Raw genomic sequence first — 57,671 nt, forward strand, 5'->3', positions numbered from 1 at the left:
TACGCATGGCTAAATCACGCGATTCCAGCACATTCATACCGCCAAACAGCACAAACGGAAGATCGTTCGCTACCTTGATATCACCAATGCTAACCACTTTTTGTTTCATGTTTGCGCCTTTTTTAATGATCAATTGAAATAACTTAATGCAGCGTAACCTGTTTTAAATCAATGGAATGGATTTGAATTTTAATCACTTCACTCACCGGATCTTCCGGGCACTGCTCGATAAAATAGTTAAGATCAGTAACCGCCACATGGTTGCATTCCAAGTGCGCATAAATCAACCCACGATCACGGATTTCATAAGGGTCCTCCGGGTCGAAGCTCAACACCGTTTCACTGGCACGCAAGGCCATTTCCATCTGTTTCTCTTCCATTAACGCGACTTTCAGCGTATCGAGCATTTTACGCACCACATTAACATTTTCGGCTTCATCCAGGTCGTCATCTTCCAATTCCGCCCCCAGCCCCAGGTTGCCTTTAATCCACACCTCTAACTGATGCTCATTGAGCGTTTCGCCATTGAGTGGGTTGATTAGCCACATCTCTTCATCTAACCAGTCAGCACGCAGGATTAATTGGGTTGGAAAAATCACTGGCATCAACGGCAAATCCAGTTGATGGGCAATATGCAGAAAAATGGTGCCTAGCGACACCGATGCCCCTTGGCGAGCGTCGAGCACTTTATCTAACCAGATGGCATCAGAAAGACGGTAGACGCCACTGGAACCCCCGAACCCCCAGGTTTTGAAAAATAAGGCGATCAGCGCATCCAGTTGTTCTTCTTGAGTCAGATCTGCCGAGATGCTTGCCCGGGCTTCGGTGACCAACTGTTGCAACTTGCGTTTAACCTGATTGACTGGGAAATCACCTCTTATGGCCTGTGATACCAAGATCACTCCCTCACTGAGGAGTGAAGTATTAAATTCAAAATCGGTAATGCTACTCATAGGTATCCCATCAAAAACGGTATTTTCGTTGTGGCAAGTTTAATGATCAGGTACAGGCACCCCAGTGCCAGCACAAACGCCAAATGCGCAAACGCCTGCTTAGTGTTCTGTTACCCAAGGCAACATGACCCAGCAGGATATAAATAATAACGCCAAATAACTTTTCGGTCAGCCATGTATCGCCACCCAGTAGCGGATAAGTTCCACCAAGCACCAATAACGTCACATGTTTAAAAACAGCAGCGTATCATTGATATAGGGCACTATTTCCACCCAGCGCCGCTGTATTATTGACCACCCTGCCACGGCCAAAAAAATACAACACAAATTGGCTAATACTGATCGCTAACGCTAATATGTGCGGCTGCTTCAGCCCTTGATGGCCATCATCACATCCCTGATTGCTGAGGAGGTTTCTGGCCCAGTGTCACCCGCTCATTGCCGCCATAATCACGGTAAGTATCAACCGCAATAAAGCCAGCATGCTGCAATAAAGCGCGTACTGCCTCCCCTTGCTGCCAACCATGTTCTAGCAATAACCACCCTTCTGGCTGTAAAAAGCCGGGAGCTTGCTGCACGATAGCCGCCAAGTCCGCCAAACCACTCTCTGCCGCCACTAACGCGCTATCAGGCTCAAAACGCACATCACCTTGCAGCAGATGAGGATCATTTTTATCAATATAAGGTGGGTTACTGACAATCAGAGTAAATTGCTGGCCAATAACCGGCGTAAACCAGCTGCCTTGCAAGAAATGTGCATTGCTGATGGCCAATTTTCGTGCATTATGTTGTGACAGTGTCACGGCTTCCGGCTGCAGATCAACACCGGTTACCTGGCAATCGGGCCGTTCACTGGCGAGAGCCAACGCAATGGCCCCGCTGCCGGTGCCTAGATCCAAAATGCGACAGGGCGCGGTGGGTAAGCGCGCCAATGCCTGTTCAACCAAACATTCGGTATCTGGACGCGGGATCAGGGTCGCCGGGGATACTGACAATGGCAACGACCAGAATTCGCGTTCACCAATTAGATAGGCCACCGGTTCACCACGCTCGCGGCGAAGCAGTAAACCCTCTAATTGCGCTATTTGCGGCTCAGTCAGCAGCGTCTCACCAAAGGCCAACAGGAAAGTTCTGGCATGGCCGGTAACGAACCCCAATAGGATCTCGGCATCCCGCTTGGCGCTGTTATTGTGTGTCAAGCGGGTATCGTGTGACAAGCGGGTATCGTGTTTCAAACGGGATACCGCGGTTTTCAGCCAGGATTGATAATCCATTAGTCTGACTCAGCAGAGAGCGCCGCCAGTTGGTCAGCCTGATATTCCTGCACAATCGGCTGGATCAGCATATCCAATTTGCCTTCCATCACTTCATCCAGGCGATAAAGTGTCAAGTTGATGCGGTGATCAGTCACGCGCCCCTGCGGGAAGTTATAAGTCCGGTTGCGGTCTGAACGATCGCCGCTGCCCAGCAGGTTACGGCGGGTAGACGCTTCAGCTTGTTGACGTTTGGCCATCTCTGCTGCACGAATACGCGCCCCCAGTACCGACATCGCCTTGGCTTTGTTTTTGTGCTGTGAACGTTCATCCTGGCACTCCACCACGATGCCGGTTGGCAAGTGGGTAATGCGGATAGCCGAATCGGTGGTGTTTACGTGTTGCCCACCGGCACCGGAGGAGCGAAAGGTATCAATCTTCAAATCAGCCGGGTTAATATCCGGCAATTCCGCCTCAGGAACTTCCGGCATCACCGCCACCGTACAAGCCGAGGTGTGAATGCGCCCCTGGGACTCGGTTTCCGGCACCCGCTGTACACGATGTCCACCCGACTCAAACTTTAACTGACCGTATACACCCTCACCAGAGACTTTGGCGATCACCTCTTTGTAACCACCGTGCTCCCCATCGTTGGCGCTCATCACTTCAACGCGCCAACGGCGCGCTTCAGCATAGCGGCTATACATGCGGAACAAATCACCGGCAAAAATAGCCGCTTCATCCCCACCGGTACCGGCGCGAACTTCCAGGAAGCAACTGCGCTCATCATCAGGATCTTTGGGCAACAACAAGACCTGTAACTGCTGCTCCAGCTCTTCTGACGCGGCCTTCGCCTGTTTCAACTCATCCTGCGCCATTTCACGCATTTCCGGATCATCCAGCATCATTTCTGCCGTCGCCAAATCTTCCTGCACCTGGCGCCATTGCAAAAAGCAGCTGCTGACATCCGTCAACTGTGCATATTCACGCGATAACCCGCGAAACCGATCCTGATCGGCAATAACCCCGGCATCGCCGAGTAACGCCTGAACTTCTTCATGGCGCTCTTGTAACGCTTCCAGTTTGGCAACAATAGAAGGTTTCATGCGTGATTTTAAACCCTGTTATATAGAAGATAACTCATGCTAATCCAGCCCGAGGCTGTCGCGTAAAAGTTGTAACCGCTCCATATCGCCATCACCGGCGGCCTGCTGGAGGGATTTTGTCGGCGCATGAATAAGGCGATTAGTCAATTTATAGGCCAACTCTTGAATGACTTGCTGCACATCAGCGCCCTGAGCAATCGCAGCCAGGGCTTTGGATTCCATTTCCGCCCGGATCTGATCAGCCTGCGAACGGTAATCTCTGATGGTTTCTATTGCCCCTTGTGCCCGTAGCCAGGTCATAAAGTGACTACTTTCCTGCAGCACAATGGATTCCGCCTGCACCGCTGCCTCTTGGCGTTGCGCCAGGTTACTTTGGATAATCGCCTGTAAATCATCCACACTGTAAAGATAGGCGTTCGCCAGTTTACCCACTTCCGGCTCGATATCACGGGGAACCGCAATATCTACCAGCAACATCGGCTGGCTACGGCGTGCTTTTAATGCGCGTTCTACCATGCCTTTACCGATAATCGGCAACGGGCTAGCGGTAGAAGTGATAATAATGTCAGCCTCCGCCAAACGCGCGTCAATATCGGCGAGGGAAATAACGGTCGCCCCCACTTCATCGGCCAGTAGTTGAGCACGTTCACGGGTTCGGTTAGCAATAAACATCTGCTGTACTTTATGTTCACGCAAGTGGCGAGCCACCAGTTCTATGGTTTCACCCGCCCCCACCAACAGCACATTTAACTGCTCCAGCGATTCGAAGATCTGGCGCGCTAACGAACAGGCAGCAAAAGCAATGGAAACCGCACTGGCACCGATTTCCGTTTCGGTACGCACGCGTTTGGCAACCGCAAAAGATTTCTGGAATAGGCGTTCCAATTCGCTGGAAAGCGATTGACCACGCTGTGATTCGGCAAAAGCTTTTTTAACTTGCCCCAGGATCTGTGGCTCACCCAGCACCTGAGAATCCAGCCCACTGGCTACGCGCATCAAATGACTAACCGCATCATTGCCATAGTGCCAATAGAGGTTTTTGCTGATTTCTTCCGGACGCAGATGGTGATAATCACATAACCAGTCAATCAACTGTTCACGTAGATGATCTTGCTGTTCTACACTGAGGTAGAGTTCTGTGCGGTTACAGGTGGACAAGACCACGCCGCCCTGCACCATGGGTTGCTGGAGCAAGCTATTGAGCGCTGCATCGATCGACTCTGGGGAGAAGGTCAGCCGTTCTCGTAGAGAAACTGGAGCAGTTTTGTGATTAATACCTAAAGCAAGCAGGGTCATTGCGTCGAGTCATCGGTCTCTAGTGCAGACTTTCGTTGGTTGGCATTCTACTTGATGCACCGCATCAATAAAAGTAACAAGCGCATGTTCAGGCCAATCGTTGCTACTGAGTTATCCTTGCTATCACCATGTTCAATCGTGCAGCGAGCACATAGGTGGTAAATAGGTGGTAATTGGGTATATTCCACGGTAGCCAAAAGACGCATTGTATTTAGCCCTGCAACTTGAATAAACTGGGTAGAGATATTTCCCCATCCATGCCCGCTAAGGCCGAAGGACACCCAAAGTGATGTTTACCCGTAAAGTTAATCTGCTTCGCCTGCTACCGTTAGCCAGCCTGCTTTTGACGGCCTGTACCCTCCCTGGTGGTGGCCCATCAACCAGTGCAAACTCCCCCCAGTGGCGTGCTCATGAGCAAGCCGTACAGCAACTCAATCAGTACCAGACTCGTGGCGCTTTCGCTTTTCTTTCTGAACAGAAAAAAGTGTATGCCCGCTTCTTCTGGCAACAATACTCGCCGGAGCGTTACCGCCTGTTGCTCACCAACCCGCTTGGCAGCACTGAGCTGGAGTTAAATGTACAAAGCGGCATGGTACAAGTGATGGATAATCAGGGCCGACGCTATGTCAGTGATAACCCGCAAGAGATGATCCGCAAACTGAGTGGGATGGAGATCCCTCTGGATAATCTGCGCCAATGGATGCTCGGTTTACCCGGTGAAGCCACCGATTTCCAACTCGACTCACAATATCGCCTGAAAAAATTGACCTCTCAGCAAGGTGAACTGACCTGGACCGTGACCTATCAAGAGTACAACACTGATTTGAAAATCCCGTTGCCTAGCCGTCTTGAGTTACAACAGGGTGATCAGCGCATTAAATTGAAAATGGATAACTGGACACTTAAATGATCCACCAGTGGCCCTCACCGGCAAAACTTAACCTGTTTCTTTATATCACTGGCCGCCGTGCGGATGGTTACCACCTATTACAGACCCTGTTTCAGTTTCTGGATTATGGCGATACGCTAACCATCACCCCACGCCAGGATGATCACATTCAATTATTGACCCCTATCGCCGGGGTGCCTGATGATCAGAATCTGATTATCCGTGCCGCCAGTTTGTTACAGCAATATTGTGTTAACCACGCTATTGCCAATACCCCCCTGGGGGCAGATATCAGCATTGAGAAACGTTTACCGATGGGGGGCGGCCTGGGGGGTGGCTCGTCCAATGCCGCCACAGTACTGGTGGCACTTAACCAACTTTGGCAATGTGGCCTGAGCGATGAGCAACTGGCCACCCTTGGGTTGACACTGGGTGCTGATGTCCCGGTTTTCGTCCATGGTCATGCGGCTTTTGCTGAAGGCATTGGCGAACAGTTACAACCGGCAAGTCCGGCAGAAAAATGGTATTTAGTGGCTCATCCGGGCATTCATATTCCTACGCCAGTGATTTTTGCCGATGCAGAACTAAAAAGAGACACCCCGGTTCGGCCGTTAAGTGCCCTATTGCAGGCACCTTACAGCAATGACTGCGAATTAATCGCAAGAAAACGTTTTCGCGAGGTTGAACAGCTTCTTTCATGGCTGTTACAATACGCGCCGTCACGCCTGACTGGCACAGGTGCTTGTGTGTTTGCTGAATTCGACACAGAAACCGCCGCTCTTCAGGTGTTAAATAAAGCCCCATCTTGGTTGCGTGGGTTTGTAGCGCGAGGCGTTAACGTCTCGCCACTCCATCGCATCCGTGCTGGGCAGTAGTTTGCGCCGTAGCTCAACGTTTCGTTGTACAGAGACAGATATTACTGTTACTGCCAGTGGTCACTGTGCCGAAAGACTTACTCAGGTAAGTTACTCGCTCAGTCTCTGCCGCCACGGTAACTGGGAAAGTAACCCGTGCTATCTGTTGCTGTCATCCCTGCGCTACCTGCGGTTTTATTGGGTTTTAGACTCTAAATAATTCGGATTGCTTGCAGGGGGCAAGTCAGAGAGTCGCCAGGAGCATAGCTCACTATGTGACTGGTGCGAACAGACGCAGCCAACACCCAAGCAGTTTGAAGTATGACGAATCTATGCCCGTATATATATTGTTGTGATGCCACCTGCCTCTGGGTGAAATCTGATAACAATATCTTCTTCTGGACGCAAGCCTGAGGTTCTTCTCGTGCCTGATATGAAGCTTTTTGCTGGTAACGCCACACCGGAACTAGCACAACGTATTGCCAACCGTTTGTACACCAGCCTTGGTGACGCCGCTGTAGGTCGTTTTAGCGACGGCGAAGTGAGCGTGCAAATCAATGAAAACGTACGCGGCGGTGATATTTTCATCATCCAGTCCACCTGTGCACCTACCAATGACAACCTGATGGAGCTGGTTGTGATGGTGGATGCCCTGCGTCGCGCCTCCGCAGGCCGCATTACTGCCGTTATCCCTTACTTCGGTTATGCCCGTCAGGACCGCCGTGTGCGTTCCGCCCGTGTGCCAATCACTGCCAAAGTTGTTGCCGACTTCCTCTCTAGCGTTGGGGTTGATCGGGTATTGACAGTTGATCTGCATGCTGAACAGATCCAAGGCTTTTTCGATGTACCGGTAGATAACGTGTTTGGTAGCCCGATCCTACTGGAAGACATGTTGCAACAGAATCTGGTCAACCCGATTGTGGTTTCCCCAGATATTGGTGGTGTAGTACGTGCCCGTGCCATTGCCAAGCTGCTCAACGACACCGACATGGCTATCATTGACAAACGTCGTCCTCGCGCCAACGTTTCTCAGGTGATGCATATTATCGGTGATGTCGCAGGCCGTGACTGTGTGCTGGTTGATGACATGATCGATACCGGTGGTACTTTGTGTAAAGCGGCAGAAGCGTTGAAAGAGCGCGGTGCCAAGCGGGTATTTGCCTATGCCACGCACCCTATCTTCTCCGGTAATGCCGTGCATAACATCAAGAACTCGGTGATTGATGAAGTGATTATCTGTGACACCATTCCGTTGTCACCAGAAATCAAGGCACTGAAAAACGTGCGTACTCTGACACTGTCTGGCATGTTGGCTGAAGCTATCCGCCGTATCAGCAATGAAGAGTCAATCTCTGCCATGTTTGAGCATTAATAGTCAATACCCGTGGTCATTCAAGTGCACCACGGGTTTTAGGCTAAGTCACTCAGCGTGTATGAGTGAAAACAGAAAACCCGTTGTTGCGAATGCGCCAACGGGTTTTTTTATGTAACTGAACGGCGAACTCGCGTTGCGTGTCCCTTCGCCGCCACTGAAAGTAAAGTCATAACCACTACTTTAAATGGCACAAACTTTCAGGCTTAAGGAAGGTTCGATTTAATCGGTGGAGTTCAGCGGCATCCTGAGTTGAGCTATTAGTAAAAAGATTTCCAATCTTCAAACTGCCCCCTGATAGGCACCGCAATCGCAAAAAGGCGTCATTAGGTTTTATTGGCCGCCAGCACGTGCTGGCGGCTTCACCAGCTTAAGCTTCAGCGTGATTTATACGCCGTGCCTGATCATACTTTGTCTTCCAGTATTGATTGTTCAGTTCTGAAACCGTGATCCCCACTTTGCTAGAGGCATGGACAAACTTGCCATTTCCAATGTAAACGCCAACGTGGTGTTTCTGCGACGAAATTTTGAAAAATACCAGATCGCCAGTGTTAAGCTCGTTCTTGGCGATGCGCGAACCCAATTTGATCTGCTCGTGGGTGGTTCTTGGCAAACTATAGGAAAATTCGTCTTCAAAAATGCGCTGCATATAAGCAGAGCAATCAATCCCTTTGCGCGAGTTGCCGCCAAGTTTATAACGAACACCTTCCCATTCATCATAATGGTTCAGGATTTTTTTAAGTCTTTGCATGTCGTCGCGGTGCTCTGATTTACCAGGAGCATTTTCGCCGAGAAGCGGTAAATTAAAAAAATCCTGCTTAGTGCTGGTACTTGCAGTGACAGAAGTTGCAGACAACGAGGTTAAAACAAAAATTAATGGAGTGAAAATTTTTAGCATGATGAAATCGATAATGAAAATTGAATAACCATACTCGTCATACTTCAAGTTACATGCATATTGGCTTTGTTACTCGGCCCATCCGGGGCCTCGGCCCTTAGGGGCACCAGCATCAATGCTGTTCAAAAACGCGTAGCGTTTTTGTCCTCAAACTAAAGTTATTAAGAGTACATCCTTGTTTAAAACACCTTCCAGAGCTTTGAAAGAGGCGGCACTATACACGGTTTCTGCTCAGAAACACACCTAGGATTGATTCTTTATTGACCTATTATGGCGTCTAGGTACCCACTATTTTATTAGTGTATTGATTTGTATTTATTTTTTATGTTTATACACTCAATAATTCGAGTAATAGTATGGATTGGCTGGTTATAACCGCGTAAACCTTCCTTATCTCAGTGAGACGGACCGTGATGATTAGGGTTATTACGGCAACGTTTATCGAAGTGTTTAACCCACCAATAGCGGTCAGCAACCTTTTCACGACCACCAATACGCGCACCAGCAAGCCACAACACCGCGCCAATAAAAATACTGGCAAGGGCCCCATGCGTTAAAAATTGTGGCAGACCGAATTGTGATACTTCAGCCAAAATGGAGTATCCGACCCCACCTATCATCACCACCATACCCAATCCCATTAAAACGTTGCCGATAATCTCTGCGCTTTTACGTTTCATTCGTCACCTCTACATTACCTTGTGCCAACTGGGGATATCACTCACTCTGTTAATAACATTAAGTTTAGCCATTAACCTACAAAAAGTGTGCCTTAACGGTCACAAATAGAGACAATAGTTGACCATGATTTACACCACCATAAAAAATGCTAATCAATTGAGTTGTTTTACTTACACGTTCGCCTAACCAACACCTTTGCGCCAGAGTTTTGTCATTCCACGCGCCGGAGGGTAAACTAGTGCCCTTCCGATTATTTTTAGCATGGCGAATTTCCCTGTGAGCAGTATCAAATTGATTGTTGGCTTGGCAAACCCGGGCGCAGAGTATGCCCAGACAAGGCATAACGCCGGTGCCTGGTATGTTGACTTACTGGCTGATCGCCATAACCAACCACTCAAGGAAGAGAGTAAATTCTTCGGTTACACCGCACGCCTGAACCTGGCAGGTAACGACGTGCGTTTACTGGTTCCCACCACCTTTATGAACCTCAGTGGTAAATCTGTGGCGGCGATTGCCAGTTTTTACCGTATTCTGCCGGAAGAAATTCTGGTGGCTCACGATGAGCTAGACTTACCGCCGGGTGTCGCCAAACTTAAGTTGGGTGGTAGCCACGGTGGTCACAATGGCCTAAAAGATATTCAAAGCAAGCTCGGCAATAGCGCCAACTTTTACCGTTTGCGCATTGGTATCGGTCATCCGGGTGATAAAAATAAAGTCGTGGGTTTTGTGCTAGGTAAACCCCCAACAACCGAACAAACATTAATTAATGACGCGATTGATGAGTCGTTACGCTGTACCGATATCCTGCTGACGGATGGCATCACCAAAGCCATGAACCGCTTACACGCCTTTAAGGCAGGTAGTTAGCGGAACGCTCACCAAAGCAACTATACCCAAGTTCATTCAAGTTGCAGGTAGGCGGCAACCGAGTGAATCCCTGGGAACATAGCTAACTATGTGACTAGGGTGAGTGAGTGAAGCCAACAACCCTGCAGTTTGAATGGCGACGGGTAGATCGAGATAACCCAGTATTCAGTGTATAATGGCGCGATAATTTTGCCTTCATCGGGCAGGCTAACATTAACCTATTGATAGTAATAATATTTAAGGTGATATAAACATGGGATTTAAATGCGGTATCGTCGGTCTGCCTAATGTTGGCAAATCCACCCTGTTCAATGCGTTGACCAAAGCGGGAATTGAAGCAGCCAACTTCCCGTTCTGCACCATTGAACCTAATACCGGCGTAGTCCCGATGCCTGATGCACGCCTGGACCAGTTGGCTGAAATCGTCAAGCCTCAGCGCATTCTCCCCACCACCATGGAGTTTGTTGATATTGCTGGGCTGGTAAAAGGTGCTTCTAAAGGTGAAGGCCTGGGTAACCAGTTCCTGACCAATATCCGTGAAACCGAAGCCATTGGCCATGTGGTGCGCTGCTTTGAGAACGACAATATTATTCATGTTAATAATAAAGTCGATCCAGCCAACGATATCGACGTGATCAATACCGAACTGGCCCTGTCTGACCTGGATACCTGTGAGCGCGCCATGCATCGCGTGCAGAAGAAGGCCAAAGGGGGCGACAAAGACGCCAAAGCGGAACTGGCGGCCTTAGAAAAATGCCTGCCGCAGTTGGAAAATGCCGGTATGTTGCGCGCGCTGGATCTGACAGAGGAAGATAAAGCAGCCATCCGCTATTTAAGCTTCCTGACGCTGAAACCGACCATGTATATCGCCAACGTTAACGAAGACGGTTTCGAAAATAACCCCTATCTAGACCAAGTGCGTGATATTGCTGCTGCAGAAGGCTCAGTGGTGGTTGCAGTTTGTGCCGCTGTCGAGTCAGATATTGCCGAACTGGAAGATGACGAACGTGCAGAGTTTATGGCAGAACTGGGGCTGGAAGAGCCTGGTTTAAACCGTGTGATCCGCGCTGGTTATGAACTGCTCAACCTGCAGACCTATTTCACTGCCGGTGTTAAAGAAGTCCGCGCCTGGACCATCCCTGTTGGAGCCACCGCGCCACAAGCCGCTGGTAAAATCCACACCGACTTCGAAAAAGGCTTTATCCGCGCACAAACCATCTCTTTTGAGGACTTTATTACCTACAAAGGTGAACAAGGTGCCAAAGAAGCCGGCAAAATGCGTTCAGAAGGGAAAGACTACATCGTTAAAGATGGCGATGTGATGAATTTCCTGTTTAACGTCTAATTAATATTACCGATCTCAGGACATCTTACGGTGTCTGGCGGATAAGATAACAGACTTAAAATCCACGCGATTGCGTGGATTTTTGTTTTTATAGCAACGTGAATTTTTTTCACTACAGTGCTGTAAAAAACAAGTACAGGGGGAGTACTTTAGTCATGAGTCACCTCTGAGGTAAGAATTTACTCACTTAGTGCCGTGTCCACTATTGCTGGGCCAGTCAGCCGTTAAGAAACGATTAAACTGCAAGACGTAAATGAGCAAATTTCTTGCGCGCAGCTTCAAGCGAAGCTGCTATCTTTGCAGAAGACTGCCCTGTTTCAACCGCCGTTGAGGTTGCTACGGAGCGAACAATGTCTGCGCGAGATGGCTTAGCATAGGATTTATGCATTTTTTTGTTGCTACTCATTGTTGTTACTCATCATGGCTCCCGACATTGAAATTTATAGAGTCAGAAATCAAAGCATGGTTATTATACCGACCTTCCTACACGATTTCACATAACCTAAATCAGAATACAGCCATATAATGGTTATAACCCCAAAAAAACACTCAAACCATCATCACGATCCAGTAGATGATATATTCCAGGGTTCTGCAGAGTTGTTTTTTATGGCTTCAACATAATTAAAAACCAATTCTTTTGCTTCCGCGCTAGAGTCATAGAAATCGGCCAGCGGGCATATTATATTTGCTGCAAGGTTAAGTGATTCCAAGAAGCGTTCTGGGATCATAAATACAACACGGCCAGACAATGCGCGAATGAAGAATTTTTTATTTATTTCCATTTTCGCATCAAAAAATTTAACACCTATCTCGAACATATTATTTTCAGGTGAATAAGCAACAAACCAGCAGTTATCAAGCCAGGATTTTTTGGCTTTCTTCAGGAATTTTTCATCCATATAGGCAAATCCACTACTGCGTACACCTTTTATCATCAGGTTTAAATTTATTCTTATGCACCAATCTTTTACGACACAATAGATAACAAAAACCACTAAACGGATAAGATATGAACCAACCAACAATGATATTATCCAGAACCCCGATAGTGGTTCAAAATAAAAGGTTGATGCAAGTATAGCGATGATAAATGATATTACCTTTAGAGCATCCAGCCATTTATTAGCACTTCGGCGAAACTGGAAAATACAATATATTAGCATTAAGCCAACAAATGTGTAGAAAAAAATCACCGAACCGTTAATCATAAATATTCCATCATACGTAGGTACTTAAGGTCATAAATCACCCACTACAGCACCCGAGTAAATATCTAAGCCCATTGAAAATAATGATGTTTCTTTATCCCGTTTGAGATTTGCTCGTCGCGCATGTTCTGCCAAAAATGCCACTGTAGTACACAGAAAATCCTCTAGAACCACTGGGTTGAGTAAGGCTTCAAGAAGGTTCTGCATCCAGAGTAAGCTGCATCGGGCCACCTTTTGAGTTGAAATACAGACACCTGCAATCAGTCCAGTAGTGAAAGCCACACTCCTCTTTAGTAGAACGGCCAACATACTGCCCCAGACCAGGGTTTGCACAATGTTTTTATCTCGTGTAATGAACGTTTTCAGACCACAAAATGATTTTAACTCTTTGAAAAATAATTCTATCTGCCATCTCATTGAGTAAAGATGACAAATGTCCCATGCAGAAAAGTCACCCCGAGATAAATTGGTGATCAGGTAACCGGTACGTTGGTTCCGTCTATCCCAAAAGGCGATCAGCCGATAGCTTCCAGGACGATTACTCCACTCGAGGCTTAAATCTCGATATTCACCCGGCTCTACGGTTAACTGATTGAACTCACCCTTTTTCAGCTCCATCACGGGTTTACCAAAACAATCCCGAACAATACAGGAATCTGGTTTGAGATTTTTTTTCGCTCGGAAAATGTAGTAACCCCCTGATTGGTTAATGTTATAGCAATAGTTGAGGCTAAAGTAGCCTGCGTCCATCATCACCAAGGTTTCTTTCAATTCATGGGCATAGGGTTGGTATAACCGCTCACTCTCTTTATCGGCATCAATCCCCAGGTAGTTTGCGGTGCCACTCATCAGATCAAGAGTCATATGAAGCTCAATGGCGGCAGGTGCGGTTGGAAATCGCCCCGGGAATACATCCCGAAGGTCAGGATGTAGAGTGAGCGAACTGCCGTCATGTATATGTATATATTTAAATGGAAATTTTTTTGGTAGGTCCTGTTGAAACGGTTGGATTAGCCATTGTGTCATCGCCTCTTCAACCAGTTTTTGCATGAGCCTTGTCAACTGCGGTTTTTTTAATTGATTGTGAAAAGGTTTATAATAAATCAGTGAGTTAGAGATACTTCCCAATGTCCTATGGATGTCAGCCAAATTGGCATGACGCTGATCGCTGAGTGTTCGGACAATGGCAAAAACCATATGGACAGGTTGTACATTACGTAATCGTTGAATAAATTTAAAACTACGAGCTAATTCAAGTAGATAAAAAGGGTTAAACAGGGCTTTTAGCGTATCGCTCAGCGTGGTAATCTTCATAGGTGTCGTGGCCTTGAGTGGACCTTTTTGTGGTGAAAATATCTGATCATAGTCACGGCGCAACTTCAAGTTTTTTCTGATTTTTATCAATGTATTACGCTAAGATCCTACCTATGAATATTCCATAGTGATAAAGGTACCACCCGCAACCATCTCAACGCCCAAGATATTATAAATTTTCGCGTTGTATCACAAGCCGAGTACGTTTTGCGCTCTATACTCGTCATACTTCAAGTTGCATGTGTGTTGGCTTTCCTCGCTCACCCCAGTCACTTACCAGTGTAAACTCCTGGGGATTCTCTGCGTTGCCGCCTTCCTGCAACTCGAATTATTTAGTGTATATTCTGATAGTCTGCGAAGTATGTCTCAGGTCAACGTCTCCATCACCCGAGTTAAAAAATCACTTTTTAAACCATGCAAGCACTATCTCCCCTATCTTCGCAGCAAAACCAGCATAACCAAATTCAGGTCATAAACCTGCTTAATCTGTACCGATTACCGAGTTTTAGGGAAATTCCTATTTATTGGCTACTCACTGGTAACAGCTACCAACTACCAGTAAGATGCCATTTTATGCTGATGAAAAATTTCACTCGACATAGGGAAACCGTCAAGATGAACAAATCGCAATCTGGCTTAGATAAAAAATATATAATATCAAAAGGCTATATCGTTTTTTTCTCGTCGCATCAATGTGCCTACCCTTGATGACTCACTCGGCACTGGCTGCAAGCCCCAGAGAAATAAAACAGCTATTCATCAGTTATCTACTCAAATGATTTGCCTAGAGAGTAACTAAATGTTGCATAAAATTAAAATCTATAGCAGCTTACTTATCACTGCATTTTGCCTGCCGCTGATACTTCACTCGGCGCAGGCTGCAACGCCTGATGAAATAGCAACGTTTTATGTATCTAGCCCCATTGGCGCACATACAATTTGCAGTTACTCCTACTCTCATACATTACCTAAGGGCCATTCGACTAAAGCAAATGTCGTTATCAATAGCGTCGCTCTGAGCAATGACGGTCGTAAGGTTCGCTATCAAACTGAAGAAGTTCATACTGGTATTGCTGGAAAAGTATTTATGAACGTTAAATATACTTCAAACAGCCAAAATGAAGCGGAAAACAGGCGTATTAAAGCTAACATTGAAAGTGATTCGGTACAAATAGACAAGCCCGATTCACCCTCCGCTGTAGCAGATATACTGGCTTATTATAAATCCCTTCCGGCGTATTATTATGACTATAAAGATATCCAATTTACCGCCTCTGGGAGCTATATCATCACGTCAAAATATGCAACTATGAGTGATATCACTTGTAGGCATGCGGCCTCAGAGGTAGCGCAACGGCGGAGGATAGGAAATCTACCGACTTTTTGGCTTGAACTCTCCACTAAACTGCAATTAGCTCGTTGGCTGGTATTATAACGGCTATGACTCAAGCGCCGTCACACCATCACAACGGCACCATTCACAACGGCATTAGTACATTTGCGATACTCACTTGGGCTAACGCCGACGCGTTTTTTTAATACCTAAGAGAATGACAGCGCTTCATATACACGCTGTGATAGTGATAGGGCCCAGCAACCTCTCGGTATCGGCAAAATAGGGCTGTCGAAACCTGGTGACGATTGATACTGGGCACTCTAGTCACTGTCTACTTTTGTTCCTGACTACTCTTGTTACTGATCATTCTTGTTACTGATCATTCTTGTTACTGACCATTCTTATTACTGACTACTATGAATAAAGGAAAGAGGCACCCTGATCTGCCGAAGAGACATTTTCCCGGCATATCTTGAACAATCCCCGTCCCCAACTCTGCTGCAGGCGCTCGGTATCACATTGTGCCCCTGTTCGCCCAGTGCTAGCCGTTAGATTCTCCAACTGTCCGGTATTCGCATCAACGCGGATCAGATCCCCCTCTTCAATCAAACCAATCGCGCCCCCGCGCAAGGCTTCAGGTGAGACATGGATCGCTGCCGGGATTTTGCCCGATGCGCCAGACAGGCGGCCATCCGTCACTAACGCAACATGGTATCCCGCTTTCTGTATATTGCCCAAAATAGGCATCAACTTATGCAACTCAGGCATACCATTTGCCGCTGGGCCGTTAAAACGGACAACAACCACACAATCCTGATTCAATTCACCGCGCTGGTAAGCGGCTTCCACCTCATGCTGACAATGGAAAACTTTTGCCGGTGCCTCAACCTCACGGTGTGCTACAGCAACCGCAGACACTTTCATCACCGCTTGCCCTAAATTGCCGGTTAACACCTTAATACCGCCAGAAGGTTGAAACACGCTATCAGGTAATGAAATAACCGTGGGATCTTTACTTTCATCACAGGCCTGCCACACCAACTGATTGTCCACCCATTGTGGTGACTTCAGTTGGTCAATAAACTCGCCAAACACCGGCTTGACATCACTGTGTAGCAACTGGGCTTGATGCAATCGGGTCATCAGCATTGGCACTCCACCAGCTTGCTCAAAAGCATTGATATCTGCAGAACCATTCGGATAGACATTCACCAACAAAGGCACCACATCGGAAAGATCACTAAGATCCTGCCAAGTGAGTAAAATCCCAGCGGCACGGGCCACCGCAAGCATATGAATAGTGTGGTTAGAACTGCCCCCAGATGCCAAAAGGGCAATCAAACCATTGACCAGGCTCTTTTCTGTTACCACCTCATACAGCGGGCGATAATGTCGTGAACCTATCGTCATGGAGGCCAGCCGTACTGCAGCATATTCCGTCAAGGCATGGCGCAACGCGGATGTGGGTGGCACAAATGCCGAACCCGGTAGCATCAATCCCATCGCCTCAAACACCAATTGATTCGTGTTTGCCGTGCCGTAGAAGGTACATGTTCCAGGGGAGTGATAGGAAGCACACTCCATTTGCAATAATGCCGTCTCATCAACGACACCCGCTGCATATTTTTGGCGCACATCCACTTTTTGGTCATTAGTAATCCCGGACCCCATTGGGCCAGCAGGAATAAAGGCGGTTGGCAGGTGCGCGAATTCTAGCGCCCCCATCAATTGGCCCGGTGCAATTTTGTCACAAATACCCAAAAGAAGTGTGCCATCAAACATATTATGGCTGAGTGAAAATGCCGTAGACTGGGCAATAAGATCACGCGAAAACAGAGACATATCCATTCCCGGCTGCCCTTGTGTCACCCCATCACACATTGCAGGAACGCCCCCCGCTATTTGTGCGGTATGACCGAGTGGCGCCAGCGCTTGCTTAATTTGGTCTGGATACTCTTTATAGACCTGATGTGCACTCAGCATATCATTGTAGGCACTGACAATGGCTAAGTTCGCCCGGGTCAAATCGAGAATATTGGCCTTGTCCTGTGAACAGGATGCCGCTACCGCATGGGCCAAATTGCCACAAGATAGCGATGCTTTCCCCTTGCCCTTCGACTGCTGCTGCTTTGCCACTGCCAAAAATTGCTGGCGCAAGGCACGACTACGCTCCACAATCCTTTCAGTCACGGCACTTACCATAGGATTGAGCTGTTTGTTCATCGCTTTTATCCTACCTATTTGCGGTGTCGAGCTGATTCAATGCAATTAATGCACGCTCAACCACGTTATCAATATCAGTGTCGATATCGACCACTGCGACTTGCAGCTCATTATCAGGTCGCTCTAAGGTATTGAATTGGCTTTCTACCATATTCTGTTTCATAAAGTGCCCTTTACGCGCCATCATACGAGCCATGATCAAATCAAAACTACCATCAAGAAAGACAAAACTGACATTTTGGTTACCGTTGCGGATCTGGTCACGGTAACTCTTTTTCAGTGCCGAGCAGACAATAACACCTTGTTCATTTTTACTTTCTAAACTGAAAGCGGCATCACGAATGCGCTCTAGCCAAGGTTTGCGATCTTCATCATTCAAAGGCTGTCCACTGGCCATTTTTATAATGTTCGCTTTAGGATGAAGGTCATCCCCATCAATAAACTTTGCCCCTAACCGTTGTGCAAGCATGGCTCCAACCGTGCTTTTTCCGCTGGCGCAAACGCCCATCACAATAATACTACTACCGGCCATATGAACTCCTCGCATTGTATTCTGGGTATCTCCCTCATCCTTCAAGTTGCCTGGCTATCGGTGGCCGTGACTTACGGCATCAACACTTAAGGGTCATCCTGAAGTACTTGGATCATCCTTAACTACGACAGTGCAGTTAGCTCACTAGGCTGTTCGGCACATGCGTTCAGCTCGTTTTCTGGAACTGGAGTCGCTGCCTAGCGGTATCCCGACCTGCATCTTGATAGAAATTTGGTATAGATCTCATTTTTGAATAACAGTTGAAAATATGACTTTATATTACTCACTTTACCAGTAACATGTTACCCGTAACTTTTAGATTTGTGAACTGAAACACGAAGCAAGCTAACCATAAAATAATGAGGTACAGCCATGGAGCAAATAACCAACCCCACGCACTTGCTGATCATTGCAGGTTGCGCTATCGCTGCTCTACTTTTTTTAATAATGAAACTGAAAGTTCATGCTTTCGTCTCTCTTACTTTGGTCAGTTTAGGTACCGCACTGGCAACAGGCGTTAGCCCTGACAAAGTCGTTCCAACCATGATGACTGGTTTTGGTGGCACCCTGGCTTCTGTGGCTTTGTTGGTCGGCTTAGGTGCCATGATCGGCAAAATCCTGGAAATAACCGGAGGGGCAAAAGTCCTGGCAGACACCCTGATTGGTCGTTTCGGTGAAAAGAAAGCCCCTTTCGCACTGGGGGTGGCCTCCTTACTGTTCGGCTTCCCGATCTTCTTTGATGCGGGTCTGATCGTCATGATCCCGATTATTTTCAGCGTGGCTAATCGTTTTGGTGGCTCATTGCTGAAATATGCCCTACCTGCTGCCGGTGCATTTGCTGTTATGCACGCCTTCGTTCCACCACATCCTGGTCCTGTCGCCGCTGCCGATCTGTTAGGTGCCGACATGGGCTTACTGCTGGTTATTGGTCTGTTGGTTGCTATCCCAACCTGGTATCTAGGCGGGTATTTATTCGGTCTGTATGCGGGCAAAAAATTCAATATTCCGTTATCAAAACTGCTGTTTAATGATGAACAAATCATTGATAACGACAAGCTGCCCGCTTTCGGCACTGTCTTGTTTATTCTGTTATTACCTGTTTTATTGATCTTTTTAGATACTGGCCTGAATACGTTGAGTGTCACTGGCGTCATTGATGGCAAAAGTACCGTTGTTCAATTCCTCCGTATGTTCGGTAAAACCCCTGTAGCACTGTTAATCACGCTGCTGGTTTGCTTGGTGGTCTTTGCCAAAGATTTTGGTATGAGCAAACTGGAAAAACTGTGCGGTGACTCATTAGCGCCAATCTGTGCTGTGATTCTGGTTACCGGTGCAGGCGGGATGTTCGGCGGTGTGTTGCGTTCGAGTGGTATCGGTGATGCATTAGCCGGTGTGCTGCAAGACACCGGTATGCCGCTGATTGTCGCTGCATTTGTCATCTCTACCTGTTTGCGCGTTGCACAAGGGTCGGCGACGGTAGCATTGACTACCACCGCTGGGCTTATCTCACCTATCGTGGCGCAGACTACCGGTTTATCCAGCCTGGATTTATGCTTTATCGTTATCTCTATCGCAGGGGGCGCAACCGTACTTTCTCACTTTAACGATTCTGGTTTCTGGCTGGTTTCTCGTCTTATGGGTATTGACGAAAAAACCACGTTAAAAACCTGGACGGTGATGGAAACGCTGTTGGGCAGCATTGCATTTATTATTGTTGCCACGCTCAGTATCTTTTTGTAAGACAGTAAATGAAAACACGGGGCAGAGAATCGTTATCTGTCCCCGTCAATCCTCACCTTGCTCCTCATACCTCATACCATCACAGCGGCGTAGCACATTTGCGATATTCACTTGGGCTCACGCCGACGCGTTTTTTAAATACCCGCGAGAAGTAGAGTTGGTCGTCATAACCAACTTGTTGCCCAATGGCCGCGACGGACATCGGGGTGGTTTGCAACAAGAGTTTAGCCCGGATAATCCGCTGATCTTCACGCCAACGTACAATACCCACCCCGACCTGCTCACGGAACAGGTGGGCCAGCCGTGAGGGCGAGAGAAATACCTGCTGCGCCAGTGCCTCTACCGATATCTCGGCAGCAAGGGATTCACTCAGGATCTGGCAAGCCTGGAGGACCCGGTGGTCAATCGTCGGATACTCCGCCAGAGAGGAAGCTTCATAACAGCGGATCAATAGCCGCTCCAGCAGGTTCATCGCTAATTGTTCTGACATCGGCCGTAGTTGCTGGTTAGTCTCTTCAATAGCACGGAACAGGCCATCAAACTCATCAAACAACTGGCTATCCGCTAAGTTTAACCGCCCAACGTTATCCACTACCCGTGGCCATTTAAGCCAATCCGCCCAATACGCTCTTGGCCGGAAGTAGACCCAGCGGTGAAACCAGACAGGGGCATCCGCTGCCCGGCCATAATGGTGTACCGCCGCCGGGGGAAACAGCAGCAAATCACCTGGCTCCACGGTAAAGGCCTTATCCCCCTGAAAAACCTGCCCTTTACCCTTGATGGTTAAATTGACAATAAACCCCTTCATACCGCGGGGCCGGTCAATAATAAAATCAAGGGTACTGTCTTGTGCAATGGGCGTCATACCGGAAACCAGGAACACGTCAAACGCATATCCTGGCAATAGGGGGTTAAGCTGTTTTGGCTTCTCTTTTTGCATTGATGACATGGCAGTAAAAAGCGTTTCGGTAAAACAATCACTATGACCCATTATAGAGACTCATTTTGGGAAATACGCGGTCAGGCAAACCGCATAATGTAAAAGTACTCCACTGGCCCACAATGGAAGTATCAGGCCAGCCACACACTGGCCTGATAGACCCAGCATCAATAAATCTGCAGGCGTATTCTACCTGGCTGTTGATTGAACTGGGGCATATAGGGTGCAAACACAGCGCATTACACCCGTGCTTTACGCAACTGCTTGTAACGGTCGAACAGTACTGCGGCCAGCAGGATCAAGCCTCGCACCACATATTGAGCGAACGGGGAAATATTGAGCAAGTTCATCGCATTTTCCATCAGCCCCAGAATCAGCACCCCGGCGATGATGTACGAAATCTTGCCTATCCCCCCTTTCATTGAGACGCCCCCCAACACACAGGCGGAAATCACTACCAGCTCGAAACCAATAGAGGTCATCGGCTGCCCAGAAGTCATACGAGAGGCGAGTATAATACCAGCAATTGAGGCGATCAGCCCGGTCATGGCGAAGATGATAATCTTGGTACGCACCACGTTAACCCCGGCCAGACGCGCGGCTTCTTCATTCCCCCCCATCGCCAGCGTATTGCGACCAAAGGTGGTTTTGTTCAGCAGCAAACCAAACAGCACAAAGCAGATAATAGTCAGCCAGACCGGTGTCGGGACGCCAAATAACGCGGAATTACCCAACTGGAAGAAATCCTCTTCCACAATGCCTACCGCTTTACCATCCGAGATAATATAGCCCACACCCCGAGCCATCTGCATGGTCGCCAGCGTGGTAATCAAGGCATTGATCTTGAATTTAGCCACCACAATGCCGTTGATCAGGCCAAAAAATAGCCCAACCGACATGCCAGCCAAAATACCGAAAGTAATACTCTCGGTGGCATTAATGGCTACTGCACAGGCAACCCCAGAGCAGGCAACCACCGACCCCACCGACATATCGAACTCACCGGAGGCCAGGCAAAACAGCATCCCGCAGGCCACCATACCCGACATGGACACCGCCAGGCCTAGCCCGCGCATATTGATCAGGCTGGCAAAATTGGGCACCAGTATGCATGCCAGTAGAAACAGGATGGCAAAAATCACCAGCATCCCATATTGATCCCAGATGCGAGCCAGTTGTACTCTGGAACCGGTAGCGACTGAATCCATCGCGCTCTGGCCAGTAGAGGACGTTGTTGTCATGATATTTCTCCTAGTTGTTCTGAGCTTGGTCACAGCGAATTAACGGGCTGGCATCGCCAGGTTCAACACTTTGACTTCATTGGCATCGCTGTGGGAAAGCTCACCCGCAATTTCCCCCTCGCGCATAATCATGACTCGATCAGCAATCCCCAACACTTCCGGCAACTCGCTGGATACCACCACGACGGCAATACCCACCTTAGCCAGATCGTAAATCACGTTATAGATTTCGTTTTTTGCGCCCACATCAATGCCCCGGGTCGGCTCATCAAGCAAAATGACTTTCATATCTTCAGAGAGCCAACGCCCCAGAATCGCTTTCTGCTGGTTACCGCCAGAGAGGTTCATAATGGCTTGCTGAGGGGACGGGGTTTTAACCCGCATATCGCGGATGCGCAGTTGGGCGTTGCTATCTTCCCACTGTTGGTTGATCCAAAAGCCTCCCCAGGCTTTGTGGCGGCGAGCACTGATATTGATATTTTCCTGCACCGAATGGATAGGGATAATCCCCAAGGCCTTACGGTCCTCGGTACACAGCATGATCCCGCTGCGGATAGCATCAATCGGGCTGCGAATCGACACTGGTTGGCCAAATACCGCAATCTCACCCGACACCATCGGGTCAGCACCAAAAATCAGCTTCATCAGCTCACTACGCCCTGCCCCCACCAGGCCAAAAATACCGAGGATCTCCCCACGCTTCACCTCAAACGATACCGGCTGTTGCAAACCGGGCCCCATCAGGTTGCGTACCTGCAGCCCCACTTCCCCATGGGGGCGCGGCAGGTAGCCGTAGATATCGGTCAGCTCACGCCCGACCATGGTTTTCACCAGCAGGTCACGGCTAACCTCCGCTATGGCGTCAAAGGTGCGCACAAACTGACCATCTTTAAATACCGTAATGGCGTCACAGAGCTCAAAAATCTCATCCATACGGTGGGAGACATACAGAATCACCTTGCCCTCATCACGCAACTGGCGAATAACGCGAAACAGTTGCTCAATTTCCCGTGATGACAGGCTGCTGGTGGGTTCGTCGAAGGCGATAATTTGCGCATCCCGCGTTAATGCCTTGGCAATCTCTACCATTTGCCACTGGCCGAGGGAGAGATATTTAAGCGGTGTTTCCGGCGCAATATCCATCCCCAGGCGCGCCAATTGTTTGGCGGCATTCTGGTACAGCTCATCTCGCGCAATCATGCCATGGCGGGTGGGCAGTTGGCCCAGGTAGATGTTCTCGGCAATACTCATTTCGGGTACCAGGTGTAACTCCTGATAGATGATGGCAATGCCACTCTCCAGCGCCTCCACGGTATTGCGGAACACCCTCTCCTCCCCGGCTAGCTTGACAACCCCCTGGGTGGGAGCCTGAAATCCACTGAGGATCTTGAGCAGGGTTGACTTACCGGCACCATTTTCCCCCATCAACGCATGTATCGTCCCCTGTTGGCAGGAAAACGAGACATTCTGCAGCGCTTTGACACCGGGGAACTCTTTGCTGATACCGAAAAACTCCAGATAAGGAACTGACTGATTCATGTGCTCACTCCAGATTGCCGGCATAACATGGCCTGTTATGCCGGTATATATCCGTGGTCATCTATACTCTTCATACTTCAAGCCGCTTGGGTGTTAGCTGCTCTTTGTCACCCCAGTCACATAGTCAGCTATGCTCCTGGGGTGTCCATCGCTGGCCGCCTACAAGCAACTCGAATTATTTTGGGTATAAGTTGCCGTACCCGATTGCAAGCGGGTATCGTAACCCGGTCTATCACAACCCTTTCTTCTTCAGTTCCTCCTTAAAGTTATCCCGCGTGATCAGCACCACATCGGTCACTTCGGTGAATTTGGTGGGTTCTTCCCCCTTGCTGACCCAGTCATGCAACATCTGGATGCTCTTATAACCATGTACATCCGGGCTCGGCAACAGCGACCCGAGGAAGCCAGTCTGGGTGGATTTGGAGAGTTCATTCACCGCATCAACGCCATTGATACCAATGCCGATGACGTTCTCCGCTTTGAAGCTCTGTCCTTCGGTAGCGCGAACCCCACCCAGCACGGTGTTGTCGTTCATGCCGACAATCAGCCAACTCTTGACTTCTGGGTGCTGCACCAGCATCGAGTTGGCGGCATCCAGCGCGCCGGGGATATCATTTGTTTTGGTAGGAACGCGATAAATTTGGGCAGCAGGGAAACCGGCACTCTCCAGTGCGCTTACGGAACCTGCCACGCGACGGCGAGCGGTATCTAACTCATCAGCAGTGATGGCTAACACCCCGGTGGTTTTCACATCCCATTTGCGTTTGAGCATCTCCTTATACAGCTCTTCCCCCTGGCGCTCGCCGATCTTGGTGGCCGCCATCATCACCAGCGGCACCTGTTCCATGGGCTTGCCTTTGGCATTGACAAACTGGTCATCCACCGCGATCACTTTCAAATCCAGGCTTTTGGCTTTCGCCATAATGGCTGAGCCTAATTTCGGGTCTGGGGTACAGATTACAAAGCCTTTGGCGCCACTGGCGGCCAAGCTATCAATGGCGTTAAGCGTCTTTTCACCATCGGGTACCGCTATCTTAATCACCTCGAAACCAAGGTCTTTACCGGCTTTATCGGCAAAGTTCCATTCCGTCTGGAACCAGGGCTCCTCTGGCTGTTTAACCAGATAACCCAGTTTCAACGTCTCTGCTGAAAAAGCAGAATTTACCATACCGAGAACAAACCCTACCGCAATCATGCTATTAACTATTTTATTCATGCCAGCGTCTCCAATTGTTCTATTAATTCCTATGTCAACCAAGCACTTCCCACTCTCTTACTCAACCAATGATTAGAAAATGCCATTTTTAAACATGACGTTACTGTTATCACCAGATGGAGGATAAAGTTGTAGCTGTTTTAAATATAAAAAATGGAGAGCAGGATCACGCCATGAAATTGTAGCTATTTCGTCTATATTTTTAGCAAAAAAGTGATGTTTAAAAATTTTAGAACTTCATCACTCTCCATAACCAATAGCGTTTAAATCCATATTTTTAGCAAGCCATTGCTAACCGTTAATTGGCCTCATCTCCTATGGTTCCTTCCTAGAAATCCTTTCATTGATGGTCAGGAGCCTTTATGTCTGAACACAGCAGACCGGACAATATTGTCATCGGACTCGACTTCGGTAGCGATTCGGTCAGAGCACTTGCCGTGCGTTGCCACGATGGTGCCGAACTGGAAACCCAGGTTGTCTATTACCCGCGCTGGCAAGCGGGAAAGTATTGCCAGCCGCAGCACAACCAATTCCGTCATCACCCACTCGATTATCTGGAATCGATGGAGCAGGCAGTGGTGCAGGTGGTGAATAAGCTCACCCCAGCACAACGGGCGGCAATCTGCGGTATCGGCGTGGACAGCACGGGCTCAACGCCAGCGCCGATTGATAAACAAGGGCGTGTCTTGGCCCTGCGCCCGGAATTTGCCGACAACCCCAATGCGATGTTTGTGTTGTGGAAAGACCACACCGCCATTGAAGAAGCCGAAGCGTTCACCGCACTTTGCCATAGCGGCCGCTTTACCGATTACAGCCGCTACATTGGGGGGATTTATTCCTCGGAGTGGTTTTGGGCCAAGATCCTGCATGTTTCCCGTGTGGATGCCGCCGTGCGGGCTGCGGCCTGCAACTGGATTGAGTTATGCGACTGGGTGCCCGCCATTTTGAGCGGCACCCAGGCCCCGGCAGATATCAAGCGCGGGCGCTGTGCTGCCGGTCATAAGTCTTTGTGGAACCCCAACTGGGGTGGTTTACCCGCCACCGACTTCCTTAATGCGCTGGATCCGCTACTCACCGAGCAACTGGATAGCCCGCTATTTACCGACAGTTGGACGGCGGATATTCCTGTTGGCACCCTGACAGCGGAGTGGGCGGAACGCTTACAGCTGAGTGATAAAGTGGTGGTGGCGGGTGGTGCCTTTGACTGCCATATGGGGGCCGTTGGGGCAGGTGCCGGCAAACATGCACTGGTGAAAGTAATAGGGACCTCTACCTGCGACATCCTGATGGCCGACCACGCCACCATTGACGAACGCGCTATCGCTGGCATCTGCGGCCAAGTAGATGGCAGTGCTGTGCCGGGGATGGTGGGGCTGGAAGCAGGCCAATCAGCCTTTGGTGACATTTACGCCTGGTATCAACGCCAGTTGAGCTGGCCGTTAGACCAACTCGCCGAGCAATACCCCGAATTGCGCAGTGCCATTGAAGCGCACAAGCAGCAAATCTTGCCAGACCTTGCCGCCGCCTGGGAGCAACAATTGTCGCTACCCCATTTGCCGGTGGTGCTTGACTGGTTTAATGGCCGGCGAACCCCTTATGCCAACCAACGCCTGCAAGGCACCATTACCGGGCTCAACCTCAGTACTGATGCCCCCACGCTGTTTGGTGCGCTGGTCACCTCCACCGCATTTGGCGCACGTAGCATTATGGAGTGCATGACCAGCCAGCAAGTCGCGGTAGAACAGGTGATCGCGCTGGGGGGGATCGCGCGTAAATCCCCCGCCATCATGCAAACCTGTGCTGATGTGATGAACCGCCCGATTCAGGTTGTGGCCTCAGACCAATGTTGTGCGCTGGGTGCCGCCATCTTCGCCGCCGTTGCCGCAGGGGTTTATGCCGATGTGGCCAGCGCCCAGCAGCATATGGCCAGTGCTGTGGAACGCATTCACCAGCCGCAACCGCAACGCGTCGCTGACTACGAGCAACTCTATCAACGTTACCTTGCCTGGGGTGCGGCGGCAGAACCGCTCTACAACCAAGGAGTGGCACGATGAACCTTCGCACACTTAAAGAGCAGGTACTCACCGCCAATCTGGATCTGCCCCGCCATCATCTAGTGACTTTTACCTGGGGCAATGTGAGCGGGATTGATCGTGAGCGCAATCTGGTGGTGATCAAACCCAGTGGTGTCAGTTACGACAAAATGCAACTGAATGACCTGGTGGTGCTTGATCTGGCCGGTCAGCAAATCGAAGGGGAATTACGCCCCTCTTCCGACACCGCGACTCATCTGGTGCTTTATCGGCACTATCCTGATCTCGGGGGGGTGGTACATACCCACTCCACACACGCTACCGCCTGGGCTCAAGCAGGCTGCGCCATCCCGATTTTTGGTACCACTCAGGCTGACTATTTCAACGGTGAAATCCCCTGTTCACGTCTGCTAAGCCCCAGCGAGGTGGATGAAGATTACGAAGGGTTGACCGGTCATCTTATTGTCGAAACCCTGCAGCAAACGCCAGTTCTCACCATGCCGGGTGTGCTGGTGGCCAACCACGGCCCGTTCAGTTGGGGTAAAGACGCCGATGATGCCGTACACAACGCGGTGGTGCTGGAAGAAGTCGCACGCATGGCCTGGCTCACCCGCCAGATCAATCCGCAGGCAACTCCACTGCCCGACTATCTGCTGCACAAACACTACCAACGCAAACATGGCAAACACGCCTACTACGGCCAGACAAAAGCTTAACCCAAGGAGATAACGATGGAATTGATGAAACAGCTCGAAGTATGGCTGCTGGTGGGTAGCCAGCATCTTTATGGTGCCACCGCACTGAAACAGGTTGCCGACCATGCTCACACCATCACCAACCTGCTGAATGAACGCGCGGGGCTACCCATTAAAATCGTGCTCAAGCCCACCGGCACCACCCTTGATGAAATCAGCAACGTCGCCCGTGATGCCAACCACAGCGAGCAGTGTGCGGGGCTGATGGTATGGATGCACACCTTCTCACCGGCCAAGATGTGGATCCCGGCGCTCAGCCAGTTGCAGAAACCCTTGCTGCAGTTTCACACCCAGTTCAACCGCGATCTGCCCTGGAGCGAGATCGACATGGACTTTATGAACCTCAACCAGACTGCCCACGGTGGCCGCGAGTTTGGCTTTATGGGGGCGCGCTTGCGGTTGCCACGCACCATTGTTGTGGGTTACTGGCAAGATGAAGAAGTGCATCGCAAAATTGCTAACTGGATGCGCATCGCCGCCGCCATTTATGATAGCCGCCAGATGAAGATCGCCCGTTTCGGCGACAATATGCGTAACGTTGCTGTCACCGAGGGCGATAAAATTGAAGCGCAGATCAAGTTTGGCTATCAAGTGAACTACCACCCGGTGGGTGACTTGGTCAACGTGATCAACGCGGTGCCCGAAGCCGATATCGAGGCGCTGCTGGCAGAATATGAGCAGAGTTATACCCTGACCCAAGTGGTACAGCCAGGGGGCGCGCTGCGTAGTCATTTATATCAAGCAGCGCGGCAAGAACTGGGAATAAAACAATTCCTTACCGCCGGTGGCTTCTCGGCTTTTACCACCACCTTTGAAGACCTCTATGGCATGCACCAACTGCCGGGCCTTGCTTGCCAACGCCTGATGCAACAAGGCTTCGGTTTTGCCGCAGAGGGCGATTGGAAAACCGCAGCGCTGCTACGCACCATCAAGGTAATGGGCCATGGTTTGCCGGGTGGCAGCTCCTTTATGGAGGATTACACCTACCATCTTGAAGCTGGCAACAAGCTGGTGCTGGGCTCGCACATGCTGGAAGTGTGCCCTTCCATTGCTGCCGCCAAACCAGTGCTCGACGCTCAGCATCTGGGGATCGGCAATAAAGCCGCACCAGCACGTCTACTGTTTGCCGCGCCGGCGGGCAAAGCGGTCAATGCCAGCCTGATTGATATGGGTAATCGCTTCCGTCTGGTGGTCAATCAGTTAGAGGTGGTGGATTTGCCACAAGCAATGCCAAAACTCCCGGTGGCCAGCGCCTTGTGGCGTGCCATGCCGGATCTGGAAACCAGTGCTGAAGCCTGGATCCTGGCGGGTGCCGCCCACCATTCAGTATTTACCCAATCGGTGGATATCGCCCAATTGCGCAACTTTGCCGAAATAATGGGCATTGAATGTGTGGTCATTGATAAAGAAACCCGCATTCCTGACTTCAAACAAGCGCTACAGTGGAATGAGGTTTATTACAAAATCTGCCAATAAATAATCGTGCCAAATGCCGCTTGATATTAGCCTCTGGCTGGTGGGCATGATGCGGAACGCTGACACGCCGCAACCCCGTATATGGACGCTCGTATCGCGCGTCCATGCGCTCCACGGTGCATCGTACCGATCCGCAGTAGTATTAGGCGCAGCTATTTATAGCGGGTTATTAAGCAGGGATGGTATTGATGAAACTCCTGGTGCAAAACGCCTGGAACATTTGGAACAAAATGCGGCAGCCGTTGACCTACAACTGACCGATAACGAACGCACCCAATTGGAAACCACCTTCGCACCAGAAAACATTTCAGGTGGCCGATACCCAGCGGCGATGGAAACCATGTCGCAAAAATAAAGAGACTGAGTCTGGAGGCAGCGCGAGGCGGCCTCCAGCTATTTATCCGTCACCTTTCAAACTGTAGATGCTGATGACAGTCAGCCCGGACCAATAATTAAAGCATTGTTATCACGCTGCAACCGAGGATAAACTCCCCAATCAGCCATACCAAGCTGTATTGAAGATTCAGCAATATCTCTTGCCATCTCAAACAGTAATACCCGGAGTGAGCCCTATAACCATGAATGTGTTGTTTGTATGTAGCCGCAACCAATGGCGCAGCCCTACCGCTGAAAGAATATGGCAGCGGACGCCGGGTCTGGTGGTCAAGTCAGCAGGTACCAGTCGCTATGCCAAAAAAACCGTCACACATGAATTATTGCGCTGGGCGGAGATGATTTTTGTCATGGAACAAAAGCACAAAAATCGCTTAGTTGCTGACTACCGCCAACTGTTAGAACACAAAGCAATTTACGTTATTGATATACCGGATGAGTATCAGTATATGGACCCGGAACTTGTCACATTGCTGGAACAATCTACCGAATCTATTCTGGCGCCTTTTATCATAAAAAATTGATCAGATAATAAAGGAAATAAGATGAAACTGATTAACCCTACGGACCTACATACCCCATTAGGGGCCTACTCTCATTCCGCAATTCTCGACCATGATAAATCACTATACACTAAATAATTCAAGTTGCGTGTAGGCAGCCAGCGATGGAGTCCCCAGGAGCATAGCTGACTATGTGACTGGGGTGACAGAGTGCAGCTAACACCCAGGCAGCTTGAAGTATGACGAGTATATTGGTGATTTCAGGGCAGATAGGTATGCGCCAGGATGGTTTTGTCCCTAAAGAACAATCTCAGCAATTTAGCCTAGCGCTCGACAACATCCGTAAAAATGTCGAAGCACAGGGCTTAAGCGTCAGTGATATCATCAAAATGACCTTTTACTGGGGAGGCGAAACACTGCCCGCAGAGGAGCGTAACCTTATTTTGACCCCTTGGTTGCAAGGGCATCAGCCCTGTATGACGATGGTCACCGTTAAAGGACTGGCCAGGCCCGACTTGTTAATTGAAATTGAAACCTTTGCCGAGGGGAAGATTCATGCCCGATAACATTGCCGGGTAAAAACGCCTCAATTCTTTCCAACCTATCCGCTTCACCAATGCGTTCCAGCACTTGTTGGATATAGGCCCTCTGTATTAAATGAATGCAGAGGCAGTGTTGCGCAGTCAATGGCTAAAAAACAGGTGCTGATTTAAGGGAGCTTACGATCATCGCAGCATAGAAAATTGTTCGAGATTAGTACGCCCTAATGGGCCACCAAAACAATACCGCCTTCTAGGAAGGCGGATTTTTACTTTGCGCAACTGAGGTAATTTTTACTGGAATCAGTAAGTCAAGCCATGCCCGAAGGGGTAGATGACTTCACCTTCAGGAGATTTGATATCAACAGGCAATTTACCGCTAGGAACATTAAAGATGAGGGTGTCAGTCTCATTTTTAAACAATGTTCTGATGCCTGCCCGAATATTGGCTTCAAGAGAGTTACGATTGTTGTTGGTAACATCAAACCCGGTGATACCATAAATAGCCAGGTTGGCGGTCACATTATCCAGATAAGCAATGTCATAGGGATTGCGTGATGAGATAACAACCAGGGGTATACCCAATTCTCTCGCTTTATCAATGGTCTGCTGTGCAGCACGCCCTTTGTTTTTTAGATTGTAAGTGACCAGAATAACCAGATCGTTGGCTTCAATACTCTCTTCCAGATTGGCTGGCACGGTTTGCTGATCCAGCTTATATGCCAGGCTGGAAACTGTGATTTCCTGGTTTTCAAGCTTGCTTGCAATGTTTTGCAATTCACTGCGGATAATATCATTGCGCGTATTTTCATCAGAAATGATCAGCACATTATTCTGTCCATTAAGGGAATAGGGCAACAGATTGTCATTCTTGATAAGCGTAACGGAGTGCTCTGCCACTTTCTGTTCATCGCTTTTATGCGCAGGTGAAGCAACGACAGATTGAGCGTACTCTAAAGTATGTGAATTGTTTGTGGCACCGATCTTTTTAGCCAACTTAGTTTGGACAACCCGGGTCGCGGCTTCTTGTAGGCGCGACGCAAACTCTGGATTTTTAGCGTATTGAGTTTCCAGGTATTGGTAAAGATCTTCCAGTTGATCAATCCCTTGTTGATCCCAGATATGGACTGGCATCACCATAACATCACTGCCTGCCATCAACGCCATTTCCACGGCTTCATTAGCACCAAAGTTCTCGGTGATAGCGCCCATATCCATTGCGTCAGTAAATACCAGGCCTTTGAATTTGAGCTCATCACGAAGAATACCGGTGATGATTTTTTTGGACAATGTGGCTGGTAAACCGATTTCAGTACCATCTTTTTTAGAAACTACTTTGGTATCGTCAAGGGCAGGAACGATGATATGTGCCGTTAGTACGGCATCAATGCCCTGTTCGATAACATTTTTGAATGGTAACAAATCGCTTTGCCGCCATTCACTTTCAGTATAAGGAACCAGCGGTAACCCAAAATGCGAGTCGGTTTCCACGTTACCGTGACCAGGGAAGTGCTTTGCAGTGGACATAACAGAATTCTGCTGCAATCCCTTGATATAGGCACTAGACATCTCATTAACCAGCGCAATATCGCTGCTGAATGAACGCACACCGATAACCGGGTTATTCTGGTTAGTATTGACATCCACAACCGGCGCAAAGTTGATGTTCACGCCCAATGCGTTGAGTTCCGAGCCGTGAACTTCACCCACAAGTTGTGCCATATTGGCATCGCGCGTTGCGGCTAGTGCCATATTACCCGGCATTTCTGTGCCTTCACGCAGACGCGTAACATATCCGCCTTCTTGATCGGTACTAATCAGGAGGGGCAACTGATAACTGGCCTTCTGTAAATCTTGAATCAGCTGATAACTTTGTGGTGTATTAATAAAGTTTTCCCGAAACAGGATCACAGAACCCAGCCGGTAGTCATTGATGACTTTAGCCAGCTCCGTAGGGAGCACGGTGACGCCTTGAGGTTCACCGGCAGCATTTTTTCCCCAGTTGCGCACATCCAGCATGAGCACCTGGCCGATCTTTTCTCGTGGGCTCATCTGAGTGACTATCTGTTCGGCACTGGTTTGCGATTCTTGCTGGCTGGTGGAAAAATGATCGTCATCACACCCCATCAGTGTCAGACTGGAAATAAGCACAGCAACCTTTGTTACTCCTAGTATTTTCATTGCATTCCCTCATAATGAATAAAAGTCGTTAATGAGAATAATAAATTCTTGAAATAATAATAGGATGGAATTTAATATTCTTGGGTTGTATCACACTTCTCACCTAGGAAATGAGGGTGTACGGCATTCCCAGCAACATCATACTGGGGATCGTTGGTGCACGGTGCTGGATTGCGATTATCATGGTGATCTGTGGCGTGGCATCTACCGCCACGATATTCGCTACCGGTCCTAACAGCCTGTATGTATTGAGAATGCTGGTGGGTATTGCAGAGGCTGGTTTTTTGCCCGGTTTAAGGCTGTCTGCTCAATATTAGCGGGTCAATAACGGAGATCATACCTCAGAAACCGAGCCATGCCTCGCTCATATGAGGGATGACTAAGAGCCCTTAGCCATTTTACGATGCCGCTGGGCCAATTGACTGTTCTATTCGAGCATGCGGCATAGCTACCGCTCGAATTAATTTTGGTATTCAATATAATTGAAAGCAGTTTCTTGTTTATTTAATCACTGCGTTCATTTACTTATTTTTTTAATTCATTAAAATGAAATGCCGATGTAATAGATGATTTTTATTATTATATTTTTAATATTTAATCATGGAATGATGTTTATAAAGCATCAGCCAATGTGCAAATCATGCCTTTCTCTGGAGAGATTATGTTATTGTATTTTAAGAAAAATATCATTTCCCTATCCCTACTATCTGTCTCAGTATTAGTTTTAAATGCCTGTGATTCAAGCGACCATCACGCAGATACCACCGTTGTTCCAACAATCGGTAGCGGTGAGCTGACACTGGCTGCGACAACCGATCTTCATGCAAATATTCTGAGCTATGACTATTTTAAGCTCAGTGAGGACAAGAGTTTCGGATTTGAGCGAACGGCAACGCTCTTGCGTGAAATTAAAAGTAAATATAGCAATGTTGTGCTATTGGATAACGGCGATACCATTCAGGGCACTACGCTGGCTGACTATCAGGCGCAGGTTAATCCAATCAGCTGTGATGAAAAGCTGGCTATTTACCAAGCGATGGATGAGATAGGTTACGATGCGGCTACTCTGGGTAATCATGAATTCAATTACGGTCTACCTTACCTGGCACAGGTTACCGGTGCAACCTTCAATATCGCGGCACTGCCCCCAGTGAGTGAGCAAAAAAAATGTGTTGGCCCCAACTTTCCGCTGGTCTCATCCAATGTCTGGAGTCAGAAGGACGGTAAGCCACTGTATAAGCCCTATATCATCCTGAATAAAAGCGTGAAAATCTATGACGCGCAGGGTCAGGAAAGTCAGTTACCTATCAAAATAGCCGTGATTGGTTTTACCCCTCCGCCAATAATGAACTGGGACAAGCGCTGGTTGGATGGGCAGATAGGCGTTAGCGGCGTTGTTGAAGCTGCCGAAAAATATGTGCCAATGGCCAAAGCGGAAGGTGCCGATCTGGTTATCGCACTCTCCCACGGCGGATATAGTACCAGTGCTTACTCAGCAGAGATGGAAAACGCCAACTATTATCTGGCGAAAGTCCCTGGGATAGACGCGATCATTATGGGGCATACCCACAATGAATTCCCGCTGGCATCCTGTAGTAGCAGAGACTGTAATGCTCCAGGCGTCGACAGTAAAAATGGTTTTCTGAATGGTGTCCCGGCAGTGATGGCCAGCTATTGGGGCAAGGCGGTAGGCTTGATTCATTTAACCTTACAGCATGATCTATCCGGCTGGAAGGTCGTCAAAGAAAACACCCGCGTTGAATTGGACAAAACGCTATTAGATCCCGCTACAAAAACCTATGTGGATAGCGACCCGTCAATTTCACAAGCGATTCAGACCGTTAATGAAGAGGTAATTGATTACGTCAAAACACCGATTGGACGGAGTGATTTTGATATGACAACCTATTTTGCTGATGTTGGTGAGGTCTCTGCCATTCAGATTGTGAATGCTGCACAAGCTGATTATGTTAAGGCTTATGTCGATCTTAACCTACCTGAATATAACGATATTCCTGTCCTTTCCGTCAGTGCACCATTTAAGGGGGGCTTTTCTGGTGTGGGCGATTTTACGTTAGTTAAAGCGGGAGAGCTGTCTATCTATAACGCCGCCGATCTCTATCTTTATCCGAATACGGTCTACGCGGTGCTGGTCACGGGTGATATTGTCAAAGGTTGGTTGGAAAAATCGGCGGAGCGCTTTAACCAGATTGATCCTGCTGTTGAAGCGGCACAAAACCTGACCACATCATTTCCCAGTTTTAACTTTGATATGTTTACGTCCGATGATTTGAAATATCAAATTGATATCACACAACCGGTCGGCAAGCGGATTGTTGAGCTCACCTATAAAGGGAAAACTATAGATGCCAGCCAGCAATTTATTATTGCCACCAACAATTATCGAGCTACCGGTGGCGGCGGTTTCCCCGGGCTGACGGCGGATCGGATTATTTATGCATCACCGGATAACAACCGCAATGTGCTGATAAATTACATCAAGAACCGGGCCGTCTTGGCACGAGTGCAGGATGGCAATGCGCGTAGCTGGCGTTTTGTTCCTGTATCCACTGCTGGCCCCGTTATTTTCCGCTCTGCTGCAGATAAGCTGGCCTACGCGCAGAGCATTGGTTTGATAAATATCAGTATATACAAAGCGGATGATGGCAACGGTATGAGCCTGTATCAGATTGATTTATTGCATTAATTAAGCGGTTAGTGTGACCTGTTACTGTTGCTTATTAGCGCAAACTTTCCCCGCTACAGCTGGATTTATCCCAGGCTGTAGCGGCGGGAAAGCTCGAGCTAGAATAACAATATCCCCCACTCCTACATGAACCTCTTTCACTATTAAAAATAGACCCAAAAAACATAAAGCAAGGGCAAAAATAGATAAGATATTTAGCTTGTTAGATAAGCCCATCAGAATGGTAGCGTTAATACCAACGCCCCCGAAGAGGCGTTGGTAAAATGGCGTGTTGATTAAACCATGCCAAGATCAATCGAGCAGGTCGGAGTAATCTCCCCGTTGATAATCCGTCAGTTTTTGCCAAGGCAATATCTGCGGGTCATTAAACGGGGTTGCCGTCATGCGTTGGATTGAGGTGCCATGGCTATCACGTTGCTCAATACTCCGGGCATACTGCCCCGCGACATCCCAAGCAACCTGGATAGTACGTTCCCCTTTTTGCAGCAAGTAGTGCTGCACCCCATCCTTCACTCCACCTTGTTTTTCCATGCGGCTTAACGCCTTGGGGTCGATTAGCCAATAGGCCGCAGGCCAGGAACCGCCGTATCCCACATTGCCATAATGGGCCAATTCCACATCAATCACCCGGTGCAGCTCATCTAATATCACCTGTACGCTGACCTTCCCGGTTGCTGCATCGCGCTTTATCAACAAAGGTGCACCTTGAGCTTCACTGTGCGCATGACCCGCATGGGGGGACGCATGATCTTCATGCCCATGTGCTTGGCTGGCACGCAGGTTTTCAGGCAGTTCACGTTCGATCCAAACCTGGTCAGTACGGCGATACATTAAGTCGCTATAGCGGCTATCGCGGATGATACCGTCATGCCCAATTGAGCGGTTTTCATAACTCAACCGCAGGTTAACCGGCGGTGCAGCCGCTAGTGGCTCCTGCTGCGGTTCCGCCGTTGCTGCCAAAGGCAATGCGGTCACCATCAGTAACGTTAGACTGAATACTCTTCGCCAATAACTCATAAACCCGCTGCCTCTTTTACTTTGAAGAAGACTTTAGTGTTGTCCATGGTGCCTTTAAAAATCTGGGAACCGGCACCACCGGCAAAGAGCATCACGTCACCACCGGCATGGGTTTCTGCACCCGGCGTACCCAGGTGGATACCCACTTCCTGCAGGAAATTGTCCTGAGTGGTATCCACGTCAGTCAAATCTTCCCGCTCTGCACCGCGTGCTGGAGCAACCCAAGGGGCCTTGTTATCTTCCGCATTGACCTGGCTACTAGGGCTAGTGTTAGGACGGCCACCGTTACCGAATACCAATGTAGTATAGGGTTTGCCATCTGCCGCTTTGGCTAACTCCCCGTTCTGATAATCGTAAACCTTACCCAAAATCGGGTTACCAATCTTGCCATAGCCATTGAAGGCAATAGAGTGATCATGGTCAGCCGTTACGACGATTAGCGTGTTCTTCAGGCCTGGATCTTTAGCTTCCATAAACGCCAATGCGGTCTTGACCGCTTCATCCATCGCCAAAACATCTTCCAGTGCGCGTTTGGCATTGCTGCCATGCAGAGCATGGTCGATCCGCCCCCCTTCCACCATCAAGAACAGCCCTTTGTCATTACGGCTGAGCACCTCAAGCGCCTTTTCGGTCATTTCCGCCAGACTTGGCTGATCCAGACTCTGATTCACTCGATCTAGCTCGTAAGCCATTTCACTTTGTGCAAACAAGCCCAACAGTTTATCGACAGAGCCGGTATTGAGGTTGCGCAGTTGAGTACCGCTGTCAACATAGGTGTAACCAGCACTCTGCATGTCATTTACCAGATTCTGGTTATCGCTACGCTTGCTACTTGGGTTAACGGACTTGGGCAAATAGTTACGTTGCCCGCCCCCCATCAGCACATCAACACCATCCTCTAACCAACTGTTATAATTGGGGTTACCCGGCACAGATTGTTCTGCGATAGAGTTATAACCACTACGGTTACAGATATGGGCATAGGTCGCTGCTGGTGTTGCGTGCCCCACTCGGGTGGTTGATACCGCCCCCACTGAACGCCCTGCTGCTTTCGAAAGCTCCAGTAACGTTTTGACCCTCTGACCATTATCCGCTTGGCAGGTGCTGTCTTCACCCGAGATATACTGATCACCGGTTGCGGTATAGGCTTGTGTGTCAGCAGACATTGAGATCACCTCATTGTTTGCCTTCACACCGGTCATATAAGCAGCCATCGACGGGGCGCTGTCTGTGGTCTGGGCATCATTAGAATAAGTCTTGATGCGCGCCGCATGACGCAACGATTGCATGGTCAGTTCGGCACGTTCACTGCTGGTCAGTGAGCCCGGTTGAGCCGCCAACTGTTTCTCGCCTTTATAAATACGCGCCGCCGTTACCGTTACTGGCCCCATGCCATCACCCAGGAAAAAGATCACATTTTTGGCTTCATTGGCCGCCTGGGCAGTGCCAGCAGTCAGCGATAACAAACCCAACAGAAATAGCGTACAGCTATTGAATTTACCCACAGATTGCTTTTTTTTCATGATATTGCTCATTCTGAAAAGAGAGGGATTTACGCTTCGCGTGCGAATATTCACTGTAAGTCAATCGCCTGTTTAATCAGGTTAAATATCTGGTCGTTATTCAGCGTTCCGGTGAACTGCTCAGCACCCAGCCCTTGCGCGGCAAGGAAAACATCACCACCACCGTGAGTTTCTGTTTTCAACGGGATCACCGACTCTTGAAGAAAATCGGCACTTTCCAAATCATGCTCATCGATCGGCCCACGGGTTGCCTGATGAGCAGGACCATTACCGAAACCGATGATGGTATAGGGGTTACCGTCCACATCCTTTGAGTTGGCACCACTAACATAATTCTTCACCACACCCAGCACACCGGGTTTACCCGCCTCAGTTTTACCGGTACGTTGTGCATAACCGTTCATTTGCAACGTGTGGTCGTGATCAGCAGTGACTACAATCAAGGTATTCTTCAAACCGGGATCGATCTGTTGCATCTTTTCCAGCGCAGTTTTTATCGCATCGTCAAAGGCCACGGTATCCTGCAAGGCTCGGCGGGCATTGGTGGCATGCAGAGCGTGGTCGATACGGCCACCTTCCACCATCAGGAAAAAGCCCTTATCTTTCGCCACCAACGCGTCGATAGCCTTTCCGGTCATTTCAGCCAGACTCGGCTCTTGCGCTGGGTCGCGGTCCAGGTCATAGGACATATGATCGGGGGTGAAAAGCCCTACCAGCTTGCTGCCATCAATCGGCAGTTGTTCAAACTGCTGTTTATCCGCTGCAAAGTGGTAATTAGCGGCCTGCAATTCAGCAACCAGATTACGCTGATCTTGGCGAGAGCCCCCCGCCGTCGCTGGTGTAAAATTGCGCGTTCCACCGCCGAAAATTACATCAACGCCATCCCCCAGCTTGGCGTTAAACCCAGGGCCACCGGGAACCAACGCAGCGGCAATGGTGTTTTCCGCATCCCGATGGCAGACATGAGAATAGGTCGCTGCAGGGGTAGCATGAGTAATACGTGTGGTGGTAACGACACCCGTGCCATAGTTAGCCGCTTTCATTTTTTCCAACAGCGTCTCAAGCGCATGGCCATTGTCTGGAGGGCAAGTACTGTCATACTTGACCTGATAAGGTTGGCCCTGTGCGTTGGTGGCCTTGGTATCAGGTGACATTGAGATCACTTCGTTATTAGTCTTAACGCCGGTCATATAGGCCGACATGGATGGCGCACTATCGGTAACCTGGGCATCATTTGAGTAGGTATGGACAAACGCCGTCTCCGGCAGAGTATCAATGGTCAAATCACCCTCTTCGCCGACGCTGTAAATACGCGCGGCAGTGAGGGTCGCAATACCCATGCCATCACCCAGAAAAAACAGCACATTTTTAGTGGGTGTTGCTACCGGGGTTTCATTGCTGGTAACGGAATCACTGTCGTTACAACCGGAAACCGCCAAAACCACACCAAGAATCGCCAGGCTGAGCCTATTTCGTTTCATCTAACCTCCCTATTAAAACTTCAGGTGAATATCGTTTTTCGTTAAATCGGCAACGTCTGAAAACGCTGATACTCTGAATAATTCGCTTTGAATATCGTTGGTACCTGCTAACCCACAGGAAAAGCTGAATGACTAGTCGCATTTCGCACCGCTGCCATTTGACGCATGCTAATTACAGACAGATAAATTAGAGGGGATATGTGACAAAAATATGTCACTGGAAGAATAATGGTGCGAATCAACCATTTGGTTAATTATCGCTAATTACCAGAATGCTAATATCAGCTTCACCATCAAACAGGTGTTCCTAATACCGCGACACTTTACGCTTTTGGTAGACGAGAATGGTCAGGAACGCCGACTCCCCTGCCCACCTGTAGCGCGATTGGGTGCAGATAATTAGCCAAAAAACTCAACATCGTCCCCACTTCACCGTCTGCACACATAAGCCATCTAATATGCTTTGCAAGTGAATTTTGTGGAGATAAATGATGTTTTTGAACAAAAGGCTGGGGGTATTCTTTGTTTGTCTATTATGCCTGATGGCCGGCGTGGTCAGCCAAGCCAAGGAACTGCCTAAACTACAAGAAGGGGATATCATTTTCCAGCAATCTCGTTCATCACAAAGTCTGGCCATTCAGCAAGCCACAGGATCCCCCTATAGCCATATGGGGATCATTTTACTGCGTAATGGCAAACCTTATGTTTTCGAGGCTGCGGGTCAGGTTAAATATACCCCGCTAAATGCCTGGATAGCGCGCGGCGAGGGCAAACACTTTGTTATCAAACGGCTGAAAAATGGTGGGCAACCGCTTAGTGAACTACAGCAACTGCGCATCCGCCAACAGGCACAGCAATTTGTTAATCTGCCTTACGATATGCAATTCACTTGGTCAGATAATAAAATGTATTGCTCAGAACTGGTTTGGAAAATTTATGATCGCGCTTTTGGCGTCCAAATCGGCAAGTTGCAAAAGATCAGTGAGTTTCATTTCACGCCCATTGTGCTATTCAAATTATATGATCGCTATGGCAAGCAGATCCCTTGGAACCAACAGGTGATCTCACCGCAAGCGATGTTTGATTCCCCCTTATTAGTCACAGTGATAGATCAATAATCACCGTGATGGCAATCCGCCCCCATCACGGGGGCGGTAGGACGAATACAAATAACGCGGGATCACAAACGTTGATTATGACGAAACTCACTTCATCAAGGTATCAATCGCGGTGACCGTTTCTTTCCAAAATGGTAGCGCAGGGTCCAGCAAGGTAAAGTGATCAGCTAATGGCACAATGACCATGCTTACATCATCCCCTGCTGCGATAGCCTTATCTTGATACAGTGAACTGACGCCGATCGGTACATTGATATCCATATCTCCGTGCACCAAAATCTGTTTTATACCTAAAGGCAGTAACTCAATCGGGGAAACTTTCTTAAGGATGTCAGAAGAGACTGCGGGATCGGCACCAATGAATTGGGTAATTGGCGTCTCCCTGTGTGCGCTGCGGTGGCCTTTATCCAACAACAGCAAGTCACTCACTCCGGCTAAACTGACAACACCAGCAATTTTAGGTTTTAACATACCAAAAGTATTTGATGGCTGCGTAGCGCGAGAAGCCGCCCACAGAGCAAATTGCCCACCGACAGAGTGCCCAACCAGAACAATATTTTTCGGTAAATCATATTGTGCAGAAAGGGTATCAAGGTGATTAATCGCCGCTAAAATATCTTGTGAGGTGGTTTGCCATCCCCCACCTTGCGTCATGCGGCGATATTCAATCGACCATACGGCGTAACCACGGGCAACCAAATCCTGGCTGGCTGGGTCTAAGTAGCTCAGCGTAAATTGTGGCTGATAGTATCCGCCGTGGATCATTACCACCAAGCCTTTGGCCTTATCTTTCGGTAAATACAGCTCACCATATTGATTAGGGTCTTCACCATAGGCGATTTTGGTTTTATCAGCCGCAGTGACATAACCGACTACCATCATTATCAGAATAAAAAATATACCCAGTTTCTTTTTCATCATATTCCCTATGTTTATTGATATAGACAATAATTCAACGAGTTGTTACTCGTTTCCGTCTACCTGCTACAGCAGGTAGTTAAGTATATCCGAGCAAACACCTTTTCTCATGCCACTTGAAAAGTAAAATGCGGGTCGGTCAAGGTAAGTAACGGCCCACAGTAAAATAAAGGAGGGTCTGATAGAGCATTAATCACCGTGATGGCAATCCGCCCCCGTCACAGCGGCATTGCCATAGGGCATCAATACGCTCGTTAAGCACACTGATCAGGCGTCTTGCACCCGCCACTCCACTTCATGCGCTTCATCCAGTTGTGGGACCTCCAGTTTACTCAGCATATGTTCCATCGCCTTAATCGGTACGCTGTGTTGTCGCCCGGCATTTTGTTGTAACCACTGCGCGTAGGGCACCTCCAGATAGACAATTTTTACTCTTGCCCGGTAAGCCACAAACAATTCAACCAGTTGACTACGCAATTGGCGGGTAATATTGGTGGCATTCCAAATAAACGGCTCACCACGGCGTAGCAGCGTTTTTGCCTGCGCCTTGGCTTGCTGAACCACCCAACCGGTGGCTTGTTTATCGCTAGGTGATAGCCGGTGCTGGCGGCGAATATCATCCAGGCTGACGGTAGCAAGCCCCGCCCCATGTTGCGCAATATAACGATCCTTGCCCATCCCCGGTAACGCACATAGCAGCGTCACCTGATTGTCAAATTGCTCATAAGGCACAAAATCAGCACTGGCCTGAGGATGTGTCAGATAATGGTAGCGCTGATAATCACTGGTAAAAGTGCGCGCGGTTCCCCAACACTGCTGCTCTTGGCAAAACAACTCAAACAGTTCGATATTGCTCAATAACGTGGCTTGGTCCACACAAACACGCCCCAGCACATCTGCCCGCGCCAACAGTGCCAATAAACGGGTATCCACGCGTAATGCCGCAGCAAGTAACGCACGTTCGGGTGATGGACGCTCCATTATCCATAACGGCAAGCCATGAAACCGCACCAGCGCGGCAATCTGCTCCCGCAACTCAAATGGCGTGACAACGTCGCGATAAAGAATTGATCGGGTGGTCAATTCCCCCCGCTTGGCATGATTAGGTGATATCACTGAACCATCCGCCTCAATACGGGTGGTACTACGCTTTTCCACATCATGGAGCAGTGCCGCCGCCCACAGCAGTTCCTGTTGCTGTGGTGGCAAAGCATTAAACGCCACAGATTCACTCAGCGCCCCCAAGACCTGCTGGGTATGGATCGCCACATCCCCTTCACTATGATGGTGTGGGTCCTGTGGCACCTGGTGCATATCAGCTACCCAGCGGAACCTTGTCGTTAAGCGGTCCCACTGTTTATCATTAGTCAGGCTCCACATGGTGATCCTCCTGTTGATATTCATACGCCATGCGGGCTCGTTGCCAGTTAACCCGCCAGTGGCGATCGGTTTTCACATGGTTTTTCCGCACGTATTTAAAAACGTGCTGAGAAAACGCCTCAACGGGAAATTCAGCCGCGTTGCGGGTGACAATCCCTTCCATCGAGCACGGTAACCTCGTATGGACATCGTGAGGTGCAAAACAGCCCGGCCCCATCGCCTGTTCCATTACCGCGAGCCGATATTCAGGCTCCGTTTGCCATGGCTTCGCCAAGGTGATCTCGGGCACACAGGGAAAATCAAACAGTGCTGCGTAGAATTTCACTTCCTCCCAACTCAGCCAGCGATCCTGGCAACGCGCAGCAAAGAGGTAAAAACTTTGTTCCAGCCCATGATATTCAATGGAGTGCGTGGCATATAGGTTTTCACCAAATAGTTCGATATCACCCAGATCATGTTTAATCTGCTGCCAACGCTGACGGATGTGCTTAGTCCAGGCAGACACCGTCGGCGTTGCATGCGAGCGAGCAAAAACTCCGTATTGATTCAGGCAGTTGTTTTCACCATCCAGCTTTTCAGTATGTATTAACGAATCAATTAGCTGTAAGTCTTGCCAGTACGCTTTATTAATCCGATCGTCACTGGTGGTCCCCGGTGAGAACGGATAATGATACGTCCGGCCATATTTTCTTTGTATTTCCATCATGTTTCTTCTTATTACTGCTCGCCAACCCGTCACTTAGCGGATTGGCGTAAAATCACGTCCCACGAACACACGAACCGGTGCACCACGGACAATGTGATGATGAACCATCCGCCGTTGAGCGCGTTGTTGCGCCCACTGCTGCTGTTCACTCTGCTCCAGCCGCTGAGCAATCAATAAACAGGCCAGTCGTTTATTGGCATGTTGGCTACGTTCCGACTGCACTTTTACCGTGATCCCACTGGCAAGGTGAGTGGCACGAATCGCCGATTCGGTTTTATTCACATGTTGTCCCCCTGGCCCAGAGGACTTCAACGTTTCAAATTTGATCTCACGCTCCGTTGACAGCGTCAGTGGGGAAAATCGCGCCACACCAATAAACCAGTTTTTTCTGGTTCGTCCGCTGCGCCACGGGCTCTCACAAGTCCATTGCAAGGTACCGCACCATTGCCCTGCCAACTGTTCAGCCGCCGAACCATTAAGGGTAAGCAGCACGGAACGTAATGTCCCGGCTTGGCGGCCCCATTCCCGCTCAATTTCATGCAACTCTACCTGCAAAGCCTGCGCTTCATGGCAGAGTTGTCGCAGCGCCAAGCTCACCGCCAAACAACACTCATCAGGCCCGTGAGCCGCAGAAATCTGTAATAAAATCATTCTGCACCCCCACGGGTTTTGTAGGTGAGCACCGGTTTCAACCGTGCCAGTGGTGTCACCAAACCGGCTTGTTGTAATGCCTCTATCACGCTATCGATCGGCTTATAAGCCTCCGGCGCTTCTTGATAGATTAATTGCCGATCGCGGCAAATTACCCGGCTACCGAAACGGGTTCGCGCCAACTGTTCAGTGGTAAAACGCGCCGATAGACGATCTTTGCACTCAGAGCGCATCCATTTACGCCCAGCGCCATGGGCCAGTGAATACAGGCTGCTCGCAGAGGGTAATGGCTTAACCAGATAGCTGTAATCACCGCGTGAGCCGGGGATCACCACCAGCCCTTCATCCGCCGGCGTCGCCCCTTTACGGTGCAACCAGCCATCCACCCCTTCAACCGTGGCCGGAGCCAGCAGGTTATGGTGAACATCCAGCAGACAATCACCGGTGGTGCGTAAACGTTGCAGTATCCGCTGGGCGATGATTTGCCGGTTAGTCACCGCGAAATCCAATGCCTGTTGATGCTGCTGCAAATAAAGCCGCGCTTCTTCACTTCCCTCCAGCAACCCATGGTGGCCATAAGCGGTAATATGTTGTGCCAGTACCGCTTGCCCTAACCCCCGTGAACCACTGTGCACCAGCAGTAATAAGCGCTTTTTATCCACGCCGATAGCGGGTTGATAAATTTCATCAACCTGCAACAGTTCAGCGAAATGATTACCGCCACCAATCGTCCCTAACGCATGGCGATAAGGTGCCAATTCCGGCGCTATATTCTGCGATAACGCCTGTTGCCAAGGGCCATCAATATTCCCCAGTTTTTTTTCCAGTTTATCCGGGGAGTGTTTAATCACCGCTAAATCGGTTTGCCATAACGACATACCGCATCCGATATCATTACCGATTAAAGCCGGATAAAAACGGTGTTGTGAAAAGAAAGCGGCACCTACCGGATAACCGCGCCCAGGGTGAAGATCTGGCATACCGACCACACGTAACATATTCGGAAGTTTAGCGGTGGTTTCAAGTTGTTGGATTGCATTACCTTCAATCCAGGTCTGTGGCGCAGCAATCACTGAAACCTGTGCCACAACAGAGCGTATAATATTGCCCATAACTAATCCTGATGATTAATTTCGTTCTCCCACGCTGATTTTAGTTGCAGGTAATCACTCATTTTATTGAGTACTGCAACATGCAGAGCATGGGTTAATTAGAATATGGCAGGCCAAGGCCTTGGCAATATCTGAACGACTCTGTTAAAGACGGGAAATTATGCCTGAGGGTTGGGCCTGCAAAGGGTAAACAGTTGTTGATGATTCATGCTATACCTCCTTGCGAAATGAGTGAGTGGAAAAAACGTGGCGAGGCTACACCGATTGGAACGGGGTTTCAAGTGTTTTTGAGCTATGCTGTTTGTTTTCTTCACCATATTGATACAGGAAAATAAGATGAAGAAACATTTGAAGTTTTGCTTATTCCGCAGTTTGTTACTACTGGGGGTAGTCGTTCTCGTTGGTTGTTCACGTTCTGACGCCCTCTGGACGGTGGTTGATAAGGTCTGTATGTCCAACTATCAACACAAGCGTGGCGCGTTTCCCTGCCAGCAGGTCTATATTCCTAGTGGTAAAAGTCAAGGTTTCAGCATTATCCAAAATCCACGTTTTCCTTATCATTTCATTCTGGTGCCGACCGCGGCAATGTCGGGTATCGAAAGCCCTCAACTTTTAGTAGATAGTCGCATTGATTACTTCGGTTATGCATGGTTGATGCGTTACCGACTGGCAGCTGAACATGGAAAACCGATCCCAGAAACTATGTTAGCAATGGCGCTCAACTCAGCTTATGGTCGCAGCCAGAACCAGTTGCATATTCATCTGACCTGCCTGCGTGAAGATGTTTACCGCCAATTACAGGCTGAACGTCCATATATCGATGACAACTGGCGACCATTGCCAGATACCTTATTGAAGCATACCTATTATGCCCGCCGAGTCCTGCAGCCTACTGCGATGGGCATTGACCCCATCAAGTCAGTGGCAGAAGGATTCAATTTGTCATCACCACAATTGGCCGAATATGGCATTGCTTTGATACCCAGCACATTTTCAGGGCAAAAAGGCTTTATTTTGTTAACTACCAAACGAGGTTTGGATCGGGGCAATCGTGCTTCAGTGGAATCGTTACTGGATAAGACATGCATGATTCTGCCACGCTAATATCCCAGTCACCAAATTTATCGGCGGCAGCCGCCGCCACGCCCCCTCAGTACCCTTTGCCTAATAACAGACTTCGTCGAGTCGCGACGCGTTTTATCAAGCAATTCGAATTAGATAGATTGGTCGAACAGTCTAGTAAAGGGTAAATACATCAAAACGGCCAAGGGTACCGGTAGCAGTGTCGCCAGGAGGTCTCTTTTTATTCTTCCTGTCATCATATTGCTACATCCTTTGATTATTGTCTGCCAAATAGAGCATCCAGAAAAACGGGGTTATGGCTATCACCATAACCCCGGCTGATTACAAATTGGCGACCTGCTTATCTTTCGGATATTTAACCGTATAATCCAAGGTGAATTTTTGTGTCTGATTCGCCGGCAGTTCCACCAGCCACTGCACATCACCGGTGTCTTTATCGTAGGTAGCGCCCGGGTACTTCAGCCCTTCAACGGTAATGGCCGCATCACGGCTAAGCGGCACCTGGTCCATCACCACCAATTTAACCGGTTCTGTGCGGGTGTTTTTAACTGTGGTGATATAGGAATACTGTTTATTCACCGAATTACCAAAAAACTCTGGCTTAGCGGTAAATTGCTTATCATTTTCGCGGTTAACAATTATCTTCTTGTCTCGCCCTAATGAAAGATCCAGCGTCTCTTTGGCATCAGCTACATTGATATATCCCTGGCCGACAAAGGAGTCTTCAAAGAAGATACTCGATTTGCCTGGCAGCAGATTCAATTTTTCCCACTCTTTTAATTGAACCTGTAAAAAGGCTTCCGGTTCAATTTTCGGCACCACCACATAGCGATAATCCCCCTGCACCTGTGCTTCCTTGATCAATACCGCATGACCTTTACCATCAGAAGTAATGTTATAAGGCAGGGAAATCGTAAAACGGCTATTAATACCGCCAGTATCTGTCACCACATAATCAGACAATGCACGTTTGGCCAGTGCTGGGGCTGGCGCAGACTTTGCCACCGCCATATCAACAACCGGAGCTTCCATTTGAACCGACTCACTCACCTTGCTGGCAGAGTAGTCCCGATACAAATCGAGATACCAAGGGGCTAACGTGGGCGCTTGTGCACCTTCGCTGGGGTTACCGCTGGAGAGTGTCAATTTGACGTTGTGCCAATTGATGCCACTATTCTGAAACACATTGGCTTTATAGCTCAACTTGACTGGCTGATTAATGCTATCAACCCGCACATCATAGGTGGGCATCCAACCGGCATCAGGGATGGCATAGGATAACTTGAGATTGCTGGTGACGGCTTTAGGGGTATAAAGTTTCACCACCACCTGATTAACCGCCTCACCACTTTTTTCTTGTGCATCATCCCGTTGGCTTTGCAGTTTAGCGATATTTTTTTCAATCACAGCGATTTTTTCCTGCAGTTCGACATCCGCCAGCAGCAACTCATTCCCCCGGCGGCTGACCAACTCCAGCATCTGATTGATTTGCTCAATGGAAGCGCCCTCTTTTTCCCCGCCCAGTTTACGATTGCTTTCCAGCACCGCAAGCTGCGACTTGATCACTTCCCGTTGTACATTCAGTTTGCTCTGTTCACTCTGGGCTGATTCAATCTGTTTAGTCAGTTGTTGCACTTCTGCCGAGTCGCTCTCCGCCAAGAAATCGCGTTTTAGACTAAAGGATTGCACCACCACACCATTATCGGCATCAAGCAGCAGGCTTTGCTCATTGAGCTCACTGGCGATATTGGTAAAAATAATTTCACTTTCACCCGCAGGTAAGGTCACTTGGCTATGGTTAAATAACTCAGCCCCACGAATAAAAACCGTGGCATCAGTCAGGGTAACATTCTGTATCTGGGCCTCTGCCCACACCTGGCTAGAACAAGCCAATAACAGCGATAACGTCAGGCGCTTTATTCTATTGCCACGCTTTATTCTATTTCCACAAAGGTGTGCCATTTTAAAATTTTCCTTAACTATTAGCTGGAATATACCCAAATTCAATCACATTAGTTGATAAAACGCACTACGTTTTAAACAGCATTTACGCTGTTCCGAATTAAAAGGGGTGTCTCATGCATGTGATTGATTAATCCCTCAGAGCATAGCTAACGCTGTGAGCAGAATGATAAGTCTGGTGAGACAAATCGCTCAGATAAATCCGAATATGTCAGTGTAGCTAGCCTGCATGCACTTTACAGTATGAGCGGTATATTTACTTTTTATTGTGTCGAACCTAATAATGTCCTCTTTCTTTTTCAGGAGTGATGAGGTAGGGATGAACCCAATGATTCGCAAAATGCTGTTAACTTTGGTCGTGGTTGCTATTGTGGCCGCAGGGCTGTTCACTTGGGCTTGGTATGGCCTGAAACAAGATGCTACCCAAGCATTTAACCAAAATAGTATTGTGCAGTCTTATCTTGGTAACGTCACCATCGAAGAGTTTGGACTCAGTCAGTATGCAGCCTCGTCTCAATGTAATGGCGATTGCGAACACTACCTGGTTAAATTGAAAGGTGAAAAAGCCAGCGCGATGGCCGTTACCGACTTAGCTAAAGGTGTCCCTGAACTCTCCTTTGCCATCTTGTGCCTGGCAGATGGTACTAATATTGCTCTCACGCAAAATGCCGAGCCTCGTGTTCAATTTAGGCCCGATGATAAACATTGCCAGTAATGTTCTACTTCGTGTCACTGAAGATACAGAGAGACGGTAATCACCGATTTGTTCAGTGATTACCGTCTATCCTAAAACTGAATGTGGCACAGCTGACGAATGCGGTTACCCCAAAAAACCGCCTTGCTGGTAAGGTGTTTCTCTTTTTTTCGACTCTAAGTCTTCTTTAACTGTCAACAGTGTAAATATCCAAGCCGGCCCTACGCCTTGATGGGGATAGTGGTGAGGCATCTTTGATCTTGTTATCCAACAATATTATAGATTGACGGGCAACGGAGATAATACATGAGGATATATACCCGAACCAATGAATCTGCCGCGATGTTGGCTACGCTTGTTCACCCGAATCACTGAACCATATAAGCTCATCGGGATTCTCTCGCTTGCCGCGTTACTCGGCACTAAGCCTCGCCCTAAAGGGCCAGCGCAACGCTGTTCAAAACGCAATGCGTTTTGTCCTGCAACTTGAATGAACTTGGGTATTTACTGGAAGTTATCCCCGTCATTACTCAACTTGTAGCGATATTCGCTTTAACTTGGATAATAACGGGTGTACGCCGCTTACTGCGGTTTTCTTAATGACCCGCCCGCGACCTATTTAAAAATTGCCGTGACAACATCCTCTGCACCGGCATAGGCATAGCCCCGATACATCCCTTCGCTGTTAAAACTCAGGCTGATATTGCCCTGTGCATCAACCGCAATCAGGCCACCTTCACCGCCAATGGTCGGTAGCTTTTCCATCACCACTTTACTGGTGGCCTGTTCCAGCGACAAACCGGCATAACGCATTAAGGCACAAACATCATAGGCGGTGACCTGGCGCATAAAAGATTCCCCGGTACCGGTACAGGAGACCGCCGCAGTCTGATTATCCGCATAGGTGCCAGCACCAAAAATCGGCGTATCACCAACGCGGCCCACCTGCTTATTGGTCATACCACCGGTGGAGGTTGCTGCTGCCAGATTACCCTGATGATCAAGGGCCACAGCACCTACGGTACCGAATTTTTTATCTTCATTAATCGGGCTGGCCCCTTGGGCTGGCGCTGCGGCTAACGCTTCGCCACTATGATCAAGAACGCTTCCCCCTGACTCCCTCTCACCCGATAAAGCTGCTCACGCCGGGCTTCGGTAGAAAAATAGCTGCTTTCTACCCATTCCAACGCGTGTTGCTGGGCAAAGGCTTCGGCGCCCTCCCCAACAAACAGCACATGATCGCTATGCTCCATCACCGCGCGAGCCGCCTTGATGGGGTTTTTGAGATGGCTGACACAAGTAACCGCGCCAGCTTGCTGATCTTCGCCACGCATGATTGCGGCATCCAGCTCATGGGTTTCCGCATGGGTAAACACTGCGCCTTTCCCCGCATTAAATAACGGACAATCTTCCAACATCGTCACTGCCAGGGTGACTGCCTCAACAGCGCTCCCCCCGGCGGTGAGAATTTGCTGGCTCGCCAGCAAAATATGGCGCAGCGCCGCATGGTATTCCTGCTCTTTCTCGGCACTGACTGCGTGGCGGCTAATGGTACCTGCGCCACCATGAATCACGATAACCGGCTTGATAACATCCATTTTAACACCTTAATAACAATAAGAATTCTTGGCCGTCGCTGACGAAAATCAGTTAATTAATACGCTCCACATGGTGACAAGCCACCTGCGTATTGCCAAAGTGGCGTAACTGCGGTTCTTCATGCTGGCAGCGTTCATCGGCAAATGGGCAACGTTTATGGAAAGCACAGCCAGAAGGCAGATTCAGCGGGCTAGGTAACTCACCGGTGATCTTGATTTTTATCTTGCGATCTTCTGGATGAATCGTCGGCGTCGCTGATAGTAATGCTTTGGTGTAAGGATGCAACGGCTGTTCATACAGCGAGGTTTTACTGCCAATTTCAACCGCTTTCCCCAGATACATCACCATCACATCGTGGGCGACGTGCTCCACCACTGACAGGTTATGGGAGATAAACACATAGGTGGTATTAAACTCAGCTTGAAGATCCATAAACAGGTTCAGCACCTGGGCCTGAATGGACACATCCAGCGCCGAGGTGGGTTCATCAGCAATAACAATTTTAGGGTTGAGCATCATGGCACGCGCGATGGCAATCCGCTGCCGCTGGCCACCGGAAAACATGTGTGGATAGCGCTGATAATGCTCCGGGCGTAACCCTACTTTCATCATCATCATTCGCACCCGCTCTTCACGCTCTTTAGCACTGAGTGAGGTATTAATCACCAGCGGATCACTCAGTTGGGTGCCAATTTTGCTGCGCGGATTTAACGAGGCATAGGGGTTTTGAAATACCATCTGCACTTTGCTGCGCATCGCTTTGCGCTGGGCGTCATTGGCCCCCACCACGTCCTGACCATCCAACACCAGTGAACCTGAAGTGGGCGGTTCAATCAGTGTCAACTGGCGCGCCAGGGTCGATTTACCGCAACCGGACTCCCCCACCACTGCCAGAGTTTTCCCCGTTTCCAGTGAGAAGCTGACCCCGTTAAGGGCTTTGACACACTGGGGTTTACTCAAAAAACCTTGCCCCACCTGATAATGACGAGTCAGATCGGTGGCCTGTAATATTGTTTTCATGGTTGACCTTCAGCGCTGAGAGGAAAATGACACCTGACGGCATAGTGATCCGTAACCGTGAGTTCAGGCCGCTGCGTGCGGCATTGTTCCTTGACGTAAGGGCAACGGGGAGCCAACAGGCAACCTGCTGGGCGGTCATATTGCCCAGGCACAATCCCTGGCAAGGTAAATAGCCGTTCCGTCCCTTTACTGTGTTCAGGGATCGATTTCAGCAACGCTTGGGTATAAGGATGGTGCGGATGACGGAAAATATCAGGCACCGCCGACACTTCGGCCACCTGCCCGGCATACATCACCACCGCTTTATGGGCAATCTCCGCCACCACCGCCAAGTCGTGGGTGATCAGGATCAGCGCCATGCCTTGGGTTTTCTGCAGGTTTAATAACAACTCCATCACTTGCGCCTGAATGGTCACATCCAGCGCGGTGGTTGGTTCATCGGCAATCAACAGCTTAGGCTTACAGGCAATGGCCATGGCGATCATCACCCGCTGGCTCATGCCGCCAGATAACTGATGCGGATAAGCCGCCAAACGGCGCTCAGGATCAGGGATCTCCACCAGGGTCATCAATTCAATGGCACGCTCCAGCAGCGCATTCCCCTTCAAGCCATGGTGCAACGTCAGCACTTCCATAATTTGCCGACCCACGGTATAGCAAGGATTAAGCGATGACATCGGGTCCTGAAAAATCATGGCGATATCTTTGCCAATGATTTTGCGGCGTTCACGGGGTGACATGCGCAACATGTCATTACCGTTAAAGCTCAGGGTATCGGCAGACACCCGCCCCTGCTTTTCCAGCAATCCCATCATCGCCATCATAGTGACCGATTTACCGGAACCTGACTCCCCAACAATCCCGACGATTTCTCCCTCTTCGACGGTTAAATTCACATTTTCAACAGCGCGAAAAGGTTTGGCCCGCGCCCCAAATTCTACAGAAAGATTGCGAATAGCTAACAGACTCATGTGTTCACCTTATCCTGCCTGCTTGAGTCGAGGATCTAATGCGTCACGCAGACCATCACCGATCAGGTTGATGGAGACCACCGATAACAAAATTGTCAGACCCGGCATGGTGACAATCCACCAGGCGCGCTCCATATATTCACGCGCTGAAGCCAGCATGGTTCCCCATTCAGGCTGTGGCGGCTGAATGCCTAACCCCAAAAAGCCCAGAGCGGCAATTTCTAAAATGGCAGAAGAGAAACTCATGGTCATATGCACAATCAGCGGGGCCATACAGTTTGGCAACACGGTGAAAAACATCAGGCGTAACGTCCCTGCGCCACCGACGCGGGCCGCCATGACATAGTCCCGATGCAATTCCATCATCGCTGAGGAACGCGTCAAGCGCACATAGCCGGGCAGTGAGGCAATGGCGATGGCAATCATCGCATTGAGTAAGCCTGGGCCCAATACCGCCATAATGGCGACAGCCAGCAACAGCGTAGGCATCGACATCATGATGTCCATTAAGCGCATCACGGCAACGCCGATAAACCGGGGGTAAAACGCCGCCAGTAAACCGAGCAGTACGCCAGGGATCAAGGCAAACAGCACAGCACAAAAACCAATAAACAGCGATAAACGACCGCCATACATCAGACGGGAAAGAATATCGCGGCCCACTTCATCGGTCCCTAATGGGAACGCGGCGCTGCCATTGGCCTCCCACATGGGTGGTTGCATCAGATGATCGCGATATTGGGTAATCGGATCATAAGGCGCTAACCACGGGGCAAAAACTGCGGCAATCAATACCACTAACATAAAGCAGAGCGCTACCGTGGCACCACGATTAGACAAAAAGCTCTGGCAAAACTCTTTCAGCGGCGAGGGGTAGCTACCAGAAATATCGTCCTGTTCTACCGTAGCATCGAGATTATTCAACATAGTCTGAGCCATCATCAGGTCCTGTTAAGCATGACGAATGCGGGGGTTAACCACACCGTACAAAATATCCACAATCAGGTTGGTCATAATGACCAGTGTCGCTACCAGTAAAATGCCGTTCTGAACCACCTGATAATCACGCCGGCCAATCGCTTCGATCAGCCATTTACCTATGCCAGGCCAGGAGAAGATGGTTTCCGTCATCACCGCCCCACCCAATAATGAGCTGACGCTTAAACCGATAATGGTTAATACCGGGATCAACGCATTGCGCAAGGTATGGCCGAAAATTACCCGCATGGGGGATAAGCCCTTGGCATAAGCGGTGCGCACATAATCTTCACGCAGTACTTCCAGCATGGACGAGCGTGTCATCCGTGAAACAATCGCCAGTGGCACGGTAGCCAGCACAATCGAAGGCAGGATCAGGTGTTTAAGGGCATTAAGGAACGCCCCCTGATTGGCTTCGGGATCCTGGAATTGGGCAATCAAGGAGTCGATGAGCATAAACCCGGTGTGGGGTTCAATATCAAAATCCAGGTCAATCCGCCCCGATACTGGCGTCCAGCCCAGTTGTACCGAAAAGAACATGATCAGAATCAGGCTCCACCAGAATATCGGCATGGAAAAGCCGGTTAACGACAGCCCCATCACCCCATGATCGAAAATTGACCCACGTTTAACCGCCGCTAATACGCCGATAGGGATACCGACGATAATCGCCAGGATCATCGCGACAGTGGCCAATTCCAAGGTTGCCGGAAACAGGGTTAAAAATTCATGCAGCACAGTCTCATTGGAGGTTAACGAGATGCCTAAGTCACCATGGGCCAGGTTAACCAGATAATTGAAATACTGCTGGGGTAACGGCAGATCCAAGCCGAGCTTTTTCAGCATTTCCGCATGATAGGCCGGGTCCATGCCCCGTTCCCCCATCATAATCTCCACCGGGTCACCGGGAATCAGGTGGACCAGCATAAAGGTAATCAAGGTGATCCCAATAAACGTTGGGATCAACATCAGTAACCGCTTGATAATAAATTTAATCATCGCTATCCCTGTTGCTAGCTAGGTACGGCAGGCGTGACGCGCTACCGTACCGGGTGAAGCTCAATGCGTTATTTACCACCGTCTACCGACAGCGTTTGCCCGGATATCCAGCCAGATTCTGGCGCGGCAAAAAACAGCACGGCATTAGCGATATCTTCTCCGGTGCCCAAACGGCGTGTGGCGATTTGATTAAGAATCACCTGCTGTTTGGCTTCACCAAATTTTTGCCACTGGCGCTCACTGCTGGGGTTAGAACGCACAAACCCCGGTGCGACGCTGTTAACCGTGATACCAAATGGCCCCAATTCATGACCGAGTTGGCGAGTCAAACCGATTTGTGCCGCTTTTGCTGACGCATAGGCTTGTATACCGGTCAGGCTGACGCCCAGCCCCGCACCACTGGAAATATTGATAATCCGACCATAGTTGGCGGCTTTCATCGCCGGTGCTACCGCTTGGGCAAACCAGAAGGCGCTATCCACATTGACCTGAAACAGGGCATGCCACTGCTGTGCCGTCACGCTCTCCAGGGGTTGCCCCTCTTGGCCGCGTACCCCACCGGCACAATTGACTAACACATCAACCTTGCCCACTTCCGCTACAAACGCATTAACGTCGGCCTGAACCGTCACATCCACCGTGCGAGCCTGTGCTTGGCTTCCGCACGCTTGCTGGGTGACCGCTAGGGTCTCGGCGTCAACATCACAAACCCACACTTTTCCGCCAGCGGCAGCAAAAGACTGGGCTATCGCCCGGCCAATGCCCTGCGCTGCACCGGTTACGATGATGGTCTGCCCGGTAAAATCTGCCTTCATTGGTCACTCCTTGTGCTGCTGGAAAACGATGGATTGAGCAGTGCCGCTACCTGATCGAGGTTACTCCACGACAACGCTGTACCTTGTTCAATCTGATGAATACCGGTGATGACCGCCTGCAACAATGGGGTCGCAATGCCTAACTGAGCCGCCTTAGCGACGATCACTCCCAGTTGTTGATCCACTTCGGTTTTACGTTTGTGGATGGCTAAATCACGCCAGATACCACTGTGGGTTTTGGCCGAGCGACGGTTAAATTCCACCATGGCATCCATTGAGGCGTTACTGTCGGCCATGGCAGCATCAGCACGGAAAGCCGGGGGATGAAAACCGTTGAAGCCTTCCAACGGAATATTGGCGGCCTCAGCAACGGCGCAAACCTCTTTACCAATGGCAATCAAAACCGCACGATAATCTGGATGTGACAGCACATCGACAATGGATTCATTGGTCAAGGCAGTGCCAAACAAGATGGCTCCGTAGCCCAACTTTCCCCATAAATAGCTGAAGATCTGCGTCGTTTGCTGCGCGTTGGGCTCAAATAGCTGCATTAGATGGTGAATATCAGCCAACCGAGGCGTCAAGGTGCCGTTCAGTTCGCCGACCACCACCGCGCCGTGCCCGGCATAATGAATATGCCCCGGTTCGAGAATATCGGCGCCAAAGTTGATAAAGCAGCCAATACAACGTGATTCACCGACAATGTCGGCAATAATCAGCTCATTCAAGCCGTTTTGTACCGAGACTACTTCACCTTCTGGTGCCAGATGCGCGGCCAATGTGCGGCAGGCCGCTTCGGTATGCTGGGCTTTGGTACACAGGAAGATGCGCGGATATTGTTCAGCAACCCTTTCACCCTGCGCACCGGATGTAAAAAGCTGCTCCGGTAATACCGCCTTGGCACTGACGACAAACTCTTCTATCGGACCACTAATGCGTAAGCCTTGTTGGTTAATCGCCGCGACATGCGCGGGATTATTGTCCACCAGCAATACGGACTTACCGGCGCGGATCCAATAGGCAGCCAACGTGCCCCCCATGGCACCGGCGCCCCAAATCACAATCGGTGAATCACTCATTGCCATGGCCCTTCCAAAATCTCGCGGGTTTCAGCAACGGCAATCTGCCACATGGCTTGCTCCACTTCCTCAGGGCGCTGATAGTAGCCACCAAAATTGCCATCCCCCAGATAGGCTTTAACCTGTTCAGCGTTCATCACGTGGAAACGCTGATAGTCAATGGGGGCTTTACGGGCATCGGGGCAAGGTGCATGGGCCAAACGCGTCCAAGGCAGGTTCTCCATCCAGCAGGCATGGGAAGAGGTCGGATCCACCGCACGGACCTTGGCTAAGGTATTGGGCGCATTCCACCAGTTATAGAAGCGCACTTTAACGTCGGGATTGCTGAGCATCCATTCAGTGGCCGCGCTATGTGCCGGCTGATTGCCGCCATGGCCATTCACCAGCACGATACGTTTGAAACCCGAACGGGCCAGGCTATCGAGCAAGTCGTGGATCAGCCGTACATAGGTTTCGACCCGTAAAGAAACGGTACCGGGGAAAGCCGCAAAATAAGGGGTGACACCAAAAGGTATCGCCGGATAAACCGGGATCCCCAACGGTTCTGCTGCATCTAGCGCCACTTTTTCCGCCAGGATCATATCCACGGCGACGCTTAAATAAGCATGCTGTTCAATACTGCCCAGCGGCACCACAACGCGGTCGTCCTGTTGTAGATAACTTTCGATCTGCATCCAGTTCATATCTGCAATTTTCATTACTTCTCCCTCTGGTTAAACGTGGCTAACCTTCTGCCGATAGCGAAGGAGCGGAGTGAAGCGGTTAAACTTCCCTGCTCCGCCCTCTCCACCAGGCAGGACTTGCCTTAATAGGCTGGCGTTAAATGGGGTACAGCGTGGTAAATTTCTGTTCCAGGTAATCCAGATAGGGGGTGGCATCCAGCCCATTTCCGGTAACGCGTTGCAATAGTTCATGAGGTAAATAGGTGCGGCCATGTTGCAGAATATTTTCCGTCAACCAATCCTTGAGCGGCGCGTAATTCCCCTGAGCTAATTCACGCTCTAATGAGGGTTGCTGTTGCTGTGCCGCAGCCATAAATTGTGACCCCATGACGTTGCCTAAGGTATAGGTAGGGAACGCACCAATCATGCCCTTTGACCAGTGAATATCCTGCAGTACCCCGTCCGTGTCGGTGGTCGGTTTTATCCCCAGATAAGCCTGGATTTTCTCTG

At 49.3% G+C, this 57,671-nt stretch carries 51 protein-coding genes and 3 pseudogenes (2 of these 54 only partly in view); 18 read left to right on the forward strand and 36 right to left on the reverse strand.

Annotated elements, in window-relative coordinates; translation table 11 throughout:
• The 6 genes and pseudogenes from kdsA to hemA form a co-directional block, all read right to left on the reverse strand.
• Nucleotides 1-109, reverse strand: the 5' portion of a protein-coding gene (kdsA, locus tag ACX9GV_RS09320) for a 3-deoxy-8-phosphooctulonate synthase (RefSeq protein ID WP_473197840.1). Its footprint begins 746 nt before the window's first position; only the first 109 of its 855 coding nucleotides appear in the window; its start codon is at nt 107-109; its stop codon lies beyond the left edge, outside the window.
• Between the two features lie 34 nt (nt 110-143).
• Nucleotides 144-953, reverse strand: coding sequence for an invasion regulator SirB1 (sirB1, locus tag ACX9GV_RS09325; protein ID WP_023492099.1), 810 nt, complete (start codon nt 951-953; stop codon nt 144-146).
• Nucleotides 950-1,326, reverse strand: a pseudogene (locus tag ACX9GV_RS09330) (SirB2 family protein). The gene sirB1 and the pseudogene ACX9GV_RS09330 overlap by 4 nt, the downstream one beginning before the upstream one ends.
• A gap of 16 nt (nt 1,327-1,342) precedes the next feature.
• Nucleotides 1,343-2,227 (reverse strand): peptide chain release factor N(5)-glutamine methyltransferase, encoded by an 885-nt coding sequence (gene prmC, locus ACX9GV_RS09335; protein WP_473197841.1) that lies wholly within the window; start codon nt 2,225-2,227, stop codon nt 1,343-1,345.
• Nucleotides 2,227-3,312, reverse strand: coding sequence for a peptide chain release factor 1 (gene prfA / locus ACX9GV_RS09340; RefSeq protein ID WP_023492096.1), 1,086 nt, complete (start codon nt 3,310-3,312; stop codon nt 2,227-2,229). Before prfA ends, prmC begins: the two co-directional genes overlap by 1 nt.
• A gap of 39 nt (nt 3,313-3,351) precedes the next feature.
• Nucleotides 3,352-4,608, reverse strand: coding sequence for a glutamyl-tRNA reductase (gene hemA / locus ACX9GV_RS09345; protein ID WP_473197842.1), 1,257 nt, complete (start codon nt 4,606-4,608; stop codon nt 3,352-3,354).
• A gap of 289 nt (nt 4,609-4,897) precedes the next feature.
• On the opposite strand from hemA, the gene lolB reads away from it, so the two are divergent.
• From lolB to prs, 3 genes are all read left to right on the forward strand, one after another.
• A complete protein-coding gene (lolB, locus tag ACX9GV_RS09350) occupies nt 4,898-5,518 on the forward strand; it encodes a lipoprotein insertase outer membrane protein LolB (RefSeq protein ID WP_473197843.1) in 621 nt (206 codons plus the stop codon).
• Nucleotides 5,515-6,372, forward strand: coding sequence for a 4-(cytidine 5'-diphospho)-2-C-methyl-D-erythritol kinase (gene ispE / locus ACX9GV_RS09355; protein WP_473197844.1), 858 nt, complete (start codon nt 5,515-5,517; stop codon nt 6,370-6,372). The genes lolB and ispE overlap by 4 nt, the downstream gene beginning before the upstream one ends.
• A gap of 403 nt (nt 6,373-6,775) precedes the next feature.
• A complete protein-coding gene (prs, locus tag ACX9GV_RS09360) occupies nt 6,776-7,723 on the forward strand; it encodes a ribose-phosphate diphosphokinase (RefSeq protein WP_023492091.1) in 948 nt (315 codons plus the stop codon).
• Nucleotides 7,724-8,093: 370 nt separating this feature from the next.
• Here prs and ACX9GV_RS09365 read toward each other — a convergent pair whose 3' ends face one another.
• Both ACX9GV_RS09365 and ychH read right to left on the reverse strand, forming a co-directional pair.
• On the reverse strand, nt 8,094-8,621 hold the full coding sequence (locus tag ACX9GV_RS09365; protein ID WP_473197845.1) for an NlpC/P60 family protein: 528 nt from the start codon (nt 8,619-8,621) through the stop codon (nt 8,094-8,096).
• A 395-nt stretch (nt 8,622-9,016) separates the two neighbouring features.
• Nucleotides 9,017-9,301 carry a stress-induced protein YchH gene (gene ychH / locus ACX9GV_RS09370; RefSeq protein WP_023492087.1) on the reverse strand — a complete coding sequence of 95 codons (285 nt, stop codon included), beginning with the start codon at nt 9,299-9,301 and terminating at the stop codon, nt 9,017-9,019.
• 277 nt (nt 9,302-9,578) lie between these two features.
• On the opposite strand from ychH, the gene pth reads away from it, so the two are divergent.
• Together pth and ychF are read left to right on the forward strand one after the other, a co-directional pair.
• Nucleotides 9,579-10,169, forward strand: a complete 591-nt coding sequence (gene pth, locus ACX9GV_RS09375) for an aminoacyl-tRNA hydrolase (RefSeq protein WP_473197846.1) — start codon at nt 9,579-9,581, stop codon at nt 10,167-10,169.
• Between the two features lie 253 nt (nt 10,170-10,422).
• Nucleotides 10,423-11,514, forward strand: a complete 1,092-nt coding sequence (gene ychF / locus ACX9GV_RS09380) for a redox-regulated ATPase YchF (protein WP_473197847.1) — start codon at nt 10,423-10,425, stop codon at nt 11,512-11,514.
• Between the two features lie 235 nt (nt 11,515-11,749).
• On the opposite strand, the gene ACX9GV_RS09385 is transcribed toward ychF, so the two are convergent.
• The 3 genes from ACX9GV_RS09385 to ACX9GV_RS09395 form a co-directional block, all read right to left on the reverse strand.
• Complete coding sequence (locus tag ACX9GV_RS09385) at nt 11,750-11,920, reverse strand: hypothetical protein (RefSeq protein ID WP_473197848.1); 171 nt, start codon at nt 11,918-11,920, stop codon at nt 11,750-11,752.
• Nucleotides 11,921-12,074: 154 nt separating this feature from the next.
• Nucleotides 12,075-12,725, reverse strand: coding sequence for a hypothetical protein (locus ACX9GV_RS09390; protein WP_473197849.1), 651 nt, complete (start codon nt 12,723-12,725; stop codon nt 12,075-12,077).
• 30 nt (nt 12,726-12,755) lie between these two features.
• Nucleotides 12,756-14,039, reverse strand: coding sequence for an IS4 family transposase (locus tag ACX9GV_RS09395; RefSeq protein WP_473195461.1), 1,284 nt, complete (start codon nt 14,037-14,039; stop codon nt 12,756-12,758).
• A gap of 799 nt (nt 14,040-14,838) precedes the next feature.
• Between ACX9GV_RS09395 and ACX9GV_RS09400 the strand changes: the two genes are divergently transcribed.
• Nucleotides 14,839-15,474 (forward strand): hypothetical protein, encoded by a 636-nt coding sequence (locus ACX9GV_RS09400; RefSeq protein WP_473197850.1) that lies wholly within the window; start codon nt 14,839-14,841, stop codon nt 15,472-15,474.
• A gap of 315 nt (nt 15,475-15,789) precedes the next feature.
• Here ACX9GV_RS09400 and edd read toward each other — a convergent pair whose 3' ends face one another.
• Together edd and ACX9GV_RS09410 are read right to left on the reverse strand one after the other, a co-directional pair.
• Nucleotides 15,790-17,598, reverse strand: coding sequence for a phosphogluconate dehydratase (edd, locus tag ACX9GV_RS09405; RefSeq protein ID WP_473197851.1), 1,809 nt, complete (start codon nt 17,596-17,598; stop codon nt 15,790-15,792).
• 10 nt (nt 17,599-17,608) lie between these two features.
• Nucleotides 17,609-18,130, reverse strand: coding sequence for a gluconokinase (locus ACX9GV_RS09410; protein ID WP_023492638.1), 522 nt, complete (start codon nt 18,128-18,130; stop codon nt 17,609-17,611).
• Nucleotides 18,131-18,502: 372 nt separating this feature from the next.
• Between ACX9GV_RS09410 and ACX9GV_RS09415 the strand changes: the two genes are divergently transcribed.
• A complete protein-coding gene (locus tag ACX9GV_RS09415) occupies nt 18,503-19,870 on the forward strand; it encodes a GntP family permease (protein ID WP_023492637.1) in 1,368 nt (455 codons plus the stop codon).
• 79 nt (nt 19,871-19,949) lie between these two features.
• Here the strand turns inward: ACX9GV_RS09415 and araC are convergent, their stop codons facing one another.
• The 4 genes from araC to ACX9GV_RS09435 all read right to left on the reverse strand — a co-directional run bounded on the left by araC (nt 19,950) and on the right by ACX9GV_RS09435 (nt 24,806).
• The gene (gene araC, locus ACX9GV_RS09420; protein WP_473198012.1) at nt 19,950-20,810 is read right to left on the reverse strand and encodes an arabinose operon transcriptional regulator AraC; all 861 of its coding nucleotides are present in this window, start codon (nt 20,808-20,810) and stop codon (nt 19,950-19,952) included.
• A gap of 239 nt (nt 20,811-21,049) precedes the next feature.
• Nucleotides 21,050-22,051, reverse strand: coding sequence for an L-arabinose ABC transporter permease AraH (gene araH / locus ACX9GV_RS09425; RefSeq protein WP_473197852.1), 1,002 nt, complete (start codon nt 22,049-22,051; stop codon nt 21,050-21,052).
• A gap of 39 nt (nt 22,052-22,090) precedes the next feature.
• A complete protein-coding gene (gene araG, locus ACX9GV_RS09430) occupies nt 22,091-23,590 on the reverse strand; it encodes an L-arabinose ABC transporter ATP-binding protein AraG (RefSeq protein ID WP_473197853.1) in 1,500 nt (499 codons plus the stop codon).
• Between the two features lie 232 nt (nt 23,591-23,822).
• On the reverse strand, nt 23,823-24,806 hold the full coding sequence (locus ACX9GV_RS09435) for an arabinose ABC transporter substrate-binding protein (RefSeq protein WP_473197854.1): 984 nt from the start codon (nt 24,804-24,806) through the stop codon (nt 23,823-23,825).
• A gap of 362 nt (nt 24,807-25,168) precedes the next feature.
• Between ACX9GV_RS09435 and ACX9GV_RS09440 the strand changes: the two genes are divergently transcribed.
• From ACX9GV_RS09440 to ACX9GV_RS09465, 6 genes are all read left to right on the forward strand, one after another.
• Nucleotides 25,169-26,860, forward strand: a complete 1,692-nt coding sequence (locus tag ACX9GV_RS09440; RefSeq protein WP_473197855.1) for a ribulokinase — start codon at nt 25,169-25,171, stop codon at nt 26,858-26,860.
• Nucleotides 26,857-27,555, forward strand: coding sequence for an L-ribulose-5-phosphate 4-epimerase (locus ACX9GV_RS09445; RefSeq protein ID WP_473197856.1), 699 nt, complete (start codon nt 26,857-26,859; stop codon nt 27,553-27,555). Before ACX9GV_RS09440 ends, ACX9GV_RS09445 begins: the two co-directional genes overlap by 4 nt.
• Before the next feature lie 15 nt (nt 27,556-27,570).
• The gene (gene araA / locus ACX9GV_RS09450; protein ID WP_473197857.1) at nt 27,571-29,070 is read left to right on the forward strand and encodes an L-arabinose isomerase; all 1,500 of its coding nucleotides are present in this window, start codon (nt 27,571-27,573) and stop codon (nt 29,068-29,070) included.
• Between the two features lie 46 nt (nt 29,071-29,116).
• Nucleotides 29,117-29,425 carry a hypothetical protein gene (locus ACX9GV_RS09455; protein ID WP_473197858.1) on the forward strand — a complete coding sequence of 103 codons (309 nt, stop codon included), beginning with the start codon at nt 29,117-29,119 and terminating at the stop codon, nt 29,423-29,425.
• 223 nt (nt 29,426-29,648) lie between these two features.
• Nucleotides 29,649-29,987: a low molecular weight protein tyrosine phosphatase family protein gene (locus ACX9GV_RS09460; RefSeq protein WP_473197859.1), complete on the forward strand. Its 339-nt coding sequence runs from the start codon at nt 29,649-29,651 to the stop codon at nt 29,985-29,987.
• A 218-nt stretch (nt 29,988-30,205) separates the two neighbouring features.
• Nucleotides 30,206-30,532 carry a Rid family hydrolase gene (locus ACX9GV_RS09465; protein ID WP_473197860.1) on the forward strand — a complete coding sequence of 109 codons (327 nt, stop codon included), beginning with the start codon at nt 30,206-30,208 and terminating at the stop codon, nt 30,530-30,532.
• Between the two features lie 276 nt (nt 30,533-30,808).
• On the opposite strand, the gene nagZ is transcribed toward ACX9GV_RS09465, so the two are convergent.
• Nucleotides 30,809-32,686 carry a beta-N-acetylhexosaminidase gene (gene nagZ / locus ACX9GV_RS09470; protein ID WP_473197861.1) on the reverse strand — a complete coding sequence of 626 codons (1,878 nt, stop codon included), beginning with the start codon at nt 32,684-32,686 and terminating at the stop codon, nt 30,809-30,811.
• 116 nt (nt 32,687-32,802) lie between these two features.
• Here nagZ and ACX9GV_RS09475 point away from each other — a divergent pair.
• A pseudogene (locus ACX9GV_RS09475) lies at nt 32,803-33,000 on the forward strand (4-hydroxyphenylacetate permease); the annotation flags it as partial.
• Nucleotides 33,001-33,347: 347 nt separating this feature from the next.
• Complete coding sequence (locus ACX9GV_RS09480) at nt 33,348-35,393, forward strand: bifunctional 2',3'-cyclic-nucleotide 2'-phosphodiesterase/3'-nucleotidase (protein ID WP_473197862.1); 2,046 nt, start codon at nt 33,348-33,350, stop codon at nt 35,391-35,393.
• A gap of 291 nt (nt 35,394-35,684) precedes the next feature.
• On the opposite strand, the gene ACX9GV_RS09485 is transcribed toward ACX9GV_RS09480, so the two are convergent.
• From ACX9GV_RS09485 to ACX9GV_RS09495, 3 genes are read right to left on the reverse strand one after another with little or no spacing between them, the layout of a single operon-like run.
• Nucleotides 35,685-36,410: a hypothetical protein gene (locus tag ACX9GV_RS09485; protein ID WP_473197863.1), complete on the reverse strand. Its 726-nt coding sequence runs from the start codon at nt 36,408-36,410 to the stop codon at nt 35,685-35,687.
• A complete protein-coding gene (locus tag ACX9GV_RS09490; RefSeq protein WP_473197864.1) occupies nt 36,407-37,933 on the reverse strand; it encodes an alkaline phosphatase in 1,527 nt (508 codons plus the stop codon). Before ACX9GV_RS09490 ends, ACX9GV_RS09485 begins: the two co-directional genes overlap by 4 nt.
• A gap of 50 nt (nt 37,934-37,983) precedes the next feature.
• Entirely contained in the window at nt 37,984-39,414 is a 1,431-nt protein-coding gene (locus ACX9GV_RS09495) for an alkaline phosphatase (RefSeq protein ID WP_473197865.1), read from the reverse strand.
• A 488-nt stretch (nt 39,415-39,902) separates the two neighbouring features.
• Between ACX9GV_RS09495 and ACX9GV_RS09500 the strand changes: the two genes are divergently transcribed.
• A complete protein-coding gene (locus ACX9GV_RS09500) occupies nt 39,903-40,532 on the forward strand; it encodes a YiiX family permuted papain-like enzyme (RefSeq protein ID WP_473197866.1) in 630 nt (209 codons plus the stop codon).
• Nucleotides 40,533-40,619: 87 nt separating this feature from the next.
• On the opposite strand, the gene ACX9GV_RS09505 is transcribed toward ACX9GV_RS09500, so the two are convergent.
• The 5 genes from ACX9GV_RS09505 to ACX9GV_RS09525 form a co-directional block, all read right to left on the reverse strand.
• Complete coding sequence (locus tag ACX9GV_RS09505) at nt 40,620-41,453, reverse strand: alpha/beta hydrolase family protein (protein WP_473197867.1); 834 nt, start codon at nt 41,451-41,453, stop codon at nt 40,620-40,622.
• Between the two features lie 264 nt (nt 41,454-41,717).
• Nucleotides 41,718-42,830 (reverse strand): AAA family ATPase, encoded by a 1,113-nt coding sequence (locus ACX9GV_RS09510; RefSeq protein WP_473197868.1) that lies wholly within the window; start codon nt 42,828-42,830, stop codon nt 41,718-41,720.
• The gene (locus ACX9GV_RS09515) at nt 42,814-43,533 is read right to left on the reverse strand and encodes an RNA ligase family protein (RefSeq protein WP_473198013.1); all 720 of its coding nucleotides are present in this window, start codon (nt 43,531-43,533) and stop codon (nt 42,814-42,816) included. Before ACX9GV_RS09515 ends, ACX9GV_RS09510 begins: the two co-directional genes overlap by 17 nt.
• A 36-nt stretch (nt 43,534-43,569) precedes the next feature.
• Nucleotides 43,570-44,187, reverse strand: a complete 618-nt coding sequence (gene prfH / locus ACX9GV_RS09520; RefSeq protein ID WP_473197869.1) for a peptide chain release factor H — start codon at nt 44,185-44,187, stop codon at nt 43,570-43,572.
• Nucleotides 44,184-45,299, reverse strand: coding sequence for an RNA ligase RtcB family protein (locus ACX9GV_RS09525; RefSeq protein WP_473197870.1), 1,116 nt, complete (start codon nt 45,297-45,299; stop codon nt 44,184-44,186). Before ACX9GV_RS09525 ends, prfH begins: the two co-directional genes overlap by 4 nt.
• A gap of 336 nt (nt 45,300-45,635) precedes the next feature.
• On the opposite strand from ACX9GV_RS09525, the gene ACX9GV_RS09530 reads away from it, so the two are divergent.
• A complete protein-coding gene (locus ACX9GV_RS09530; RefSeq protein WP_473197871.1) occupies nt 45,636-46,403 on the forward strand; it encodes a CDP-diacylglycerol diphosphatase in 768 nt (255 codons plus the stop codon).
• Between the two features lie 300 nt (nt 46,404-46,703).
• On the opposite strand, the gene ACX9GV_RS09535 is transcribed toward ACX9GV_RS09530, so the two are convergent.
• Nucleotides 46,704-48,344 carry a DUF4139 domain-containing protein gene (locus ACX9GV_RS09535; protein WP_473197872.1) on the reverse strand — a complete coding sequence of 547 codons (1,641 nt, stop codon included), beginning with the start codon at nt 48,342-48,344 and terminating at the stop codon, nt 46,704-46,706.
• 319 nt (nt 48,345-48,663) lie between these two features.
• On the opposite strand from ACX9GV_RS09535, the gene ACX9GV_RS09540 reads away from it, so the two are divergent.
• Nucleotides 48,664-49,059, forward strand: a complete 396-nt coding sequence (locus ACX9GV_RS09540; protein ID WP_023490287.1) for a hypothetical protein — start codon at nt 48,664-48,666, stop codon at nt 49,057-49,059.
• A gap of 594 nt (nt 49,060-49,653) precedes the next feature.
• On the opposite strand, the pseudogene ACX9GV_RS09545 reads toward ACX9GV_RS09540, so the two are convergent.
• The 9 genes and pseudogenes from ACX9GV_RS09545 to ACX9GV_RS09585 all read right to left on the reverse strand — a co-directional run.
• Nucleotides 49,654-50,636 (reverse strand): annotated as a pseudogene (locus ACX9GV_RS09545) (isoaspartyl peptidase/L-asparaginase family protein).
• Between the two features lie 52 nt (nt 50,637-50,688).
• Nucleotides 50,689-51,657 carry a peptide ABC transporter ATP-binding protein gene (locus tag ACX9GV_RS09550; protein WP_023490263.1) on the reverse strand — a complete coding sequence of 323 codons (969 nt, stop codon included), beginning with the start codon at nt 51,655-51,657 and terminating at the stop codon, nt 50,689-50,691.
• Entirely contained in the window at nt 51,654-52,628 is a 975-nt protein-coding gene (locus ACX9GV_RS09555; RefSeq protein WP_473197873.1) for an ABC transporter ATP-binding protein, read from the reverse strand. The genes ACX9GV_RS09550 and ACX9GV_RS09555 overlap by 4 nt, the downstream gene beginning before the upstream one ends.
• 9 nt (nt 52,629-52,637) lie before the next feature.
• Complete coding sequence (locus ACX9GV_RS09560) at nt 52,638-53,555, reverse strand: ABC transporter permease (protein WP_037385388.1); 918 nt, start codon at nt 53,553-53,555, stop codon at nt 52,638-52,640.
• 24 nt (nt 53,556-53,579) lie between these two features.
• Nucleotides 53,580-54,605 (reverse strand): ABC transporter permease subunit, encoded by a 1,026-nt coding sequence (locus ACX9GV_RS09565; protein ID WP_023490260.1) that lies wholly within the window; start codon nt 54,603-54,605, stop codon nt 53,580-53,582.
• 68 nt (nt 54,606-54,673) lie between these two features.
• Nucleotides 54,674-55,420: an SDR family NAD(P)-dependent oxidoreductase gene (locus ACX9GV_RS09570; RefSeq protein ID WP_473197874.1), complete on the reverse strand. Its 747-nt coding sequence runs from the start codon at nt 55,418-55,420 to the stop codon at nt 54,674-54,676.
• The gene (locus ACX9GV_RS09575; protein ID WP_473197875.1) at nt 55,417-56,505 is read right to left on the reverse strand and encodes a ketopantoate reductase family protein; all 1,089 of its coding nucleotides are present in this window, start codon (nt 56,503-56,505) and stop codon (nt 55,417-55,419) included. Before ACX9GV_RS09575 ends, ACX9GV_RS09570 begins: the two co-directional genes overlap by 4 nt.
• Nucleotides 56,496-57,197, reverse strand: coding sequence for a creatininase family protein (locus tag ACX9GV_RS09580; protein WP_473197876.1), 702 nt, complete (start codon nt 57,195-57,197; stop codon nt 56,496-56,498). The genes ACX9GV_RS09575 and ACX9GV_RS09580 overlap by 10 nt, the downstream gene beginning before the upstream one ends.
• Before the next feature lie 121 nt (nt 57,198-57,318).
• A protein-coding gene (locus ACX9GV_RS09585) for a carboxypeptidase M32 (RefSeq protein WP_473197877.1) crosses the window boundary here: on the reverse strand, nt 57,319-57,671 show its 3' portion. Its footprint extends 1,162 nt past the window's final position; the window shows 353 of its 1,515 coding nt (coding positions 1,163-1,515); the start codon falls outside the window, past its right edge — the gene reads right to left on this strand; its stop codon occupies nt 57,319-57,321.

It is taken from the genome of Serratia sp. 25CWL12, from assembly GCF_055790885.1.

Coding starts and splice junctions, on each gene's coding strand:
- prmC (WP_473197841.1), bottom strand. CDS start 2,227: ATGGATTATCAATCCTGGCTGAAAACCGCGGTATCCCGTTTGAAACAC.
- araC (WP_473198012.1), bottom strand. CDS start 20,810: ATGCAAAAAGAGAAGCCAAAACAGCTTAACCCCCTATTGCCAGGATAT.
- ACX9GV_RS09575 (WP_473197875.1), bottom strand. CDS start 56,505: ATGGCAATGAGTGATTCACCGATTGTGATTTGGGGCGCCGGTGCCATG.
- ACX9GV_RS09455 (WP_473197858.1), top strand. CDS start 29,117: ATGATGCGGAACGCTGACACGCCGCAACCCCGTATATGGACGCTCGTA.
- ACX9GV_RS09485 (WP_473197863.1), bottom strand. CDS start 36,410: ATGAGTTATTGGCGAAGAGTATTCAGTCTAACGTTACTGATGGTGACC.
- araH (WP_473197852.1), bottom strand. CDS start 22,051: ATGACAACAACGTCCTCTACTGGCCAGAGCGCGATGGATTCAGTCGCT.
- ACX9GV_RS09410 (WP_023492638.1), bottom strand. CDS start 18,130: ATGGCCGGTAGTAGTATTATTGTGATGGGCGTTTGCGCCAGCGGAAAA.
- ACX9GV_RS09390 (WP_473197849.1), bottom strand. CDS start 12,725: ATGATTAACGGTTCGGTGATTTTTTTCTACACATTTGTTGGCTTAATG.
- ACX9GV_RS09515 (WP_473198013.1), bottom strand. CDS start 43,533: ATGGAAATACAAAGAAAATATGGCCGGACGTATCATTATCCGTTCTCA.
- ACX9GV_RS09395 (WP_473195461.1), bottom strand. CDS start 14,039: ATGAAGATTACCACGCTGAGCGATACGCTAAAAGCCCTGTTTAACCCT.
- ACX9GV_RS09540 (WP_023490287.1), top strand. CDS start 48,664: ATGAACCCAATGATTCGCAAAATGCTGTTAACTTTGGTCGTGGTTGCT.
- araG (WP_473197853.1), bottom strand. CDS start 23,590: ATGAATCAGTCAGTTCCTTATCTGGAGTTTTTCGGTATCAGCAAAGAG.
- lolB (WP_473197843.1), top strand. CDS start 4,898: ATGTTTACCCGTAAAGTTAATCTGCTTCGCCTGCTACCGTTAGCCAGC.
- sirB1 (WP_023492099.1), bottom strand. CDS start 953: ATGAGTAGCATTACCGATTTTGAATTTAATACTTCACTCCTCAGTGAG.
- ychF (WP_473197847.1), top strand. CDS start 10,423: ATGGGATTTAAATGCGGTATCGTCGGTCTGCCTAATGTTGGCAAATCC.
- ACX9GV_RS09580 (WP_473197876.1), bottom strand. CDS start 57,197: ATGAAAATTGCAGATATGAACTGGATGCAGATCGAAAGTTATCTACAA.
- ACX9GV_RS09385 (WP_473197848.1), bottom strand. CDS start 11,920: ATGAGTAGCAACAAAAAAATGCATAAATCCTATGCTAAGCCATCTCGC.
- nagZ (WP_473197861.1), bottom strand. CDS start 32,686: ATGAAAATACTAGGAGTAACAAAGGTTGCTGTGCTTATTTCCAGTCTG.
- ACX9GV_RS09565 (WP_023490260.1), bottom strand. CDS start 54,605: ATGATTAAATTTATTATCAAGCGGTTACTGATGTTGATCCCAACGTTT.
- ACX9GV_RS09480 (WP_473197862.1), top strand. CDS start 33,348: ATGTTATTGTATTTTAAGAAAAATATCATTTCCCTATCCCTACTATCT.
- ACX9GV_RS09365 (WP_473197845.1), bottom strand. CDS start 8,621: ATGCTAAAAATTTTCACTCCATTAATTTTTGTTTTAACCTCGTTGTCT.
- ACX9GV_RS09530 (WP_473197871.1), top strand. CDS start 45,636: ATGAAGAAACATTTGAAGTTTTGCTTATTCCGCAGTTTGTTACTACTG.
- araA (WP_473197857.1), top strand. CDS start 27,571: ATGGAATTGATGAAACAGCTCGAAGTATGGCTGCTGGTGGGTAGCCAG.
- prfH (WP_473197869.1), bottom strand. CDS start 44,187: ATGATTTTATTACAGATTTCTGCGGCTCACGGGCCTGATGAGTGTTGT.
- ACX9GV_RS09560 (WP_037385388.1), bottom strand. CDS start 53,555: ATGTTGAATAATCTCGATGCTACGGTAGAACAGGACGATATTTCTGGT.
- ACX9GV_RS09460 (WP_473197859.1), top strand. CDS start 29,649: ATGAATGTGTTGTTTGTATGTAGCCGCAACCAATGGCGCAGCCCTACC.
- ACX9GV_RS09440 (WP_473197855.1), top strand. CDS start 25,169: ATGTCTGAACACAGCAGACCGGACAATATTGTCATCGGACTCGACTTC.
- ACX9GV_RS09400 (WP_473197850.1), top strand. CDS start 14,839: ATGTTGCATAAAATTAAAATCTATAGCAGCTTACTTATCACTGCATTT.
- ACX9GV_RS09490 (WP_473197864.1), bottom strand. CDS start 37,933: ATGAAAAAAAAGCAATCTGTGGGTAAATTCAATAGCTGTACGCTATTT.
- ACX9GV_RS09510 (WP_473197868.1), bottom strand. CDS start 42,830: ATGTGGAGCCTGACTAATGATAAACAGTGGGACCGCTTAACGACAAGG.
- ACX9GV_RS09555 (WP_473197873.1), bottom strand. CDS start 52,628: ATGAGTCTGTTAGCTATTCGCAATCTTTCTGTAGAATTTGGGGCGCGG.
- ACX9GV_RS09570 (WP_473197874.1), bottom strand. CDS start 55,420: ATGAAGGCAGATTTTACCGGGCAGACCATCATCGTAACCGGTGCAGCG.
- edd (WP_473197851.1), bottom strand. CDS start 17,598: ATGAACAAACAGCTCAATCCTATGGTAAGTGCCGTGACTGAAAGGATT.
- ispE (WP_473197844.1), top strand. CDS start 5,515: ATGATCCACCAGTGGCCCTCACCGGCAAAACTTAACCTGTTTCTTTAT.
- ACX9GV_RS09495 (WP_473197865.1), bottom strand. CDS start 39,414: ATGAAACGAAATAGGCTCAGCCTGGCGATTCTTGGTGTGGTTTTGGCG.
- ACX9GV_RS09445 (WP_473197856.1), top strand. CDS start 26,857: ATGAACCTTCGCACACTTAAAGAGCAGGTACTCACCGCCAATCTGGAT.
- hemA (WP_473197842.1), bottom strand. CDS start 4,608: ATGACCCTGCTTGCTTTAGGTATTAATCACAAAACTGCTCCAGTTTCT.
- ACX9GV_RS09550 (WP_023490263.1), bottom strand. CDS start 51,657: ATGAAAACAATATTACAGGCCACCGATCTGACTCGTCATTATCAGGTG.
- prfA (WP_023492096.1), bottom strand. CDS start 3,312: ATGAAACCTTCTATTGTTGCCAAACTGGAAGCGTTACAAGAGCGCCAT.
- ACX9GV_RS09505 (WP_473197867.1), bottom strand. CDS start 41,453: ATGATGAAAAAGAAACTGGGTATATTTTTTATTCTGATAATGATGGTA.
- ACX9GV_RS09525 (WP_473197870.1), bottom strand. CDS start 45,299: ATGGGCAATATTATACGCTCTGTTGTGGCACAGGTTTCAGTGATTGCT.
- ACX9GV_RS09435 (WP_473197854.1), bottom strand. CDS start 24,806: ATGAATAAAATAGTTAATAGCATGATTGCGGTAGGGTTTGTTCTCGGT.
- ACX9GV_RS09415 (WP_023492637.1), top strand. CDS start 18,503: ATGGAGCAAATAACCAACCCCACGCACTTGCTGATCATTGCAGGTTGC.
- ACX9GV_RS09535 (WP_473197872.1), bottom strand. CDS start 48,344: ATGGCACACCTTTGTGGAAATAGAATAAAGCGTGGCAATAGAATAAAG.
- ychH (WP_023492087.1), bottom strand. CDS start 9,301: ATGAAACGTAAAAGCGCAGAGATTATCGGCAACGTTTTAATGGGATTG.
- ACX9GV_RS09500 (WP_473197866.1), top strand. CDS start 39,903: ATGATGTTTTTGAACAAAAGGCTGGGGGTATTCTTTGTTTGTCTATTA.
- ACX9GV_RS09465 (WP_473197860.1), top strand. CDS start 30,206: ATGACGAGTATATTGGTGATTTCAGGGCAGATAGGTATGCGCCAGGAT.